Annotated in this window: 52 protein-coding genes and 1 riboswitch (1 of these 53 cut by a window edge); of the genes, 14 read left to right on the plus strand and 38 right to left on the minus strand. The window is 66.0% G+C overall.

Annotated elements, in window-relative coordinates; genetic code table 11:
- Positions 1-89: 89 nt before the first annotated feature.
- The 4 genes from IFT58_RS17505 to dusA all read right to left on the minus strand — a co-directional run bounded on the left by IFT58_RS17505 (position 90) and on the right by dusA (position 3,897).
- Entirely contained in the window at positions 90-1,514 is a 1,425-nt protein-coding gene (locus tag IFT58_RS17505; protein WP_188325770.1) for a sensor histidine kinase, read from the minus strand.
- Positions 1,515-1,536: 22 nt separating this feature from the next.
- Positions 1,537-2,220, minus strand: coding sequence for a response regulator transcription factor (locus IFT58_RS17510; RefSeq protein WP_004136763.1), 684 nt, complete (start codon positions 2,218-2,220; stop codon positions 1,537-1,539).
- A gap of 74 nt (positions 2,221-2,294) precedes the next feature.
- Positions 2,295-2,564 (minus strand): hypothetical protein, encoded by a 270-nt coding sequence (locus tag IFT58_RS17515; RefSeq protein ID WP_223203025.1) that lies wholly within the window; start codon positions 2,562-2,564, stop codon positions 2,295-2,297.
- Positions 2,565-2,901: 337 nt separating this feature from the next.
- Positions 2,902-3,897 carry a tRNA dihydrouridine(20/20a) synthase DusA gene (dusA, locus tag IFT58_RS17520; protein ID WP_192082121.1) on the minus strand — a complete coding sequence of 332 codons (996 nt, stop codon included), beginning with the start codon at positions 3,895-3,897 and terminating at the stop codon, positions 2,902-2,904.
- 642 nt (positions 3,898-4,539) lie between these two features.
- Here dusA and IFT58_RS17525 point away from each other — a divergent pair.
- On the plus strand, positions 4,540-4,791 hold the full coding sequence (locus tag IFT58_RS17525) for a hypothetical protein (RefSeq protein ID WP_192096328.1): 252 nt from the start codon (positions 4,540-4,542) through the stop codon (positions 4,789-4,791).
- Positions 4,792-4,859: 68 nt separating this feature from the next.
- On the opposite strand, the gene IFT58_RS17530 is transcribed toward IFT58_RS17525, so the two are convergent.
- On the minus strand, positions 4,860-6,323 hold the full coding sequence (locus tag IFT58_RS17530) for a SulP family inorganic anion transporter (RefSeq protein ID WP_192096330.1): 1,464 nt from the start codon (positions 6,321-6,323) through the stop codon (positions 4,860-4,862).
- Positions 6,324-6,713: 390 nt separating this feature from the next.
- Between IFT58_RS17530 and IFT58_RS17535 the strand changes: the two genes are divergently transcribed.
- Positions 6,714-7,670, plus strand: a complete 957-nt coding sequence (locus IFT58_RS17535) for a cation transporter (RefSeq protein WP_223202956.1) — start codon at positions 6,714-6,716, stop codon at positions 7,668-7,670.
- A 97-nt stretch (positions 7,671-7,767) separates the two neighbouring features.
- Here the strand turns inward: IFT58_RS17535 and IFT58_RS17540 are convergent, their stop codons facing one another.
- The gene (locus IFT58_RS17540) at positions 7,768-8,592 is read right to left on the minus strand and encodes an AraC family transcriptional regulator (RefSeq protein WP_192096331.1); all 825 of its coding nucleotides are present in this window, start codon (positions 8,590-8,592) and stop codon (positions 7,768-7,770) included.
- Between the two features lie 109 nt (positions 8,593-8,701).
- Here IFT58_RS17540 and IFT58_RS17545 point away from each other — a divergent pair, with 109 nt between their 5' ends.
- The 3 genes from IFT58_RS17545 to IFT58_RS17555 all read left to right on the plus strand — a co-directional run bounded on the left by IFT58_RS17545 (position 8,702) and on the right by IFT58_RS17555 (position 10,073).
- Positions 8,702-9,127: an organic hydroperoxide resistance protein gene (locus tag IFT58_RS17545; protein ID WP_192082124.1), complete on the plus strand. Its 426-nt coding sequence runs from the start codon at positions 8,702-8,704 to the stop codon at positions 9,125-9,127.
- 120 nt (positions 9,128-9,247) lie between these two features.
- Positions 9,248-9,682, plus strand: coding sequence for a lysozyme inhibitor LprI family protein (locus tag IFT58_RS17550; RefSeq protein WP_188325761.1), 435 nt, complete (start codon positions 9,248-9,250; stop codon positions 9,680-9,682).
- Between the two features lie 61 nt (positions 9,683-9,743).
- The gene (locus tag IFT58_RS17555) at positions 9,744-10,073 is read left to right on the plus strand and encodes a hypothetical protein (protein WP_249405744.1); all 330 of its coding nucleotides are present in this window, start codon (positions 9,744-9,746) and stop codon (positions 10,071-10,073) included.
- Between the two features lie 40 nt (positions 10,074-10,113).
- Here IFT58_RS17555 and mmsB read toward each other — a convergent pair whose 3' ends face one another.
- The 5 genes from mmsB to IFT58_RS17580 are packed head-to-tail and all read right to left on the minus strand — an operon-like array spanning position 10,114 to position 15,661.
- Entirely contained in the window at positions 10,114-11,004 is an 891-nt protein-coding gene (mmsB, locus tag IFT58_RS17560; RefSeq protein ID WP_192082126.1) for a 3-hydroxyisobutyrate dehydrogenase, read from the minus strand.
- Entirely contained in the window at positions 11,001-12,182 is a 1,182-nt protein-coding gene (locus tag IFT58_RS17565) for an enoyl-CoA hydratase/isomerase family protein (protein WP_192096333.1), read from the minus strand. Before IFT58_RS17565 ends, mmsB begins: the two co-directional genes overlap by 4 nt.
- Entirely contained in the window at positions 12,179-12,976 is a 798-nt protein-coding gene (locus IFT58_RS17570; RefSeq protein ID WP_192096335.1) for an enoyl-CoA hydratase, read from the minus strand. Before IFT58_RS17570 ends, IFT58_RS17565 begins: the two co-directional genes overlap by 4 nt.
- Positions 12,973-14,139, minus strand: coding sequence for an acyl-CoA dehydrogenase family protein (locus IFT58_RS17575; RefSeq protein ID WP_192082129.1), 1,167 nt, complete (start codon positions 14,137-14,139; stop codon positions 12,973-12,975). Before IFT58_RS17575 ends, IFT58_RS17570 begins: the two co-directional genes overlap by 4 nt.
- Before the next feature lie 16 nt (positions 14,140-14,155).
- The gene (locus IFT58_RS17580; RefSeq protein ID WP_192096337.1) at positions 14,156-15,661 is read right to left on the minus strand and encodes a CoA-acylating methylmalonate-semialdehyde dehydrogenase; all 1,506 of its coding nucleotides are present in this window, start codon (positions 15,659-15,661) and stop codon (positions 14,156-14,158) included.
- A gap of 113 nt (positions 15,662-15,774) precedes the next feature.
- Between IFT58_RS17580 and IFT58_RS17585 the strand changes: the two genes are divergently transcribed.
- On the plus strand, positions 15,775-17,142 hold the full coding sequence (locus IFT58_RS17585; RefSeq protein ID WP_192096339.1) for a short-chain fatty acyl-CoA regulator family protein: 1,368 nt from the start codon (positions 15,775-15,777) through the stop codon (positions 17,140-17,142).
- A 304-nt stretch (positions 17,143-17,446) separates the two neighbouring features.
- Here IFT58_RS17585 and IFT58_RS17590 read toward each other — a convergent pair whose 3' ends face one another.
- The 12 genes from IFT58_RS17590 to IFT58_RS17645 form a co-directional block, all read right to left on the minus strand.
- The gene (locus tag IFT58_RS17590; protein ID WP_192096341.1) at positions 17,447-19,339 is read right to left on the minus strand and encodes a patatin-like phospholipase family protein; all 1,893 of its coding nucleotides are present in this window, start codon (positions 19,337-19,339) and stop codon (positions 17,447-17,449) included.
- 382 nt (positions 19,340-19,721) lie between these two features.
- The gene (locus IFT58_RS17595; RefSeq protein WP_188325753.1) at positions 19,722-20,255 is read right to left on the minus strand and encodes a lipocalin family protein; all 534 of its coding nucleotides are present in this window, start codon (positions 20,253-20,255) and stop codon (positions 19,722-19,724) included.
- Positions 20,256-20,266: 11 nt separating this feature from the next.
- A complete protein-coding gene (locus IFT58_RS17600; RefSeq protein WP_192096343.1) occupies positions 20,267-21,340 on the minus strand; it encodes a class I SAM-dependent methyltransferase in 1,074 nt (357 codons plus the stop codon).
- Complete coding sequence (locus IFT58_RS17605; protein WP_192096344.1) at positions 21,337-22,131, minus strand: DUF1295 domain-containing protein; 795 nt, start codon at positions 22,129-22,131, stop codon at positions 21,337-21,339. The genes IFT58_RS17600 and IFT58_RS17605 overlap by 4 nt, the downstream gene beginning before the upstream one ends.
- Positions 22,128-22,682 (minus strand): DUF2878 domain-containing protein, encoded by a 555-nt coding sequence (locus IFT58_RS17610; protein ID WP_192096346.1) that lies wholly within the window; start codon positions 22,680-22,682, stop codon positions 22,128-22,130. Before IFT58_RS17610 ends, IFT58_RS17605 begins: the two co-directional genes overlap by 4 nt.
- Position 22,683: 1 nt before the next feature.
- Positions 22,684-23,937 (minus strand): cyclopropane-fatty-acyl-phospholipid synthase family protein, encoded by a 1,254-nt coding sequence (locus IFT58_RS17615; RefSeq protein ID WP_192096348.1) that lies wholly within the window; start codon positions 23,935-23,937, stop codon positions 22,684-22,686.
- Positions 23,934-24,701 carry a DUF1365 domain-containing protein gene (locus IFT58_RS17620; protein WP_192082136.1) on the minus strand — a complete coding sequence of 256 codons (768 nt, stop codon included), beginning with the start codon at positions 24,699-24,701 and terminating at the stop codon, positions 23,934-23,936. The genes IFT58_RS17615 and IFT58_RS17620 overlap by 4 nt, the downstream gene beginning before the upstream one ends.
- Positions 24,698-25,978 (minus strand): FAD-dependent oxidoreductase, encoded by a 1,281-nt coding sequence (locus IFT58_RS17625; RefSeq protein WP_192082137.1) that lies wholly within the window; start codon positions 25,976-25,978, stop codon positions 24,698-24,700. Before IFT58_RS17625 ends, IFT58_RS17620 begins: the two co-directional genes overlap by 4 nt.
- 1 nt (position 25,979) lies before the next feature.
- Positions 25,980-26,942, minus strand: coding sequence for an acyl-CoA desaturase (locus IFT58_RS17630; RefSeq protein ID WP_192096349.1), 963 nt, complete (start codon positions 26,940-26,942; stop codon positions 25,980-25,982).
- Positions 26,943-27,027: 85 nt separating this feature from the next.
- Positions 27,028-27,801: an anti-sigma factor gene (locus IFT58_RS17635; RefSeq protein WP_192082139.1), complete on the minus strand. Its 774-nt coding sequence runs from the start codon at positions 27,799-27,801 to the stop codon at positions 27,028-27,030.
- Positions 27,798-28,367 carry a sigma-70 family RNA polymerase sigma factor gene (locus tag IFT58_RS17640; RefSeq protein ID WP_188325744.1) on the minus strand — a complete coding sequence of 190 codons (570 nt, stop codon included), beginning with the start codon at positions 28,365-28,367 and terminating at the stop codon, positions 27,798-27,800. The genes IFT58_RS17635 and IFT58_RS17640 overlap by 4 nt, the downstream gene beginning before the upstream one ends.
- 67 nt (positions 28,368-28,434) lie before the next feature.
- Complete coding sequence (locus IFT58_RS17645; RefSeq protein WP_192082150.1) at positions 28,435-29,208, minus strand: hypothetical protein; 774 nt, start codon at positions 29,206-29,208, stop codon at positions 28,435-28,437.
- 99 nt (positions 29,209-29,307) lie between these two features.
- Positions 29,308-29,539: riboswitch (cobalamin riboswitch) on the plus strand.
- A 218-nt stretch (positions 29,540-29,757) separates the two neighbouring features.
- Here IFT58_RS17645 and metE point away from each other — a divergent pair.
- Both metE and pncA read left to right on the plus strand, forming a co-directional pair.
- Positions 29,758-32,061: a 5-methyltetrahydropteroyltriglutamate--homocysteine S-methyltransferase gene (gene metE, locus IFT58_RS17650; protein ID WP_192082140.1), complete on the plus strand. Its 2,304-nt coding sequence runs from the start codon at positions 29,758-29,760 to the stop codon at positions 32,059-32,061.
- Positions 32,062-32,286: 225 nt separating this feature from the next.
- Positions 32,287-32,913: a bifunctional nicotinamidase/pyrazinamidase gene (gene pncA / locus IFT58_RS17655; protein WP_192082141.1), complete on the plus strand. Its 627-nt coding sequence runs from the start codon at positions 32,287-32,289 to the stop codon at positions 32,911-32,913.
- A gap of 158 nt (positions 32,914-33,071) precedes the next feature.
- On the opposite strand, the gene IFT58_RS17660 is transcribed toward pncA, so the two are convergent.
- The 5 genes from IFT58_RS17660 to IFT58_RS17680 form a co-directional block, all read right to left on the minus strand.
- A complete protein-coding gene (locus tag IFT58_RS17660) occupies positions 33,072-33,965 on the minus strand; it encodes a hypothetical protein (protein ID WP_192096350.1) in 894 nt (297 codons plus the stop codon).
- A 66-nt stretch (positions 33,966-34,031) separates the two neighbouring features.
- Positions 34,032-34,535 (minus strand): hypothetical protein, encoded by a 504-nt coding sequence (locus IFT58_RS17665; protein ID WP_192082143.1) that lies wholly within the window; start codon positions 34,533-34,535, stop codon positions 34,032-34,034.
- 143 nt (positions 34,536-34,678) lie between these two features.
- The gene (gene purU, locus IFT58_RS17670) at positions 34,679-35,530 is read right to left on the minus strand and encodes a formyltetrahydrofolate deformylase (protein ID WP_192096351.1); all 852 of its coding nucleotides are present in this window, start codon (positions 35,528-35,530) and stop codon (positions 34,679-34,681) included.
- Positions 35,531-35,588: 58 nt separating this feature from the next.
- Positions 35,589-36,485, minus strand: coding sequence for a hypothetical protein (locus IFT58_RS17675; RefSeq protein WP_192096352.1), 897 nt, complete (start codon positions 36,483-36,485; stop codon positions 35,589-35,591).
- A 71-nt stretch (positions 36,486-36,556) separates the two neighbouring features.
- Positions 36,557-36,823, minus strand: a complete 267-nt coding sequence (locus IFT58_RS17680) for a DUF2798 domain-containing protein (protein ID WP_188325739.1) — start codon at positions 36,821-36,823, stop codon at positions 36,557-36,559.
- A gap of 121 nt (positions 36,824-36,944) precedes the next feature.
- Between IFT58_RS17680 and IFT58_RS17685 the strand changes: the two genes are divergently transcribed.
- Positions 36,945-37,865: a LysR family transcriptional regulator gene (locus IFT58_RS17685; RefSeq protein ID WP_188325738.1), complete on the plus strand. Its 921-nt coding sequence runs from the start codon at positions 36,945-36,947 to the stop codon at positions 37,863-37,865.
- Positions 37,866-38,039: 174 nt separating this feature from the next.
- Here the strand turns inward: IFT58_RS17685 and IFT58_RS17690 are convergent, their stop codons facing one another.
- The 3 genes from IFT58_RS17690 to IFT58_RS17700 form a co-directional block, all read right to left on the minus strand.
- On the minus strand, positions 38,040-39,140 hold the full coding sequence (locus IFT58_RS17690) for an NADH:flavin oxidoreductase/NADH oxidase (RefSeq protein ID WP_188325737.1): 1,101 nt from the start codon (positions 39,138-39,140) through the stop codon (positions 38,040-38,042).
- Positions 39,141-39,370: 230 nt separating this feature from the next.
- Positions 39,371-40,192 (minus strand): NAD-dependent protein deacetylase, encoded by an 822-nt coding sequence (locus IFT58_RS17695; RefSeq protein ID WP_192096353.1) that lies wholly within the window; start codon positions 40,190-40,192, stop codon positions 39,371-39,373.
- 44 nt (positions 40,193-40,236) lie between these two features.
- Entirely contained in the window at positions 40,237-40,650 is a 414-nt protein-coding gene (locus tag IFT58_RS17700; RefSeq protein ID WP_192096354.1) for an acyl-CoA thioesterase, read from the minus strand.
- Positions 40,651-40,768: 118 nt separating this feature from the next.
- Between IFT58_RS17700 and IFT58_RS17705 the strand changes: the two genes are divergently transcribed.
- Entirely contained in the window at positions 40,769-42,004 is a 1,236-nt protein-coding gene (locus IFT58_RS17705; protein ID WP_192096356.1) for an FAD-dependent oxidoreductase, read from the plus strand.
- Positions 42,005-42,067: 63 nt separating this feature from the next.
- Here IFT58_RS17705 and IFT58_RS17710 read toward each other — a convergent pair whose 3' ends face one another.
- The 4 genes from IFT58_RS17710 to IFT58_RS17725 form a co-directional block, all read right to left on the minus strand.
- The gene (locus IFT58_RS17710; RefSeq protein ID WP_188325733.1) at positions 42,068-43,087 is read right to left on the minus strand and encodes a ribonucleotide-diphosphate reductase subunit beta; all 1,020 of its coding nucleotides are present in this window, start codon (positions 43,085-43,087) and stop codon (positions 42,068-42,070) included.
- Positions 43,088-43,152: 65 nt separating this feature from the next.
- A complete protein-coding gene (locus IFT58_RS17715) occupies positions 43,153-45,549 on the minus strand; it encodes a ribonucleoside-diphosphate reductase subunit alpha (protein WP_188325732.1) in 2,397 nt (798 codons plus the stop codon).
- A 620-nt stretch (positions 45,550-46,169) separates the two neighbouring features.
- Positions 46,170-47,270, minus strand: a complete 1,101-nt coding sequence (gene zapE, locus IFT58_RS17720; RefSeq protein ID WP_192082483.1) for a cell division protein ZapE — start codon at positions 47,268-47,270, stop codon at positions 46,170-46,172.
- Positions 47,267-47,941: an alpha/beta fold hydrolase gene (locus IFT58_RS17725; RefSeq protein WP_192082481.1), complete on the minus strand. Its 675-nt coding sequence runs from the start codon at positions 47,939-47,941 to the stop codon at positions 47,267-47,269. Before IFT58_RS17725 ends, zapE begins: the two co-directional genes overlap by 4 nt.
- A 45-nt stretch (positions 47,942-47,986) precedes the next feature.
- On the opposite strand from IFT58_RS17725, the gene IFT58_RS17730 reads away from it, so the two are divergent.
- On the plus strand, positions 47,987-48,841 hold the full coding sequence (locus tag IFT58_RS17730) for an EamA/RhaT family transporter (protein WP_192096357.1): 855 nt from the start codon (positions 47,987-47,989) through the stop codon (positions 48,839-48,841).
- A gap of 99 nt (positions 48,842-48,940) precedes the next feature.
- On the opposite strand, the gene IFT58_RS17735 is transcribed toward IFT58_RS17730, so the two are convergent.
- From IFT58_RS17735 to IFT58_RS17745, 3 genes are all read right to left on the minus strand, one after another.
- Positions 48,941-50,404, minus strand: coding sequence for an ExeM/NucH family extracellular endonuclease (locus tag IFT58_RS17735; protein WP_192096359.1), 1,464 nt, complete (start codon positions 50,402-50,404; stop codon positions 48,941-48,943).
- A 117-nt stretch (positions 50,405-50,521) separates the two neighbouring features.
- The gene (locus tag IFT58_RS17740; protein WP_192096361.1) at positions 50,522-51,040 is read right to left on the minus strand and encodes a c-type cytochrome; all 519 of its coding nucleotides are present in this window, start codon (positions 51,038-51,040) and stop codon (positions 50,522-50,524) included.
- Between the two features lie 319 nt (positions 51,041-51,359).
- Entirely contained in the window at positions 51,360-51,998 is a 639-nt protein-coding gene (locus IFT58_RS17745) for a TetR/AcrR family transcriptional regulator (RefSeq protein ID WP_192096363.1), read from the minus strand.
- 143 nt (positions 51,999-52,141) lie between these two features.
- Between IFT58_RS17745 and IFT58_RS17750 the strand changes: the two genes are divergently transcribed.
- The 3 genes in view from IFT58_RS17750 to IFT58_RS17760 are tightly spaced (at most 26 nt apart) and all read left to right on the plus strand, a layout consistent with a single transcriptional unit that may run on beyond the window.
- A complete protein-coding gene (locus tag IFT58_RS17750) occupies positions 52,142-53,305 on the plus strand; it encodes an isovaleryl-CoA dehydrogenase (RefSeq protein ID WP_188325726.1) in 1,164 nt (387 codons plus the stop codon).
- 9 nt (positions 53,306-53,314) lie between these two features.
- A complete protein-coding gene (locus IFT58_RS17755; protein WP_192096365.1) occupies positions 53,315-54,925 on the plus strand; it encodes a carboxyl transferase domain-containing protein in 1,611 nt (536 codons plus the stop codon).
- 26 nt (positions 54,926-54,951) lie between these two features.
- Positions 54,952-56,173, plus strand: the 5' portion of a protein-coding gene (locus IFT58_RS17760) for an acetyl/propionyl/methylcrotonyl-CoA carboxylase subunit alpha (protein WP_192096383.1). 761 nt of this gene lie beyond the right edge of the window; 1,222 of the gene's 1,983 nt are visible here — the first part of the coding sequence; it begins with the start codon at positions 54,952-54,954; its stop codon lies beyond the right edge, outside the window.

Below are 56,173 nucleotides of genomic sequence, written 5' to 3' on the forward strand. Positions count from 1 at the left end.
GCTGGTAGCGCCGAGCCATGCTCGGCGAGCGCCCCGCGCGGTGCGTGATGCCCGCGCGGTGATGGATCCTGCAGCGGCTGGACTCCGGCTTACGGGCCGGGCGGCAGCCGCACTTCGAAACGCGCGCCACCCAGTTCCGACGAGCGCGTCACCAGCAGTTCGCCGCGGTAGTCCTTGATCAGGTCCTGCACGATCGACAGGCCGATGCCATGGCCTTGCACGCGCTCATCGCCGCGCACACCCCGCTGCAGCACCTTGGCGATGTCATCGTGCGCGATGCCCGGGCCATCGTCATCCACCGCCAGCAGCAGGCCGGGGCGGCGCATGTTCGGTGCGGGCAGCGGTTGCGCGGTCAGCAGCACGCGGCGGCTGGCCCACTTGAAGGCGTTTTCCAGCAGGTTGCCCAACAGTTCCTGCAGGTCACCCGGCTCGCCGTGGAAGCGCGAACCCGGATCGATGTCGAACTCGCACAACACGCCCTTGCTGGCGTACACCTTCTCCAGCCCGCGCACGATCTCCTCGGCGTTGGACTCGATCGGCAGCGGCGCAGAGAACAGTTTGTGGCCCGACGACGCGGCACGTGCGAGCTGGTAGGACACCAGGTTGTTCATGCGCTGCAGCTGTACATCCAGCTCTTCGCGCAACGCGTCGTTGCTGGATCCGCTGTCCATCTGCGTACGCAGCACCGCGATCGGCGTCTTCAGGCTATGCGCCAGATCGGCCAGCGTGTTGCGCTGCCGCTCCAGATTATCGCGCTCGCTCTCGATGAAGGCGTTGATGCTGTCGGTCAGCGGTTCCAGTTCGCGCGGGTGGCGCTCGCTCATGCGCTCGCTCTCGCCGCGCTGCACGCGCGTCAGCTCGGTGATCACCCGACGCATCGGCCGCAGGCTCCATTGCAGGATCACCGTCTGCAGCAGCAGCAGGATCAGGCCGATACCACCGAGGTAGAACCACACACGGCCACGGAATACGCGCAGCTGCGCACCCAGTGCGCTGCTGTCTTCCATCACGTAGATCGTGTACGGAAACTCGGTCGCCGGATCAGCTTCCACGTCCCACACCAGGCCTTGGCCGTAGCGATACACCGAGCCCTCGCTGCCGTCGATCTGGATGATCGGCAACGGACCTTCAAAGACTTCCTGACGCGGCGCGAGCAGGCCACCGCCCACCGTAGGCAGCATGGGACCTTCGGCGGACATCGAGGTGACCTTGCCATCGGGCGTCACCACCTGCAGGTACAGGCCACTGCCGGGGACGTCGAAACGCGAATCCGGCGGCTGCTCGCGCAGGTACAACGAGCGGTCGCGGGTGAAATCGCTGCCGGCCGCGTAGGCCGTGGCGTAGTTCTTCAGCCGCTCGCGCAGGTTGGCACGCGCGGTATCGGCAAAGGCCGCATCCAGTGCGTAACCGGCCAGCGCCAGGAAGGCCACCAGGCCCACCGACGCAGCCAGCAGCTGGCGTGCCTGCAGGGATCGCGGCCGCCAGCGTCGGAATAACCACAGACGGCCGGACATCAGATGCTCGCCAGGTGCAGGCTCAGCCTTCGTTACGCGGAATCGCGAAACGGTAGCCGCGGCCGCGTACGGTTTCGATCGGCTTCAGTTCGCCGTCCGGATCCAGCTTCTTGCGCAGGCGGCCGATGAAGACCTCCAGCACGTTGGAGTCGCGGTCGAAGTCCTGCTGGTAGATGTGCTCGGTGAGATCGGCCTTGGAGACCAGTTCACCGGCGTGCATCATCAGGTACTCCAGCACCTTGTACTCGTAGCTGGTGAGATCGACGTTGCTGCCCGCCACGCTGACCGTCTGCGCCGCGAGGTCCAGGGCAACCGGGCCACATTCCAGCGTCGGCTTGCTCCAGCCGGCTGCACGGCGCAGCAGTGCATTGACACGCGCCAGCAGTTCTTCAACGTGGAACGGCTTGACCAGGTAATCGTCGGCGCCCTGCTTGAGGCCCTCGACCTTGTCCTGCCAGCTGGACCGTGCGGTCAGGATCAGCACCGGAAACTTCTTGCCCTCGTCGCGCAGGGCCTTGATCAGTTCCATGCCCGACATCTTCGGCAGGCCCAGATCGATGATGCCTACGTCGAACGGCACTTCGCGGCCCATGTAGAGACCTTCCTCGCCATCCTGCGCCGCGTCGACGGCAAAGCCTTCGCGCTTGAGCCGGGCTGCAAGGGTCTCACGCAGCGGGGCTTCGTCTTCGACCAGAAGGATACGCATGAACTCTCCCTAGTGTGCTGGGGTCGGCCTGTTGGGCCGGTGGAAATCGGGTTTGATGCGACGATGATCCCTGTTCAGGGGTTATCGCCGCGTAGTGAAGACATATCCGATCGGGGCGGGCGGGGTTGTGAACGCTGCTGCACAGGATCGTCCATGTAACGCACGCGACCACGCTCATCCATGTACTTCACGCGGTTGATGTTGCGCCCATCAAAGGGCACCTGCTCCACGCCAAGGATGTGTCCACCGGTAGACCGCTGCACCCGACGCACCGCATCGGACAACGACCGCCGCTCTTCGCTGGGGCCACCGCGCACCATGTCCGCGCGCTCGGCCATCTGCATGCGCTGCGGCACGCCCTGCTGCATCTGCGCGGGTGGAGGCGCTTGCGCATGGGACGGCAGCGGCGCCAATGCACCCAGCGCCACGCAGGTGGCAAGGGTGAGCTGGCAGGTGTGGAAACGGAAGAACATCGTTGCGATCCTAGCCGAGGTCGGCAATTCGTTCAAAAAATGTGAAGTCCGCGTCCGGATCAAGGACCCGGGGCTTTACATATCTTTTCCAAATTTCGGCTTTTACCAGTGAATCCGGTCTGAACTTTTCTGAAGATCGGATGTCTATGTTCAGGTAAGTGAACATACTAGCAGGTATGTTGCGCCGGATGTCGCCCTGCAGAAGTCGTCAGGCCGCGACGCGTCCGCCATCCCGCTCGGTGACCGCGAGCGCCTGTTCCACCAACGACCAGTCGGCTCCCTCACGGTGCGCGCCTTCGCTGAGGATCTGCCGGAATGCGCGCCCCCCGGGCTGGCCATGGAACAGGCCCAGGATGTGGCGGCTGATGTGCTTGAGCGCGGCGCCCTCCGCCAGCTTCGCTTCCACGTACGGACGCAGGGCGCGCAGCAGCGCCTGCCGCGTCTGCAGCGGTGCGCCCGTGTGCAGCGACTCCAGCTGATGCAGCAGGTAGGGGTCATGGTAGGCCGCACGGCCCAGCATCACCCCGTCCACCTTGCCCTGCTGCGCCTGTACGGCGTCGATGCTGGCCAGCCCGCCATTGAGCACCACGGGCAGCTGCGGGCGCTCCTGCTTGAGGCGGTACGCCCAGTCATAACGGAGCGGGGGTACCTCACGGTTTTCTTTGGGCGAAAGGCCCTTCAGCCACGCGTTGCGCGCGTGCACCACCACCATCGGGGCGCCCGCCTGCACTTGGCGGTCGACGAATTCCGCGAAGCGCTCGTACTCGCTGTCATCGTCCACGCCCAGGCGGCATTTGACCGTCACCGGGATGTCCACGGCCGCCACCATCGCTGCCACGCAGTCGGCCACCAGGGCCGGTTCGCGCATCAGGCACGCACCGAAGCGCCCCGCCTGCACGCGATCGGACGGACACCCGCAGTTGAGGTTGACCTCGTCGTAGCCCCAGTCCTGCGCGATACGCGCGGCCTGCGCCAACAGGGCCGGCTCGCTGCCGCCCAGCTGCAGCGCCAGCGGCTGTTCCACCGGATCAAAGCCCAGCAGTCGTTCGCGGTCGCCATGGATCACCGCGTTGGCGTGCACCATTTCCGTATACAGCCGCGCGCCGGGCGCCAGCAGCCGATGGAACACGCGGCAATGGCGGTCCGTCCAATCCATCATCGGGGCGACGCACAGGCGGATATGCTCAGATTTCAATGTTTTCATGTACTTAAGGTCATAAAGATCGACTGGCGGCCACAGCAATTCGCTTGAGTGAAGCCCTGGGCACCATTGTGGCCAAACAGCTGACCGCCCCCCGTGTGATCGCGCATTCCCGACAGCAGGTGCGGGGAACCACATGAACGCCAAGGGGCACATTATCCCTCGCGCGCGCCTGCAATAATGAACGTCGCCGCGGGATTCCTTTCCGACGGCTCAAACCGGCCAGGCCGATGAAAGGTGTTGAAGTCGACAACCGATTCGTGGCCGAGGCCTGGCGCTTGGTAATTTGCCTTTCGTCATTCTCACGGCGCAGCGTGGAGGCGGGATCACCCGGCTACTGTGGTCTGACCTCGACGCGGCGAACCCTACGACGATGCTCAGGGACGCCAAGCACCCACGCAGCAAGACCGGCCTTGCCCAGCAACGCGGCGCAATGCACGTGTCCGGCGACTGCAGGGCGGGATACAAGGCCGGAGCTGTCAGCCTCAATACGGGAGCTGCCAGCCTCGTCGCATCGGAGTCTCCTATACGGCTACCAGCAAGCCTGCTGCCGTCTGCGGCACGCTGCCCTACAGCCTTTCTTCAACCAGCCGTCCACCATGCCTCTCGCGGCAGGTCGCCGCGCTCACCCTGAAGAGAGACATCATGAACAATCACCGATTGAAGGCTGTTCTGTCTGGCTTGCTCGTTGCCCTCGTCATGGCCCCAAGCGCCAACGCTGCCGTCACTCCCCTCAGCGTGACATTCAAAGGCAAATTTGGTGAAGCTCAACGTCGGGAGGCAGATCGCCTGCTGAAGTTCGGGTGCGACAAGTTGGCTGGCCAGCTGGTGGGTGAGCCCAAGGTCAACGTCATCGATGCCAACACCGTAATCGTCCACCAGAACTGCGAACACTGACAGCGCCCAAGCGCGCGCGGGCTGCCGTACGGCGGCAGCCCGGATCGAAGAATGAAGGGTCGCAGCAGTCAGTGCACGCTGTCCGGTGCGCCCTTGCGTCCCACCCGCTCCACCAGCGTCCGGCTGGCCGCGTTGAGGCCAACGATGTCCACCACGGCGCCATGCGCACGCAGCTTTTCGGCAGCGCGCTCCAGTGCACCCACGGCCGTGAGGTCCCACAGGTGCGCGTGCTGCAGGTCAATCTCCACCCGCGGCGCAACGTGCTGGTAATCGAAGGCCGCACCGAACTGCCCGGCCGATGCGAAGAACACTTGTCCACGCACCACATAACGTTGCGCGCCTTCGTGGTCATCACGCTGCACGTCCAACATGCCGCCGACCTTGCGCGCGAAGAACAGCGCTGACAGCAGCACGCCGCTGAGTACGCCCTTGGCCAGATCATGCGTCGCCACAGTGACCACCACCGTCAGCAGCATCACCATTGAAGAGCTGCGCGGATGAGTGCGCAGGTCACGCAGCGAGCGCCAGCTGAAGGTGCCGATGCTGACCATGATCATCACCGCCACCAGGGCAGCCATCGGGATCTGGCGCACCAGCTCGCTGCCGTATACCACCAGCATCAGCAGCACGCTGCCGGCGATCAGGCAGCTCAAGCGCCCGCGCCCGCCGCTGGTCACGTTGATCACCGACTGCCCGATCATCGCGCAGCCGGCCATGCCGCCGAAGAAGCCGGTCACCGTGTTCGCCAGGCCTTGCCCGGCACACTCGCGGTTGCGCTCGCTCGGCGTCTCGGTGATGTCCTCGACGATCTGCAGGGTCATCATGGATTCGAGCAGGCCCACCACCGCCAGTGTGGCCGACACCGGCAGCAGGATGCGCAGCGTCTCCCAGTTCAGCGGCACGTCCGGCAGGAAGAAGGACGGCAGGCTGTCGGGCAGCTGGCCCATGTCACCGACCGTGCGTACGTCGATGCCGAAACCGATCACGACGGCGGTGAGCACGCCGATCGCCACCAGTGGCGAGGGCACCACGCGGGTGATGCGTGGCAGCAGGTAGATGATCGCCAGCGCAGCTGCGCAGAGCAGGTAGACCGTCGGCCCACGGCCGACGAGTTCCGGCAGTTGCGCCATGAAGATCAGAATCGCCAGCGCATTGACGAAGCCGGTGATGACCGAGCGCGAGACGAAGCGCATCAGCGAGCCCAGCTTCAATGCGCCGGCCAACATCTGCAGTACGCCGGTCAGGATGGTGGCGGCAAACAGGTACTGCAGGCCGTGGTCCTTGACCAGATCGACCATCACCAGCGCCATCGCACCGGTGGCGGCGGAGATCATGCCCGGGCGGCCGCCGGCGATGGCGGTGATGACCGCGATGGAGAACGAGGCGTACAGGCCGACCTTCGGATCGACCCCGGCAATGAGGGAGAAAGCGATGGCCTCGGGGATCAGCGCGAGCGCGACGACGATGCCGGACAGCACGTCGCCACGGACGTTGCCGAGCCACTGCTGGCGCAGCGGGTAATGGGTCTGCATGGGATTTCCTTGGCGCACGTGGTCACGGCCACGCAGCGCTGCAATGGGTACGCGGGTTCCTGATGCCGGACAGGTCCGGCTGCCATGAGGCAGGGGTCAGGGTGGCGTGGTCACTGCGTACGGGCTTCGCGGAGGGCGGGAAGCGCGCAAGTCTACGGCAGCCAAGGCCCGGCGGGTAGCGCCGAGCCGTGCTGCTGCCGTGGTAGCGCCGAGCCGTGCTCGGCGGAAGAACGAAGCTGCCGCGCTGCGCGCTCGCCGAGCGTGGCTCGGCGCTACCGGGATACCGGCCAAGGGCTGCTGACGCTGCGTGCTGCGTGCTGCCGCGCTGCGCGCTCGCCGAGCATGGCTCGGCGCTACGGGCTGGTCATGGTCCCGGCCTACAATCACGGCATGGCCATCATTCCCCCACGTTTCTTCGATACCCGCACCGAGCAGGGGGTGCTGCGCCTTTCGATCGCCGGCACCCTGGTCATGGCCTCCATGGCGGTAGGCTTCGGGCTGTACGCCAACTCCTCGCTGATCATCTTCGATGGCATCTACGGAATGATCGATGTGGTGATGACGTGGCTGTCGCTGCTGGTCGCCCGGCTGATTGCCCAGTCCACCAATACCGATACCCTGCAGTCGCGCTTGAACCAGCGTTTTTCGATGGGATTCTGGCATCTGGAACCCATCGTGCTGGGCGTCAGTGGCACGCTGATGATTGGTGCGGCGCTGTACGCGTTCGTCAATGCGGTGGATGCGCTGACCTCGGGCGGGCGTCTGATCGCGCTCGGCCCGGCCATCACCTTCGGGGTGATCTCGCTGCTGGCCGAAGGGGCGCTGGCGGCCTTCGTGCTGCGTGCCAACCGGCAGATCGGCTCGGACTTCATCGCCTTGGATGCGAAGAACTGGATCATCGCGGCGAGCATGTCCGCGTGTTATCTGCTGGCCTTCATCGGCGGTGCACTGGTGCGTGGCACGTCGCTGGACTGGATCGGGCCGTACATCGATCCGGGCATCCTGGCAGTGGTCTGCTTGTTCGTCATGGTGGCGCCGCTGGGCACCGTGCGCCAAGCCTTGGCCGGCATCCTGCTGGTGGCGCCCCAGGAGCTGCGGGCGCACGTGGATGCGGTGGCCCGCGATGTGGTCACTCGACATGGGTTCATCGATTACCGCAGCTACGTGGCGCAGGTCGGTCGCGGTGAACAGATCGAACTGTTCTTCGTGGTCCGTGCAGACGATCCGCCGCGTGCGTTGGCCGAATGGGATCGCCTGCGCGATGAGATCGGTGACCTGCTGGGTGAGGAGTCACCGGATCGCTGGTTGACCATCATGTTCACCACCGACCTGGAATGGGCGGTATGACCGGGTAGGGCCGCGCCGTGCTCGGTGGAATGCTTCACCGCGCGGGGCGCTCGCCGAGCATGGCTCGGCGCTACCACGGCAATCGCCATACCCAGCGTCACCGCGCGGCCTGTTTCCATTCCCTCGGGGACTGTCCGGTCTGCGCCTTGAACGCGCGCGACAGCGCGGCCTCGCTGCCATACCCGACGTCACCGGCGATGCGCTTCAGCGGCTGGCCACGGCGCAGGGCCTGCTGCACCAGTCGCGTCCGCCACGCCTGCAGGTACTGCCCGGGCGTACTGCCTACGACATCGCGGAACCCTTCGGCGAAGGCGCTGCGTGACATCCCGGCACGCTCGGCCAACGTCTGCAGCGACCACTCTTCGGCCGGTCGTTCGTGCATGGCCACCAGTGCATGGCGCAGCCGCGGGTGGCCCATTCCAGCCAGCAGCCCGACCTGGATCTGGCCGTTTTCCATCAGCGTGCGCAGCACCTGGATGATCACCAGTTCGAACAGGCGGTCGAGCATCGCCTGCCGGCCACAGCGCTCGGTGAAGGCTTCTTCGAAGAGCACACCCAGCACCGCGTTGCTACCCAGCAGGTCGGCCAGTGGCAAGCAGATCGGGCTCGGCAACGCGTCGGCCACCGGGCTGCCTTCGCCGGCTTCGAAACGCAGCCCCGCCGTCACCAGCGGCACCTGCAGCCCGTCATCAATGCTGAAATGATGTTCGCGCGGCCGGGCGTACAACAGCACGCTGGGCTGATCGATGCGCAGGCGGGTGCCATCGCTGTCCATCACCTCCACGCCGCCCTGGCTGAGCAGGTGCAGCAGGGGCTGGCTGGCGGCCTGCGCCGGCACCCAGTGGCCGCTGATCTCGCCACCCTGCAGCAGCCGCGCACTGACCGGGAAGCGATCGAGCAGGGATTCAAGTCGATCGAGCATGGCCGGACGATCCATCAAGTTTTCCGGACTCCATGTTGCCACACGTCCAGCAAAGGCGCGCAAAGTACACCTCACCGGCCAACCGGCCACCCCAACAAGGAACTCCTCCATGTCGATCGAAAAGGTTCTGTACACCGCCCAGGCCACCGCAACCGGCGGCCGCGAAGGCCGCGCTGTGTCCTCCGACAACGTGCTGGACATCCAGCTGTCGACGCCGCGCGAGCTGGGCGGCGCAGGCGGCCCGGGCACCAATCCGGAGCAGCTGTTCGCTGCCGGCTATTCGGCCTGCTTCCTCGGCGCGCTGAAGTTCGTCGCCGGCCAGGCCAAGGTCGCGCTGCCGGCTGACACCACCGTTACCGGCAAGGTCGGCATCGGCCAGATCCCGACCGGTTTCGGCATCGAGGCCGAGCTGACCATCACCGCCCCGGGTGTGCCGCGCGAACAGCTGGAAGAGCTGGTGCAGAAAGCCCACATCGTCTGCCCGTACTCCAATGCGACCCAGGGCAACATCGACGTCAAGCTGATCGTGGCCTGACTTTCATCCCCTGCACGCGGCCGGATCGCCCGGCCGTGTGCACGGGTGTCCGGGTCGGGTCTAACGCGCCTGTCAGCAACCGCTTCGTATACTCCACGCCCCATGATCGTGGAGTAGCGCATGCAGCTGTTGCAGAAGCCGTTCTGTCGTTCGATCACGCTGCTCAGCGCCTTGCTGGCCAGCAGCGCCGCGCTCGCCTTGTCGCCTGTTCCGGCCACCCCGGCGAAGGGCATCAGCCCCACTTTCACGACCTGCCAGCAGCGCGCCCAGGGCGCCATCGTGCAGGCTGCGTGCATTTCCGCAGAAACCACCCGCCAGGACCAGCGCCTCAACCGCGTCTACAGAGCGCTGCAGGCAAAGCTGGACGCAAGCGGAAAGGCGGCCCTCACCGCAGCCCAGCGTGCGTGGCTGCAATCGCGTGACCGCGATGCCGAGCTGGAGACATACGTGCAGGACAGCACCCAGGCCGGCAACCTGCAGGGCAGCGATGCGCAGATGCGCCGCCTGAGCGCGCGCGCCGACCAGCTGCAGCAGTATCTGGACCTGCTGGAGTAAGCGGCTGACCGAGGGTGGGCCAGCGTCGTACCACCTGTCCATCGCGGGGATCACGCGCGGCATGCGCGAGCCCGACTGGGGAACCGTCAGCAGCGTTGCGCAGAGCAGCGGATACAGCCTGGGCGCGATCCAGGTGGACTTCGGCCAGCTCGGCACGTGGCCGGTGGGTTCCATCGAAAGTCGCCCACTGCAGGCGGGCGAAAAGACCTACGTGGATGCGGTGGATCACCAGGCACAGGCCTACGCCACGGCAAAGGGTCTGCCCTTCACCGCAGATCGTGACGACCTGCGCGGGGATCTGCTCAGCCATGGCAACGGGATCGGGGGGCGCTCGTCGATCCGCTTCATGGATGAAGGGACACGCGACAGCAGCAAAACACCAAGCGCCTGATCGCTTTCGCTCGGCGAAAGCGATCCGACCCAGCTCGCGGTTACTTCTCGTTGCTCACCAGCTGCACCACGCTGGAGAAGTCCAGCTTGCCGCGGCCTGCCTGGTGATTCATCGAATACAGGTTGCGCGCCAGCTCGCCGAGCGGGATGGAGGCGCCCACGCTCATCGCCGCTTCCACCGCCAGGCCCATGTCCTTGAGCATCAGGTCGCTGCCGAAGCCACCGCTGTAGCCGCGCGAGGCCGGCGCGTTTTCCAGCACCCCCGGCCACGGATTGCACACTTCGGTCGCCCAGCTGCGGCCGGTACTGACCGCCATCATCTGCGACAGCACCTTCGGGTCCAGCCCGTGTGCCACGCCCAGGGCGATGGATTCACCGGTCACCGCCATGATCACGCCCAGCGCCATGTTGTTGCACAGCTTGGCGACCTGGCCGGCGCCGCTGGCCCCCACATGGAAGATGTTCTTGCCCATCGCCTGCAGGTAGGGGCGTGCACGTTCCAGTGCGTCCTCTTCGCCCCCGACGATGAAGGTCAGCGTGCCGGCCGTGGCACCGGCGGTACCGCCGGACACCGGGGCGTCCAGCATCTGCAGGCCACGCGCCGCGGCGGCTTCGGCGACCTTGCGCGCGGTGGCCGGTGCGATGGTGCTGCAGTCGATCACCAGCGCACCGCCCGGGATGTCGGCCAGCAGACCGTCATCGCCCAGATAGACGCCTTCGACGTGACGGCTGGCCGGCAGCATCGAGATCACCACCTCGGCATCGGTCAACGTATCCAGTGCGGAGGTGGCAGCCGTTGCGCCGGCATCCACGGCCGCCTGCACGGCGGCGGGTACGAGGTCGAACACGCGCACGGCGTGGCCCGCCTTGGCCAGGTTGGCGGCCATCGGACCGCCCATGTTGCCCAGCCCGATGAATGCAATGCGACTCATGCGACGGTCCTTTCAGCAGCGGTGGCGCCAAGGTCGGCCAGCGGGTGCTGGTCTGCCGGCCACGGGGAAATGAAGAAGTCTTCGGCCCACGCCGCGCTGGCGTCGGTCAGCGAAGCCGGGTTCCAGTGCGGGGTGCGGTCCTTGTCCACCAACAGCGCGCGGATGCCCTCGGCGAAGTCACCGTGCGCGGCGCAATGCAGGGCCGTCACGTACTCCAGCCGGTACACCGTCGCCAGGTCCGCGCCGGCGGTGCGGCGCTGCAGTTCAAACGCCAGCCGCGCCGAACCGGGTGCACCGGCGGCAAGCGTCTTCTGCGCGTTCTGCAGCCACGCGTCGTCGGTCTGCAGGGCGCGGATGCGTTCGATGATCGCCGGCAGTTCGTCGCCGGCGCACAGCGTTTCCAGCAGGTCCGCATGGGCCTGCAGCGGGCCTGCGGGTGCGTCGCTGGCGAAGGCTTGCAGGAGCGTGTCCAAGCGGCCGTGGTTGCCCTCGCTGTCGCGGCCCCAGTCCGCCTGCAGCAATGCGTCGAAGACTTCGGCGCGCTGCGATTCGGCGATGTGCAGATCTGCCAGATCGGCATGGATCGCATCACCCGGGCCAAGCAGCGCGCCGGTCAGCGCCAGGAACAGTCCCCCTTTGCCCGGCACGCGCTGCAGCAGCCAGCTGCCGCCGACGTCCGGGAACAGGCCGACGGTGATCTCCGGGAACGCCAGTTTCGAGCGCTCGCTGACCACGCGATGGCTGGCGCCGGACATCAGGCCGATGCCGCCGCCCATGACGATGCCGTGGCCCCAGCACAGGATCGGCTTGGGGTACGCATGGATCAGGTAATCGACGCGGTACTCGATGTCGAAGAACTCGGCGGCATGCGTGTTCTGGCGGATGTCCACCTGCCCTGCCGCGCGGTACGCCTGCATGCTCTGGTACAGGCTGTGCAGGTCGCCGCCGGCGCAGAATGCTTTCTCGCCAGCGCCCTGCAGCACGACCACGGCCACGCCGTCATCGTCTGCCCACGCACGCAGCTTTTCCAACAGCAGGTGGGCCATCGGCAGCGAGAAGCCATTCAACGTGCGCGGTGCGTTGAGCGTGGCGATACCGATGCGCGTGCCGTTGGCCGCGGTGCGTTCTTCAAACAGCACCGGCGCTTCGTCAACCACGATGTCGGTTTCCCGGCTCATGCGTTCTTCCACTGCGCGCTGCGCTTTTCCAGGAAGGCGCTGACGCCCTCTACCTGGTCGGCGGTATCGAACAGGTCCACGAACGCTTCGCGCTCTGCGACCAGCGCCGATGCATGGGTACCGGTGCGGGTGGACTGCACCAGCGTCTTGCAGGCGGCGATGCTGGTCGGGCTCTGCTTGCCGGCCTTCTTCGCCCACTCCAGCGCCAGCGCTTTACCTTCGCCCTTGCCGGCTTTCTGCTCGGCCAGACCGATCCGCACGGCGGTATCTGCGTCGATGCGCTCACCGAGAAGGATCATCCGCTTGGCCCAGCCTTCGCCGACCAGGCGCGGCAGGTTCTGCGTGCCGCCGGCGCACGGCAGCAGGCCGACGGTGGCCTCCGGCAGCGCCACCTGGGCGTGTTCTTCGATGATGCGCAGGTCGCACGCCAACGCACATTCCAGGCCGCCGCCCATGGCATAGCCGTTGATGGCCGCGATGGACACGCCGCGGAACGCGGAGAGCGCCTCGAATGCCTCACCGAAGCGGCGCGCGGCTTCCCGCGCAGCGGCTTTGTCGCCGGACGCAAACTGGTTGAGGTCGGCGCCGGCGGAGAAGAACTTCTCGCCCTCGCCACTGATCACCAGCGCATAGACATCACGGTCCGCGTTCAACGCACCCACCAGGTCGCGCAGGGCCGACAGGCTGTGCACGGTCCAGGTATGCGCGGGCGGATTGTGCAGGGTGATGACCGCAACGTGGCCATCGGCCTCGACCTTCAGGCCGGCATGTTCATGGGTGCGCCAATCGTTCATCGCAGTTCCTCTTCGGTATTGAGCAGGTGACGGGCAACGATCACCCGCATGATCTCGTTGGTGCCTTCCAGGATCTGGTGCACACGGCAGTCACGCAGCAGGCGCTCGATCGGGTACTCGCGGATATAACCGTAACCGCCGTGGATCTGCAGCGCTTCGTTGCACACGGTAAAGCCCGCATCGGTAGCGAAGCGCTTGGCCATCGCACACCACACGTTGGCATCGCTGGCACCCGCATCGAGCTTGCGGGCCGCGGTGTGCACCATCTGCCGTGCGGCGACCAGCTCGATGGCCATGTCGGCCAACTTGAACTGCAGCGCCTGGAACTCGGCCAGCGCCTTGCCGAACTGGCGCCGCTCGCCCATGTAGCGTCGTGCCGCATCGAGCGCACCCTGCGCGGCACCGAGCGAACAGGCGGCGATGTTGATGCGCCCGCCGTCCAGGCCTTTCATGGCCAGCTTGAAGCCGCCGCCCTCTTCGCCCAGCAGGTGGCTGACCGGCACGCGCACGTTGTCGAAGGTGATGCCACGGGTCGGCTGGCTGTTCCAGCCCATCTTCTCTTCCTTGCGGCCGTAGCTGATGCCCGGCAGGTCGGCCGGCACCGCGATGGCGCTGACGCCTTTCGCGCCGGGGCCGCCGGTTCGTGCCATCACCACCAGCAGCTCGGTCGCGCCAGCGCCGGAAATGAAGGCCTTCGAGCCATTGAGCACATAGTCGTCGCCATCGCGCACGGCCGTGGTCTTCAACGATGCCGCATCCGAGCCCGCTCCCGGTTCGGTCAGGCAGTAGGAGGCCAGCTTGGTGCCGGCCGACAGATCCGCGCCCCACGCGGCGCGCAGGCTTTCCTGGCCCCAGGTGGAGACCATCCACGAGGCCATGTTGTGGATGCTGACATAGGCCGCGGTGGAGGGATCCACGTTGGCGAGTTCCTCGATGACGACGGCGGCGTCCAGACGGCTCAAGCCGCTGCCACCGACCTCGGGATCCATGTACAAGCCACAGAAACCGAGTTCCCCTGCCTTGGCGATTGCCTCGCGCGGGAAGATGCCCTCCGCATCCCACCGCGCTGCGTGTGGCGCCAATTCTGCCTGGGCGAAGTCACGCGCTGCCTCTCGATAGGCTTGCTGCGCTTCGTCGAGTTCCGTCGTCATCGAGTTACTCATGTCTGCAACTCCGTGGTTACTTCAGGCTGATGGTGGTGTTGACGCCGTGGCTCAGCGTCTCGTCATCGAACCAACGTGCCGTGATGGTCTTGGTCTGCGTGTAGAACATCACCACCTGCTTGCCATATGGACCGAGGTCACCCAGCTTTGACGCGCGCGATCCGGTGAAGGAGAACAGCGGCACCGGCACCGGGATCGGCACGTTGATGCCGACCTGGCCGACGTCGATGTCTTCCTGGAAGCGACGCGCGGCGGCGCCGGACTGGGTGAACACCGCCGTGCCGTTGCCATTGGGGTTGCTGTTGACCAGCGCGATGGCGTCTTCCAGCGTTTCCGCTTCCAGGATCACCAGCACCGGCCCGAAGATTTCTTCCTGGTAGATGCGCATGTCGGTGGTGACGCCGGAGAAGATGGTCGGCCCGACGAAGTTGCCCTTTTCGAAGCCATCAACCTGCGGATTGCGGCCGTCCAGGTCCAGCGTTGCGCCCTGCTCCACGCCCGAAGCGATCAAGCCTTCCACGCGTTCGCGGGCACTGCAGGAAATGACCGGGCCGACATCGGTGCCCGTCACCGAGCCAGCGCTGACCTTGAGCGTCTTCGCCTTCGCCACCAGGTCCTCCACCCAGGCGCGTGCATCACCCACCAGCACCAGCGTGGAGGCGGCCATGCAGCGCTGTCCGGCTGCACCAAACGCGGCGCCAACCATCGCGTTGAGGGTCTGCTCCTTGTTGGCATCAGGCAGCACGACCGCATGGTTCTTCGCGCCCATCATGCACTGCACGCGCTTGCCGGCCAGCGAGGCGCGGTTGTACACGTGGGTGCCGACGCGGGTGGAGCCCACGAACGAGATCGCCTTGATGTCCGGGTGGTCACAGATCGCGTTGACCACTTCTTCGCCGCCGTGGACGACGTTCAGCACACCCTTCGGGATGCCGGCTTCGAGCGCCAGTTCGACCAGGCGCATGGTGACCATCGGATCCTGTTCGGACGGCTTGAGCACGAAGGTGTTGCCGGTGGCGATGGCCATCGGGAACATCCATAGCGGAATCATCGCCGGGAAGTTGAACGGCGTGATGCCCGCGCACACACCCAACGGCTGCATCAAGGTGTAGGTGTCCACGCCATTGGCCACGTTGTTGGCCAGCTCGCCCAGCTGCAGGTTGCCGATTGCTGCGGCGTGCTCGACCACTTCCAGGCCGCGGAATACATCGCCTTCGGCGTCCGGCACGGTCTTGCCCTGCTCGGCACTGAGGGTGTGCGCCAGCTCGCTCATGTTCTCGCGGATCAGCTGCTGGTACTTCAGGAAGATGCGCGCACGGGTGCCGATGGGCGTCTTGCGCCAGGTCTTGAAGGCTTCCTTGGCGGCAGCGACGGCATCGTCGACTTCGCTGGTGGTGGCGAACGGCACCTGGGCCAGCACGTCCTGCGTGGCCGGATTGACGACGTCCTGCCACTGCGCGGTGGACGACTCGATGAACTGGCCATCGATCAACAGACGGATACGGGGCGCTGCAACAGTCATGGCGGTTCCATCGGAGTACTGAAGATGCTTGGCATTATTCACAGGCCACTGCTCGATTTCTGAGCTGTCTGCGCTTAATCTGGCCAACCGGGCTGCTGATTTTTGTTAATTCTGTGAATGACCTTGTGCCTCAGCGTCATCTCGGTCTGCGCCTGGCCAAGCTGCGGGAGCAGCGTGGCTACACCCAGGCGCAACTGGCGCAGGGGCTGGGCGTTTCCGCCAGCTATCTCAACCAGATCGAGCGCAACAAGCGGCCGCTGACCCCGGCCGTGCAGCAGCGTCTGCGCGCCGTGCTGGGCGAATTGGGCGACCTGTTCGATGCCGGAGGACCGGCGGCGCTGCAGGATGCGCTGGGGCAGACGCTGCGTGACCTCGGCCTGGCCGATGTCAGTGCCACCGAACTGCGGGCCATGGCCGGCAACCTGCCGCAGGTCAGCCAAGCCTTGCTGGACCTGCACCGCCGCCATTTGGCGCTGCGCGAGCATGCAGCAGCGCTGGAGTTCCAGCTGGGCGAGCCCGGCGCCGGACTGAGCCTGCCCGCGGGCGACCAGGTGCGCGACTTCTTCAACCGCATGCACAACCACATCCCGGAGCTGGATGAGCTGGCCGAGCAGTTGTTCGCCGAGTGGGGGCTGACTGTCGGCCACATGGCGCCGCGGCTACGCCAGTTGCTGGCCGACCGTCACGGCGTGATGGTGGAAGTGGCACCGCTGCAGGCTGGCCGCGAGAAGCGCCTGCTGGATGCCCAGGCGCGCACGCTGTGGCTGCCGGATTACCTGGAACCGGGCCAGCAGGCCTTCCAGATGGCTGCCGAGCTGGCCCTGCGCGGGCACGGCGAGACCGTGGATGCGGTGATCGAACGTGCCGGCTTCCGCGATGATGCGCGTATCGCCCAGGCCCGCATCGGCTTGTCCAACTACTTTGCCGGCGCGCTGGTGATGCCCTACGGCCCGTTCCTGCGCGCAGCCGAGCACAGCGGCTACGACATCGAACTGCTGGCGCACCAGTTCGGCGTAGGGTTCGAAGCGGTCTGCCACCGGCTGAGCACGCTGGCGCGGCGCAGTGCACCGGGCCTGCCGTTCTTCTTCATCCGCGTGGACCGTGCCGGCAACGTGTCCAAACGCCACTCGGCCACCGACTTCCACTTTTCGCAGGTAGGCGGTTCGTGCCCGCTGTGGATTGTCTACGAAGCGTTCAACCAGCCCGGACGCATCCTCACCCAGACCGCCCGCATGCCGGATGGGCGGCGCCATTTCTGGCTGGCCCGGCAGGTGAGCAGCGGCCCGGTCGGCCATGGCCAGCCACGCAAGACCTTTGCCGTGGCGCTGGGCTGCGATCTGCAGCATGCAGAGCGGCTGGTCTACACCCGGGGGCTGGATATCCAGAGCCCGGGAAACTCGGTATCCATCGGACCCGGCTGCCGGGTATGCCCGCGCGAAGACTGCATGCAGCGCGCGTTCGCGCAGCTGCCGGGGCGCTGAGGCAGGGGGCGGCGGCGGGCGGGTGGTGGGTGGTGGGTGGTGGGTGGTGGGAATGGCGGGAACGGCGGGGGACGGTGGGGATGGCGGGAATGGCGGGAATGGCGGGGTAGAGCCGACTTCAGTCGGCTGCATTTCGCATGATGCAAAGACAGCCGACTGAAGTCGGCTCTACCCGTCGGCTGCATTACGCGTGATGCAAAGACAGCCGACTGAAGTCGGCTCTACCCGTCGGCCGCATTTCGCGTGATGCAGAGGCAGCCGACTGAAGTCGGCTCTACCCGTCGGCTCTACCCTGACGGTCTGCTCAATAGATCGGCGTGACCTTCATCTGCGGCAGGGGGCGTGGTGCGCCCTCGGTGAGGTCCGGGCCGCAGTCTTCCCACGTGGTGCCCTGCTCCACCATGCGCGCGTACAGCGTCTGCGACGCGCGCTGCCTTTCCTGCGAGCCCAGTGGATACGACGGTGGCAGGGGCTGCCCGGTCGCCACGCTGGCATACACCGCCCGGTAGGCGACCACCTGCTGGCTGGCATCATCGGTGCGCGAAACTTCCAGCGTGTAACGCTGGTAGGCCGAGGCGAGGTTGCGCCAACGCACCCAGTAGTGGTTTTCAAAGGAGAACGCACAGAAGCGCTCCCCGGCAAGCGTGCCTTTCTCCGCGATTCGGCTCAGCACGTCCTGTGGCATGTCCAGGTTCATGCCGCCCTCGTCCCCCTCCAGCGCCACGTTGACGATGCGGTCGCGGTAGCCGGGTGCCCGCGCCTGCAGCAGGTCGCGCCAGTTCTGCATGGTGGATATCACCGCGAACAGGAACCGCAGCACTTCGTTGGCGGCGAGCGGCGCACTGATGTCGCGGTAGCTGCGTTGCCAGCCCTCACGATTGCCGGCGGGCAATACCACGGCACGTCCCAGCGCGCCCTGCGGATCCTCAGGGTCCACGGTTGACACGGCACCGCCCGGATACACCAGGTTGATGGCGAAGGTGGGCCAGCGCGGCAGCGCCGCGTCGAACAGATGGATCGGGAAGTTGCTGCCGATGCCGCCATCGGAGAACCAACAGCGCCGGAAACGCGGCGCCTCCGCTGCAGCAGGTGCCGTCGACGCCGCCTGCCCGCCTTGGGTCAGCCCTTCCATGCTGTCTGCCACGTTCTTGCCCCCCCGACCGGGCTCGACGCGTTGCAGCGGGGGCCGCGTGGCCGACCATGCCGGCTCATGCAGGGGCACCGCGCTGATCAGCAGCGGGAAGCTCAGGCTCATCCGCGTGGCAACCAGCACCGGCAGTTGATCTCCTGCGGGCAGCCGATGGTAGTCCCGCCCGTCGAAGGTCTCGGGTGTCCCGGCGTGTTGCACCAGCCAGTCCACCACGCTGGACGGAAACAGGAGATCGAACTCCTCGCGCAGGAACCAGAACGTCGCATCGCTGAATGGCAGCGTGCGCGGCTCGTTGTGCGAGACGCAGGTACTGATCATCTGCAGGGTCACGGCATGCGCATCCTGCGGCTCGCCCGCATAACGCGGCGCCGAATGCAGGTCGGCGAAGGTCAGCGGCTGGTCCAGCGGGCGCCCGGACAACGCCTGCAGGCTGGCATGCAGCCAGTCTGTGAGTGCGGGTCGCTGCGGGTCCTCGCTGCGGCCGTTGCACAGCCCCAGCAGGTTGCCGCGCGCCACACGCGCTACACGCAGCAAGGCCCCCGCTACGCCGGCGCCGTAGGCACACAGCAGCGAGGGCAGCAGCGTGGCCAGCACGCCAGGGCCGCCGCCGGCCCACGCGCCGATGCCGAGCAGCAGGGTCAGCGATACAAGCACCTCCACTGGCGCGATGGTGAACACCGCGGCCAACAGACAGACGATCTTTCGCAGCCAGCCGGCGTGGCTGGCCAGTACCACCAGCAGCCGGTAGGCCGCACGCCCGCCACGCGCCGGCTGGAAGAGGCGGTAGATGAATCCGCGCGTGGACAGCTGCGCGGATACGGCGGACAACCCCTCGAAACCTGCCTGCGCGTTCATCGCCTCGCCGGCGTGGCGGCGGCGGTCACCGAGCGCGGCAGCCGCCGCTACGGCCGCGGCAATGGCGCCTGCCGAGGTGCCACCGATGCTCTTGAACCGATACGCTTTGGCCAGCGACAGCACCGCGTTCGGGTAGACGATCCCGCTGGTGATGCCCCCCTTCATGACCAGATCGCAGTACTTGGCTGCCATGGGCCGACCCTCTGCTGGATACGGCTCCGATTATGGCAAGTGTGCCTCTCACGGCATGAGATGGGTGGCGCAGTTTGTGGGGTGCGGTGGGGTGTAGGCGGGTTGGGTGGGGTGTGCCGTGGGCGGGTTGGGATGGGGTGGTAGAGCCGACTTCAGTCGGCTTCGGGGCAGCCGACTGAAGTCGGCTCTACCAAGGCTTCGAAGAAAGCCGACTGAAGTCGGCTCTACTTGGGCTTCGAAGAAAGCCGACTGAAGTCGGCTCTACTTGGGCTTCGAAGACAGCCGACTGAAGTCGGCTCTACCTGGGCTTCGAAGGCAGCCGACTGAAGTCGGCTCTACCTGGGCTTCGAAGACAGCCGACTGAAGTCGGCTCTACCGCCGTTCAGCGGTTTGATTGCGGGACGCGGCGGATCTTGCTGGTGTCGTAGCCCATCGCGGCGATGCGCTCGATCGCTTGCTGGTAGTCGCTGTCGCTGACCTGCGGGGTGCGCGCCATGTACCACACGTAGTCACGCTTGCTGCGCGCCACGATGGTCTGCTGGTAATCCGCGTCCAGCCACGAGATCACATACTCCGCCTGGATCGGCCAGATGAACTGCATGCCCCACACGGCGCCGTTGCCTTCTTTCTCCACCCGACCGACCGGGTGCATTGTCTTCACCGGCGCCTGGAAACTGCCCTTGCGGTAGGTGAAGGTCGTCTGGATGCGGCCATCCGGACGCAGTGCGTACGTTTCCACCGAATCAAAGGCCTTGCGCTCGATGAAGGTGGGAATCTGCGCGATGACGTACCAGTCGCCCATGAAACGTGGCACATCAACCTGCGGTGCACGCGGCAGCGGCCGCTCGGGGCTGGACGAACAGGCACTGGCCGATAGTGCCATCGCAACGACGGGAAGCAGGCTGTACAGACGCATGGCGATCTCCTTCAGCGGGGACGGAACAGATAATGGGCGACCTGCCACTGCTGGCCGTTTTCATAGCCGAACAGCTCGGCACACGCCATCCAGAACATCCGCCAGCGCTGGAACCACAGCGCGGCAGCGGCATCGCCGTAGGTCTGCCGCAGCACGGGCATCAGCGCATCGCGCTGGCTGTCCTGGTTGGCAAGCCAATGGTTGGCGGTGCGCTCGTAATGCGTGCCGTCCAGCAGCCAACGCTGCTGCAGCAGCAGGTCGTGCTGGAAATGCAGCAGGGTGTCGGCGGCCGGCATCAGACCACCGGTGAAGAAATGCCGCCCCATCCAGTTGTCATCCCCCTGGGTCTCGAAGGGATACATCAGCGTGCGATGCACGAAGATATGCACGAACAGCGCGCCGTCGCTGCGCAGCCAACCGGCGATGCGGCCCAGCAGGCGGTCGTAGTTGCGCATGTGCTCGAACATCTCGATGGAGATCGCGCGATCAAACGCATGCTCGGGTAGCTCCAGGTGGTTCACATCGCGCGTCAGCACCGTGACATTGCCCAACCGGCGCGCCTTGCACTGCGCTTCGATATGCGTCCGCTGGCCGTTGGAGTTGGACACGGCGGTGATGCGCGCGTTCGGATAACGTTCGGCCATCCACAACGTCAACGACCCCCAGCCGCAGCCCAGCTCCAGGATGTCCTGACCGTCTGCCAGACCCGCACGCTCGGCATACAGTTCCAGCATGGCTTCCTCGGCCTGGTCGAGCGTTTCATGACCGGTGCGGTAATAGCAGCTGCTGTACTTCAGGCGCTTGCCCAGGCAGGCCGCGAAGAACGCGGCGGGTACCTCGTAGTGCTGGCGGTTGGCGGCGTCCACATGCAGTGCCAGTGGGCTGCCCGCCAGCTCGGCGATACGCTCGGAGAAGCGCGCGGACTGCGCATCGGTACCGCCTTCCTGCTCTTCGCGAAGGCGCTGTGCGCACTGCTGGCGGATGCCCAGGCGCAGCAGCGCATCAGGCAGCAGGCCACGTTCTGCCAGGCCGGTCAGCCCCGGCGCGTAGTCGGCCGCAGGCAGACTCTGGATATCGGTGCTCATGGGCGGAACTCCTTGGATGCAGCAGATTTGCGGGGAAACCACGGGAAGATCATCGAGGTGGTGCGCTGGTACTCGCGGTAGTCATCACCGCGGCTGCGCAGCGCCTGTTTTTCAGTGAAGGGCACACCGCTCAACCAGCGCAGGAACACGTACATGACCAGCGGACCGAACCACGACAACCACCAGAGCGGCGAACCCACCGCGAGCAGGACGTAGGTGAACCAGTGCAGCCACTCGAAGAAGTAGTTGGGGTGCCGTGAGTAGCGCCACAGCCCATCGCGGCAGGTACGGCCCTTGTTCTCCGGCTTGGCGCGGAAGCGAGCCAGCTGGCGGTCGGCCAGGCCTTCACCGCCGACGCTAGCCAACCACACCGCCGCCGCCGCGATCACCCAACCCACGCCGTCAGTGCGCGGGTTGAGCGCCACGGCGATGAAGGGCAGCGCGAACAGCACCACCAGCAGCGCCTGCGCCTGGAAGAAGCCGAAAATTTTGCCCTGGTGCCCGTTCCAGTGCTCGCGCAGGTAGCGGTAGCGGCCGTCTTCATCCTCGCTGCGCACGCGCTGCCACAGGTGGAGCGCCAAGCGGGCTCCCCACAGCCCGCCCAGCACACCCAGCGCCATCCGCGGCAGCAGCGCGCCTTCCCCCAGCAGCGCCAGCAGCAGCGCGGCGGCCGCCACACTCTTTGCCCACAGCACATCCACCACACCGATGTTCTCGTTGCGACGTTGCCACCACCAGCCCCAGCTCATCACCACGGCCGCGTACAGCCATACCCACCACAACAGCTTCATCGACCCTCTCCTGATTGCAGCCGGGCGCTGCGTTGATACGGCCGCTGCCATCGCCGCGCACAGGCGGCCAGGGCAGGCAGTGCCAGCGACCAGCCCATGCCGAGCACGGCGATGCCCCGCCATGCCGGCGTGGCGAAGGCCACTGAAGAAAATCCCCGCGCGGCAGACAGATACGCCAGCGGGGCCAGCAGCAGGCCGACCAAGGCGGCCAGCCTCCACTGTCGCTGCAGGGCAGCGAAAGAGACCGTCAAGGTCATCGCGAACGATGCCCACAACGCGAGAATCCATACAGGGGCGAGCCACGCGGCCGGGGTTCCGGCGGCGTACACCACCAGCCCGCTGGCACCGGCCACACCGTCGACCAGCAGCCCGCAGACGATCGCCACCGCCATCAGCTTAAGTTCAACGCTCGGATGTGCCGACAGCAGCAACTGGCTGACGATGTAGGCCGTGGCGGCCAACACGGCCGGCCAGTACTGGCCGCGGCCGGCCCCGGCCACCGCGCAGAACCAGACCAGCTGGTTGCCGATCACGTTGCCCCAGAAATGCATGTCAGTGCGTTCCGCCCAGCGCAACGGGACGGTAGCCCGGGCGTGCCATCAGAAGATGCGACACGCCGATCGACCGCTCCAGGAAACCGCCTTCGCAATACGCCAGGTAGAACTCCCACATGCGGATGAAGTTCTCGTCGAACCCCTGCGCACGCACTGCCGGCAACTGCGCCATGAAGCGCGTGCGCCATGTGCGCAACGTCAGTGCATAGGAATAGCCGAAGTCGTGCTGGCCGATCAGCTGCAGGTCGCTGCTGTGCGTCTTCGCCGCCAGGATGGCGTTGATGGACGGGATGAAGCTGCCGGGAAACACGAAGCGCTTGATGTAGTCCACGCTGCGTCGTGCCTGCTGGTAGCGCTCGTCTTCGATGGTGATCGCCTGCAGCAGGGCCAGGCCCTCTGGTTTCAGCAGGCGGGTCAGCGTAGCGAAGTAGGTCGGCAGGTACTGCGCGCCGATCGCCTCGATCATCTCGATGGACACCAGCTTGTCGTACTTCCCCTCCAGGTCGCGGTAGTCCTTCAGCAGCAGCGTCACGCGATCACTGAGCCCGGCCGCTTCGATCCTCTGGCTGGCCAGTGCGTGCTGTTCCACCGATATGGTGGTGGTGGTGACATGGCAGCCGATATGGCGTGCGGCATACAGCGCGAAGCCACCCCAGCCGGTGCCGATCTCCACCACGCGGTCGGTCGGCTTCAACTGCAGCTGCTCGCAGATGCGGGCCAGCTTGCGTTGCGAGGCCTGCTCCAGGGTATCGCCGTCTTCATACAGCGCCGAGGAGTACATCAGGTCGTCGGACAGGAACAACGAAAAGAACGGGTTACCCAGGTCGTAATGCGCCGCGATGTTGCGTCGGCTGCCCTCGCGCGTATTGCGGCGCAGGTACGCCCAGGCTTTCAGCATCCAACCCCCCATCCGCGCCGGACCGCGCTCCACCCCGTCGAGCAGGTCGCGGTTGCGAACCAACAACTGCACCAGCGCGACCAGGTCGTTGCAGCGCCACTGGCCGCGGATGTAACTGTCGCCGGCGCCGACGCTGCCCTGCGTCGCCACGGCGCGGTAGAACGCAGGATCGTCGACGGTCACGGTCACGGTGGGCCCGCTGCCCGCCACGCCGAGCTGCACTTCGCCCAGCGCGTCACGCACCTGCAGGCAGCCGCCCTGCAGCGGTGCCAGCTTGGCCAGCAGCTGCCGGCGCAGGAATGCGTCCAGGCGACCGGGCTGGGGCAGGGCGATGCGGTGGCTCATGTCATTCATTGGTTTTTGCCTGCAAGCGAAGGGTGGTCATGTACGGGATTGCGTTTGAGCCAGAGCCGCACTGCCTGCCAGTGGATCGCGCCCACCACCTGCAGGGTCATCAGCGGATGTCGGGCCAGCACGCTCGCCAAACCGGGGCCGTCCAGCGCACGCCGCTGCATCGATTGCGTTGCATCGAACTGCCGCTGCCCTTCGCGCCAGACCTGCATGTGCACGCGCAGGTCGTCGCCGGGTACGGTGAAGCGCCAGTCGTAGCGACAGTCCATCTGCATGAAGGGCGAGACATGGAACTGCTTGTCGAAGCGCCAGCGCAGCGCACGGCCACGCGTCTCCGCATCGGCTACCGGCAGCACATAGGCGTGGCGCTCTTTCCAGGGCGTATTGGTGATTTCGGCGACGATGCAGTCCAGGGTCTCGCCATCGGCGGCATGGCAGTAATAGAAACTCACGGGATTGAACACATGGCCGGCATGCCGCAGGTGGGCAAGCAGGCGTACCGGGCCGACCGGACGATGGCCCAGCACCGCTTCAGCGCGGTCACGCACCGCCTCGGCCAGTGGCTGATCCGGGTCGCCCAGGTAGTCACTGCGACGGAACTCGGCCAGGTTGCGGCGACCCACCGACCACAACCAGCGTCGGTCGAATACGGTGTCCACTTCATCCAGATCCAGCAGAAGCTGCGCGATCGGGTAGCGGAACGCATGCGCATGCGGCAGGTGCCGACGGTGCACGACGTGTCCGCGGTAGATCGCGCTGCTGCTCATACCGTGCTTGCCTCGCGCTGCGGCCAGTGCGTTTCGGCACTGACGGCATGCAGGGCGTCCACCACGCGGCGTGCGCTGCGGATGCCATCCTCGTGGAAACCCCACCCCCAGTAGGCGCCGGCAAACCAGGTGTGGCGGCGGCCCTGCACCTCATGCCACCGGCGCTGCGCGCGCACCATGGCGTGATCGTGCACCGGATGCGCGTACCGCAGGCGGCGCAGCACCTTCGACGGATCGATGGCCTCACTGCGATTGAGGGTCACCACCAAGGGTGTCGGCGTATCCAGCCCCTGCAGCAGGTTCATGCAGTAGCTCACCGTGCAGGCCTGCGCCGGGTCGCGCGGCACGTGGGCGTTCCAGGCGGCCCACGCCTTCCGGTTGCGCGGCAGCAGGCTGGCATCGGTATGCAACACCACTTCGTTTTGCTGGTAGCGGATGGCGCCCAACACACCGCGTTCCACCGCGTCAGGGTCCTGCAGCAGCGCCAGTGCCTGGTCGCTGTGGCAGGCCATCACGACGTGGTCGAAGCCTTCGGCACCAGCCGCACTGTGGATCAGTACACCATCGGCCAGCCGTTCCACCGCCAGCACGGGGCACTCCAGCCGCTCGCGCACCTGCCAGCGGCGGCGCAGCGCATCCACATACCGTGCCGATCCGCCCTGCACCACGCGCCATTCCGGGCGCGCGCTGATCTGCAGCATCTGGTGATTGGCCATGAACTGCACCAGATAGCGCGCCGGGAAATCGCGCACCGTGCTGGCCGGCGATGACCACAGCGCCGAGGCCATCGGCAGCAGGTGTTCCTCTATGAAGGCCTCGCCATAGTGATGATCGTGCAGGTACTGGCCCAGCGTCGGACCGGCTTCATCGCCTTCGAGCAATGCCGGTGCCTCGCGATAGAAGCGGCGCAGGTCGCCGAGCATCCCCCAGAAACGCGGCGACACCAGGTTGCGGCGCTGGCAGAACAACGTGTTCAACGAGGTCGCGTTGTACTCGACACCGCTGCGTTCGCTGTGTGCGGAAAAGCTCATGGTGGTCGGCTGCGAGGCCACCTGCAGTTCATCGAACAGGCCGGTCAGCAGCGGATAGTGCTGGGGATTGAAGACGATGAAGCCGGTATCGACCGCCACGGTGCGGCCATCCACCTGCACCGCGTGCGTGTGGGTATGGCCACCCAGATAGTCGTTTGCTTCGAAGAGGGTGACCTCATGCTGGCGGTCCAGCCACCAGGCGCTCGCCAAGCCTGCGATGCCCGACCCGATCACGGCGATGCGCATGTCAGCTCCTCGCCTTGGCCAGCACCCAGGCGGGAACCGGCTTCAGGCCGTTCACCAGGCGCAGCGCCTGCATCAGCCGGAGCCCGTACCAGGTGATGTCCACTTCGTACCAGCGGAAGCCTTGGCGGGCCGTGCCGGGGAAGAAGTGATGGTTGTTGTGCCAGCCCTCGCCAAAGGTCAGCAGGGCCAACCACAGGTTGTTGCGGCTGTCATCGCCGGTGTCGTAGCGCTGCTTGCCGAAGCGATGGGCGAGTGAGTTGATCGTCACCGTGGCATGGAACAGCACCACGGTGGACACGAAGAAGCCCCACACCAGCATCTGCGGCCCCGTGGTGCCCAGCGACGGCGCAACGTGCTGCAACAGCGCGCCCAGGCCAAACAGCGCAGCGGCCAAGGCGACCGGTACGAGGGTGTCGAACCGGTCCAGCCAGCGCAGTTCCGGGTATTTGGCCAGGTCGGGGATGCGCGACCAGTCGGTACGGAAGCCCTCACGGGTCAGGAACCAGCCCATGTGGCTCCACCAGAAGCCCTGCTCGCGCGGCGAATGCGGATCCAGCGGCTGGTCGGCGTGGCGGTGGTGGTTGCGATGGTGCGCGGCCCACCACAACGGGCCACGCTGCACGCTGGACGCCCCGATCAGGGCGAACAGGAACTGCACGACACGCGAGGTATGGAAGGTGCGGTGGGAGAAGTAACGATGGTAGAACGCAGTGATGGCGAACATGCGCACCGCGTAAAGCAGGAGGGCCACGGCCACGGCTACCCAGGACACCCCTACCCAGATCACGGCGACGCAGGCCAGATGCAGGCCCACGAACGGAATCGCCCGCAGCCAGTCGATGCGATGACCGTCCGGGTCGGCCGGTTCTGCAGCCGCAGGCGACCGCGCATCGGTATCGAACCAGCGCAGCAGGGTGGACCAGCGCCGCGGGCGGCGCGGGGGTGAAGCAGGTGTGGCCGACATCGTGCATCCCTCCTGGAGCTACTGACAGGAGATACGATGACAACGGCCGTGTGGATGCAGTGTCCGGAAAATAAATTCCGGACCCCTACAGGTTGGCGATATCTCCCTTGGCGACCACCGGCCCGGTCGGCGCGGCATGCGGTGCGCCTGCGGTGGGCTCCAGGGTGATGGCCAGCACCGAGCCGTTGACCAGCGCAGCGCGCAGTTCGGTCGGCACGTCCACCGTGTGGGCGCGGTCATTGGACACCAGGCCCAGAGATATCGGCGCGCCGCCGGCCGGGATCACCCACAGCTCTGGTGCACGGCCCTGCGCGTCGGCTGCACTGGGCACCGGCACCATCAGCACCTTGCCCAGTGCGGCATCCACGGAAGCCAGCCAGCCGGCCCGCCCATCGTCATGCAGCAGCGGGGTAACCGGGCGGGTGGCCTGCTCCGGCTCGCTGGCCGGTACCGGCGTCGGCGTCGTGGCGACCGGAGTCGGCAACGGCTGCTCGGGTGCCGGGCGGGTGAACACCGCGACCAACGCCAACGCCGCCGCCAGGGCCGTCGCGCCCTGCCAGAAGCCGGTGCGTTTCCACGGACGGGGAGCGGGCGCCGCATCGAAGGCCGCCCAGCCCAGTTCGCGCCGGACGCGCAGCCAGACATGCGCAGGCACCGGCGCGCTGCCGACTTCCTCGAGCAAGGGCGCCAGCCGCTCTTCCCACTGACTCACCAGTCGCGCGAAGCCCGCATCGGCGCTGATCCGCTGCTCGGCGTCGGCACGCTGCCCGGCGTCCAGCACGCCCAGCACGTACTCACCGGCCAACTGATCGGCGCTGGGTGGCTGTTCGTCTTCCTGTTGGAGGTCTCGGATGTTCATGGTTCCAGGCATACCCGCAACTGGGACAGGCCACGGCGGATCCAGCTCTTCACCGTGCCCAGGGGTGTGGCAAGACGGCGCGCCAGTTCATCGTGGCTGGCGCCATCCAGGAAAGCAGCGCGTATCAGACTGCGCCGCCGCGGTTCCAGCGCCTGCAGGCAGGCCGTCAGCCGTGCACTTTCATCATTGTGCTCGGCCAACTGCGCCGGTTGCAGATCACCGTCCGGCAGTTCCTCGGCAATGGACACATCGTCCAGCGCGCGTGGGGGCGCTGCACGCAGGCGGTCGATGGCCCGGTTGCGCGCCAGCATGGACAGCCAGGTCATCGCCGATGCCTTGCTGCGGTCGAAGCGCGGGGCCTTGTGCCAGACGGTCACGAAGACCTCCTGCAGCACATCCTCGGCTTCACCGCGGTCGCGCAACAGGCGCAGGCAGATAGCGAACAGACGGCCCGCAGACTGCTGGTACAGCGCATCGAAGGCCGGCCGATCCTGCGCCGCCACCTGTTCGAGCAGGGCGTCGAGGCGGCGCGCGTCGGCACCGTCGTGGGCGTCCAGCTGGGGCATCGCAGGCTCCGCATCACACTGGGATAGACCTGCATCCTCGTTGCTCGTGACGCATATCGCAAGCCCGTCAGCCCGTGCATGAGGCCACCAGGGGCTGCGCGCGCGCCTGTGCAAGCACGTTGTCGTCGGTGGCTTGCGGCGGATCCTTGAAGCGTACGCGGACCTGCGGCCACGCCCCGTTGGCATCGCGCACGTTGCCGGTGCCTTCGAACTCCAGCAGGCGGCGACCCTCACGGGCATAGACCAGGCTCACGGCGGGCACCGCAAAGCCGAACCAGGCATCGAGCTGCATCTGCAGCTTTTCGGCCGGTTGCCCCTGCCAGTCGATGGCGGCGACGCGGCGCAGCGTTACCGGCACCCAGCGCTGCCGGCTGGTGAGCAGGAACGGCAAGGCCACGGTGTCGCCCTTCAGCAGCGTTGACCAGTGTGCACGCACGGCGGCGTCGAATCCGGCATCAATCACCCCGCCGGCCGGCATCTCAAGCGCCTTGCCCTGTTCGGCCGCGGCGGTAGCGGAGCGGATGCTGACTACCCGCTTGCTCCCCTGGCGCTGCACCGACTCGCGGCGTCCGTCGCGCCCGTCGAGGAACTCGAAATCCGGCGCCTGCGCGTCGGCGGCGGGTGGCATCCATTTGCGCGCGAAGGCCCGCCCGTCGGTGCAGCGATACAGCACCAATCGCGCCTGCCGCCCGTCCACGTCCTGCAGGTAGTGGGTCTCGCGGTAGAGCGGACGACCCTCTTTGGGCGACACCGCTACGCCCTCCACGCGGGTCAGGGCCGCACCCGCGGCAAGGGGCATGAAGGCGGTCAGCAACAGGAACGGGGCGAAAGAGGCGCGCATGGCGTGGGTCCGCAGGGGGCTCATTGGCATATACGGCGCAGGCGGCACATTGGATGCAGGGTGACCGAAACGGCGCTTGACCGCGCGGCCGCTTCGGCCTAACGTGTGGTCGCCGAAGGTATCCATCGCTTCATTCGGATGAAGGGATGGATTTAAACGGGAATCCGGTGACCGTGCCCTGTGCACGCATTCCGGAGCTGCCCCGCAGCGGTGAATGGAAACGACCTCCGCCAACAGCACTGGGCCAACGCCTGGGAAGCGGCGGACACTAGGTGGGCGGCAACGCCCGTGTCCAACAGCCCGAATACCGGCCCCGGCCGGGGGACACGACCGTCCCCCGATCTGACCTGGAATCTCCGCGGGGAGGTTGCCCGGGCCCATGCCGTCCCGCCGCCTGCGGGATGCGTCGGCACGTGCACCTGTCCACGGCATCCGGTTCGCCCGCGGGGGCGAAGGTCGCTGGCAGGATGGGCGTAGGCCGGCAACGGCGCGCGACCTCCCGCAGTTCCTTCGTTCCTCAATGCCGACATGCAATGAGGACACGCTGCAATGACTACCGTTACCAACCTGGGTTTTCCCCGCATCGGCGCCAAGCGCGAATTGAAGCGGGCTCTCGAACGCCACTGGAGTGGCGAGGATGACACCGCCACCCTGCAGGCCAGCGCCGCCGCACTGCGCGCACGCCACTGGCAACTGCAGGTCGACGCAGGTGTCGACGTGCCGCCGAGCAATGACTTCAGCCTGTACGACCAGGTGCTGGATACCGCCTTCCTGTTCGACGCCATTCCCACGCGCTACCGCGCGCTTGCAGAGCGTGAGCCGCTGGCCGCGTACTTCGCGATGGCCCGCGGCCTGCAGCGCGATGGAATCGACCTGCACGCGCTGGAGATGACCAAGTGGTTCGACACCAACTACCACTACCTGGTACCGGAACTGCAGGCCGGGCAGGCCTTCGCCCTGCGCGGTGACAAGCCGCTGAGCGAATTCCGCGAGGCCAAGGCACTGGGCATCCACACCCGCCCGGTCGTACTGGGGCCGGTGAGTTTCCTGCTACTGGCCAAGACGACCGATGGGTCTTCCGCGCTGGACCTGCTGGACGCACTGCTGCCGGCCTATGTGGACCTGCTGGCGCACCTGAAGGCAGCGGGTGCCGATTGGGTGCAGCTGGACGAACCGCTGCTGGTGCAGGACCTGGATGCGGCGGCACAGGGGGCGTTCGAGCGCGCGTATGCGGTGCTGGGTGCGAACGCGGCAGCGCGACCCAAGCTCCTGCTGGCTACCTACTTCGGGGCGCTGGACGACAACCTGGCCCTGGCCACGTCGCTGCCGGTGGAGGGCCTGCACGTGGACCTGGTGCGCGCGCCCGAACAGCTGGATGCCGTGCTGAACGCCTTGCCGGCCGGCCGTGTGCTGTCTGCCGGCCTGGTCAACGGGCGCAACATCTGGCGTACCCAACTGGACAATGCGCTGATCCTGGCGCGCTATGCACAGACCGATCGCGGTCCTGATCTGTTGTGGCTGGCACCGTCGTGCTCGCTGCTGCACACCCCGGTGGATCTGTCGCTGGAAAAGAAGCTGGACGATGACCTGCGCAGTTGGTTGGCGTTCTCGCGGCAGAAGCTGCAGGAACTGCGCGTGCTGGCCGACGCACTTGATGGCCAGCCGTCTGCGGACGCCGGGCTGGCCGCCAACCGCGATGCACTGGATGCACGCCGTCGCTCGCCCCGCGTGCACAACCCCACCGTGGCCGCGCGTCTGGCCGGCTTGGGCAAGGCCGACGCACAGCGCCATGGGACCTATCCGCAGCGACGGTTGGCCCAGCATGCCGCGCTGCAACTTCCGCTGCTGCCGACGACCACGATCGGTTCGTTCCCGCAGACGCTGGACGTGCGCGACGCCCGCGCCCGGCACAAGTCCGGCAGACTTTCGCTGGCCGACTACGAGGCGTTCCTCGAGCAACAGACCGCTGACTGTGTGCGCGTGCAGGAGGAACTGGGACTGGACGTGCTGGTGCATGGCGAGTTCGAGCGCAACGACATGGTGGAGTACTTCGGTGAGCAGCTCGAAGGGTTCGCTTTCACCGGCAACGGCTGGGTGCAGAGCTACGGCTCGCGCTGCGTGAAGCCGCCGGTGATCTTCGGCGATGTCAGCCGGCCGCAGCCGATGACGGTGCGCTGGTCACGCTACGCGCAGTCCCTCACCCGCAAGCCGATGAAGGGCATGCTGACCGGGCCGGTGACGGTGCTGCAGTGGTCGTTCGTGCGCGATGACCAGGAACGCGATGTCACCTGCCGGCAGATCGCGTTGGCGCTGCGCGATGAAGTGAATGACCTGGAGGCGGCCGGCATCGGCGTGATCCAGGTCGACGAGCCGGCCATCCGCGAAGGACTGCCGCTGCGTCGCGCACAGTGGCGCGCCTACCTGGACTGGGCAGTGGAATCGTTCCGCATCAGCACCAGCGGGGTACGCGACGCTACGCAGATCCACACGCACATGTGCTATTCGGAGTTCAACGACATCATCCACTCCGTTGCGGCGATGGATGCGGATGTGATCTCGATCGAGACCTCGCGGTCGCGGATGGAGCTGCTGGATGCCTTCGTGCGCTTCAACTATCCCAACGAGATCGGCCCGGGCGTGTATGACATCCATTCCCCGCGCGTGCCGGACAAGGCGGAGATGGTGGACCTGCTGCGCAAGGCCCTGTCGGTGCTGAAGCCGGAGCAGTTGTGGGTGAACCCGGACTGCGGCCTGAAGACCCGCGGCTGGCCGGAAACCCGCGCCGCGCTGGAAGCGCTGGTGGCCGCTGCGGCGGAACTGCGTGCCGAGCATGCGGAGGCCAGCGTGGCCTGACCGGGAGAGGACGGTTGGGTCCACCTGTGGGCCCGACCTGTGGGTGGGACCTGCGGGCCCGACTTGTGGGTCGGACGTGGGGGTCGGATGTGTGGGGCGTACGTTGGGGGGCGGCCAAGGTAGAGCCGACTTCAGTCGGCTGCCATCAGCATGATGCGCGATGCGGGAGGCAGCCGACTGAAGTCGGCTCTACCCCGCTGACGGCCCTGCCGTTACCCTGATGCCATGAACACCCTGCCCGCCCACGTGGCCCTGATCGTCGTCGACCTGCAACCGGACTTCATGCCCGGTGGCGCCCTGGCTTGTCTTGAGGGTGATGCGCTGGTGGCGCCCATTGCCGCGCTGTTGGCGCAGAAGCGGTATCGCACCGTGGTGGCCACCCAGGACTGGCACCCGGCCAACCACGCGTCCTTCGCCAGTCACTACCCTGACGGGCAGCCGTTCGCCCAGATCCCGCTGCACGGACATGCGCAGACGTTGTGGCCGGATCACTGCATCCAAGGCTCGGCAGGCGCCGCACTGCATGCGGGCGTCGACTGGAATGCAGCCGACATGGTGCTGCGCAAGGGCAGCAACCCGCAGGTGGATTCGTACAGCGCGTTCCGCGAGAACCACGGCCCGGACGGCACCCGTCCGCCAACCGGCCTGGCCGGCTGGCTGCGCGAGCGCGGCATCAGCGAGGTGCATGTGTGTGGGCTGGCGCGTGACTACTGCGTGCTGTGGACCGCACAGGACGCCGTCAGTGCCGGCTTCGCCGTGGGCTTCCACTGGGACCTGACCCGACCGGTCAGTGCCGACAACGACGATGCCACCCGACAGGCGTTGGCGACCGCGGGTATCGCGCTGCTGTGACCCGAGGTCACGCGCGGGAACGCGCAACGCGATGCCCAAGGCAGACCGCGCCACACACTGTAGCGCCGAGCCATGCTCGGCGAATTCCGTACGGCTTCATGATGCCTGACGCAGACCGCGCTGCGCGCTCGCCGAGCGATCGCAAAGCGCACGGAGAACTACTGACGCGCCCCCTCGACCAAACGCGGGATCTGCCGATAAAGCCGCAACAGTTCTTCCCCCGTGCCCGTCCACCCTACCGACGTGTCGACTCTGACGCCGTTGTGCATAAGATGAAAAACCGGCGTCTGAAGCAGATTCAGCGGTGCCCATAGCGTGGAATACTGTAGAGAATGCAATGGCATGTCTGGATGGGCTCGATTCCAGCTGCGTATTTCGTGCTGTGGCAATACGCCACCACTCGGAACCACAAGCTGAACATACCCCTGCATACCAACGAGAGCTCGAGAATCTGCTATATCGACCAATGCCTTACGCGAATAGCTACAGTATGGGTGCACGAGTGCGATGATGCGCCAACCCGACATCGGCAAGGTAACCCGATCCGCATGACCTTCTTCATCGAGCCAAAGAACTTGTCGCGTGTGTCGTTTGGCACCACGAATTCCGGGCAGCAGAGGAACCGACATTTCCTTTGCAATCCGTAGCCTGTTGGCCTCGTTGAAGCGCCCTCTCGAAACAAACGCTGCGTGCATCTGTAGATGGTTTCGCCGGGATGCACTTCCATCTCTCTGCATCTGCCTCAAGAGACAACGCATCCTCCTCAACAGGACCGGGTCGCGTTCGTAGGCATCCATTTTTGAAGTGGCATTGAAAACAACCTGACGATGTTCCTTCGCAAGGGTACGGCAGCCAATAGCGGACTTTCTGACTCGCTCATCCGCTTCATAATGGCTTCTCATCAGAGCAATTCGATCCCATCCGTCCTGCCCATCGCCGGGCTGCTCCATTGCCTCCAACTCTGCAATCAGCGAGCTACCCACTTCTCTGCCATAGGCTACGTAAGAAGCAACGGAAAGCATCAAGTAGGCGATCCCCATCTTGAGCTGCATGGCACTACCTCATCGATACCTGTGCCCACAGAAGCCCGCAATGTAAGTAAATCTGGACAACAGGCATCAGCAGCCCGACATGCAGATGAAGCTTGGCGAATCCATGCAGTTCGCCCGTCCGACACATTGGTACCGGGGATGGTCCTCCAGCACCGGATTGCCTGGAATCGGACGTGCAAGCGCTTCCATCACTCGCTCGTCCGCATCAGACTCGACGCGTAACCCTGCCAGATGGGGAAGCACGCGCTCGACACCGAACAGTGACAGTAAGGTGCGGGCATCACTGGCATTGAGTTCCTCGACAATGGGATCGATGTTGAATGTCGTCAGGCCCGCCTCATTGAAGCGCAGCGACCGAATGAAACGATCCCGCGCCGTGGGGCTGAGTGCATTCAGAGGTGAATGCGCAGAGCCCCGCATCAGCTCGGCGTCGAGCTGCTCCTGGGTATGAATAGGTGCGGATCTCTGCACGGCACGCTGGAGTTCCTGAAGATCCATGCAGTAAGCCGGCGCCATGAAAAACGGCAGGGCGATGAGTAGACATGAGGCAGGTAGAGAGCGCGATGCCATGAGCGATTCTCCGTTGATGGGATCAGTCCCACGGATTCAGCCTACGCATCGAGTTCAGGTGAAAATGCGATGCTGCTCAAGGTATACGCGAAACTTATCTAGGCACCAACGAGAGCGGGTTTCATCAATACATGTGCCGCGTCTCAGCGGAACACCACGGTCCGATGCCCGTTGAGCAGGATGCGGTGCTCTACATGCCGGCGTACCGCGCGGGCCAGCACCTGGGATTCGGTATCGCTGCCCAGCCGCACCAGGTCGCGTGGGGTCATCGCATGGTCAACACGCGCCACATCCTGTTCGATGATCGGGCCTTCATCGAGGTCTTCGGTCACGTAGTGCGCGGTGGCCCCGATGATCTTGACCCCGCGCGCGTGCGCCTGGTGGTAGGGCTGCGCACCCTTGAAGCTGGGCAGGAAGCTGTGATGGATGTTGATCGCACGCCCGGCAAACGCGCGGCACAGCGTCGGCGAAAGGATCTGCATGTAGCGCGCCAATACCACCAGATCAATCTGCTCGCGCTCGACCAGGTCGATCAGCTGCCGTTCCTGCACGTCGCGTGTATCCGCGTTGACCGGCAGATGATGGAACGGAATGCCATACGAGGCCGCCAGCGGCGCGAAGTCGGCGTGGTTGGAGGCCACCGCCGCGATATCCACCTTCAACTGGCCGCTATGGGCACGGAACAACAGATCATTGAGACAATGACCCTGCTTGCTGACCAGCACCAGCAGGCGCGCCCGGCGACGGCCATCGTGCAGTTGCCAGTCCATGCCGAAGCCTTCGCCCAACGCCGTCATCGCCGTGTGCACCGTCTCCAGCTGCAAGCCGGCATCGCGGTCGAAATGCACGCGCAGGAAGAATCGGCCACTCTCCTCATCGCCGAACTGCTGAGCGTCGAGGATGTTGCAGCCATGCTCGTACAGCAGTCCGGACACGCGGTAGACAATGCCGGTACGGTCAGGGCAGGACAGGGTAAGGATGGAGTCGGGTCGCATCCGGCCAAGTCTAGGCCACCATGCTGCGCTGCGGAATGGATGCTGTCAGATGCAACTGTCAGCGTCCCTCCCCGATCACGGGCCGCAGCTTGCGCAGTGCGGCGCCATCGTCTGTCCACCCGCTGGCGCTGGCCCGCAGCTCGCCGTCACGCAGCACGTGGAACGTCGGGGTCAAGCCGGTCAACAAAGGAGCCCATGCAGCGCCGGGTTGCATCGGCTGCATCGGCAGATCCGGATGTGCGGCATTCCACTCGAGCATCCGGGTGACCGGCCAGTTATTGTCGCTGGGCACTACGACCTGCAGCTGTGGCCGCAACCAGGCCAGCGTAGGGTCGTCGGCAATCGCGGCCAGCGCGTCCATCGAAAAACCACAGTACGGATGCACCAGTGCGATCACCCAGGTGCCATCGCGTGGCAACTCAGCCAGGCGGGCATGCAGCGCATCCTGCAGCTGCAGCACCTGCAGACCCGCCGTGCGTTCGCCACTGACCACGGGCAGTTCGTCCACCTTCAACGCTTCGCTCTGACGCAGCGCGTTGGCGGCCGCGAACCGACGCTGTGCGACCAGTGCGCCGTACAGGTCCCGCGCCGCCTGTGCGCTGGCAGTCCCCGATTGCTTCATTCGCTGGAACAGGCAGGTCATCCGCTGCAGCAGGGCAGGTTCGCGCGCGTAGAAGTTGAGTCGCGAGGTCGCTGCGAAGAGGTCGTCCAGGTCGCTGGCGGCGACGGTATCGCACAGGTCGGATGATTGCGTGTCCAGCGCTGCAACGCGTGCATCGGACACGTAGACCGCGCGCAGATGCTGGATGCGTTGCGCAATCGGCTGCACTCCGCTGCCTTCGTCGAGCGCTTGCAGCCGTTCCGCCAGGCCCGTCGCCGGATCCAAAGGCGCAGCCGCCGCCACCGAGGAAGACAGCAGCAGGGACAGCAGCAGGGCGCGTGTCATCGAGTGCATCGGGAATTCCTTTCCAGACGGAACGCCTTGATCCTGCCACGATGCGATGCGCGGAGCCAGCGCCCGCCGCGTCAGCCAGGCGGGTGCACGGTCAAGGCCACCAGCCGCAGCACCAAGGGACGGACCACCAGAACGCAGCAGAACGCGACCGGCATGGCGAGGGCATAGGCCTGCAGCACGCGCGCCAGGTAAGCCCCGTCCACGCCGGCATGCGCCGCTGTGATGACCATGCACATCAGCATCGCCATGATGCCGGCCATGAAGAAGGCAAACACGTAGGGCGTGGTGCGGTGGCTCAGTTTCAGGCCGCGGCGGGCAGAGGCGGTGGAATCGGTCATCAGACAGGCGCTGCGGGAACAGCGGGCCAGCATGCCCGAGACGGCCGGTCGGCACAGCCGTCCGCTGCTTGGGACAGACCGAAGCAGATCTTTGGGGGCGACCGTGGCACGCTGTGCGGTCATGAACCTGCTCCAGCTCATCCGCACTTTCACCCGTACCGCCGAGGCCGGCAGCATTGCCGGCGCAGCCCGTGCCCTGGGCATCAGCGCCACCGCCGTCGGCCAGAACATCGCACGGCTGGAGGCGCACCTGGGCGTGCGCTTGTTCAACCGCAGCACCCGCTCGCTGTCGCTCAGCGAGGCCGGCGCGCTGTACCTGGCCAAAGTGCAGCACATCGAGGCCGACCTGGCCGGCGCGCAGGCCGCCGTGAGCAGCGGCGACATCGAGCCGGTGGGACCCCTGCGGATTGCCTGCAGCCGTGCGTTCGGCCGGCACGTATTGGCCCCCATGCTGCCAGCGCTGCAGCGGCGCCACCCGCAACTGCAGGTGGAACTGCGGCTGTCCGACCGCGCCGTGCGGCATGCCGAAGAGTCGGTGGATGTCAGCATCCGCATCGGCGCCCAGCTGCAGGACGGATTGGTGGCACGGCCCCTGGCGCGCATCCCGTTCGTGTTCTGCGCGGCGCCCTCCTATCTGGAACAGGCCGGCACGCCCACGTCACCAGAGCAGTTGGCCGCTCACCGCGCACTGTTGTTCCGTTTCCCCGCTGATGGCCGGCCGCTGCGCTGGGGGATGCTGGGGGAACAGGGACGCGTGGAAGCCACGATGCAGACCGGAATGATCTGCGATGACATCGACGCATTGGCTGAACTGGCAGCCGCAGGCGGCGGCATCACCCGGCTGGCCGCCTTCGTTGCCGAACCCTACCTGCGCGACGGACGCCTGCAGACCGTGCTGGCCGACGACCCGCGCTGGATGCCGGAACCGATGGAGATGTTCTTCTGCCTGAGCGACCGCCGCGACTTTACTGCCCGCATCCGGGTGTTGTTCGAGCATCTGCAGGCAGGCTTGCCGACGGCATGGCAGGTGCAGGCGAGCTGACGCCGCGGCGCGGTAGAGCCGACGGGGTAGAGCCGACTTCAGTCGGCTGCTCTGCACGGAAATCCGGTTGCGTTCGGGAGAGCAGCCGACTGAAGTCGGCTCTACCCCGTCGGCTCTACCCGTCGGCTCTACCGTAGCGGTGCGTGAGCATCCCACGCACCGACGGTCCTTGGATCAGCGCGTCTCGAACACGCCGCGGGCTTCGCGCGGTTCGCAGCGCAGGTACTGCGGCGCGGGGGCCACGCTGTCACCCAACGCGGCGGCGGCATGCCACGGCCAGCGCGGGTCGTACAGGATGCCGCGGGCCAGGGCGATGGCGTCGGCATGGTTGTGGCGCAGGATCGACTCGGCCTGGTCCGGCTCGGTGATCAGGCCCACGGCGATCACCGGCATGCGGCCCTTGGCCTTGATCGCCGCAGCGAAGGGCACCTGGTAGCCCGGGCCGATCTCGATCTTCTGGCGCTCGTCCAGTCCGCCGCTGGATACGTGCAGGAAGTTGCAGCCGCGCGATTCCAGGATCATCGCCACCGTCTCGGTCTGGGTGATGTCCCAGCCGCCCGGTACCCAGTCGGTGGCGGAGATGCGCACGCCAACCGCGATCTTCGGCGACACCGCCTCACGCACCGCGTCGTACACCTCGATCAGCAGCCGCATGCGGTTGGGCAACGCGCCACCGTAGCCGTCGGTGCGCTGGTTGCTCAGCGGCGACAGGAACTGGTGCAGCAGGTAGCCGTGCGCTGCGTGCAGTTCGATCAGCTGGATGCCCAGACGCTCGGCGCGACGCGCACTTTCAGCGAACGCTTCAACGATCCCGGCGATCTCGGCTTCGGTCAGTTCATGCGGGGCCGGGTTGCCGGCGTGGAACGGACGCGGCGACGGTGCGACCGGGGTCCAGCCATTGTCATCATCGGCGGGAATCTGCTTGCCGCCTTCCCAGGGCCGCGACACCGATGCCTTGCGACCGGCGTGGCCGAGCTGGATGCCGATCGGCATCGGCGACCAGCGCCGCACCGATTCCAGCACCGTGCCCAGCGCCGCTTCGGTGGCGTCGTCCCACAGGCCCAGATCGGCATGGCTGATGCGGCCGCGCGGCTCTACGGCGGTGGCTTCCAGAATCAGCAGGCCGGCGCCGGACTGCGAGAGGTTGCCGAGGTGGATGGTGTGCCAATCCGTGGCCTGGCCGTTTTCGGCGGAGTACTGGCACATCGGCGCGATCACGATGCGGTTGGGCAGGGTCAGGGGCCCGAGAGTGACGGGCGACAGCAGCTGGCTCACGTGGGGGGATTCGCAGGGGGAAAAAGACAGGGGGCTATTGCAGCGCCGATGGGGTTTCAGATCAAGCGCTGTGTTGGATCACAGGATTGCGCGGGGGGTGGCATGGCCTGCGTCAGGCCCCTCGATGCCGGAAACAATCCGCCGAGCGTGGCTCGGCGCTACGACGCTGCGGGCAGTCCGGGAGCGCCGAGCCGTGCTCGGCGAGCGCGCAGCGCGGCCTGCGTCAGGCCTCACGCGGCGGGAGAGCATCCTGCCAGCCACGGTGCCAATGCCTCGGCACAGTCACGTTCATCCTTGAACGCCAGCAACCCGTCCGCGCGGGTACGACCGCGATTCAGCGCGGCCACCGGCAGGCCGGCGTTCGCCGCCGCCTGCACGAACCGGAAGCCCGAATAGACCATCAGCGACGAGCCCACCACCAGCACCGCATCGGCGCGCTGCAGATGGTCGTGCACCGCAGCGACACGATCGCGTGGAACGTTTTCACCGAAGAACACCACGTCGGGCTTCAACAAACCACCGCATTGCAGGCAGTCCGGCACGTTGAACCCAGAGAAATCGGTTTCCAGATCCGCATCGCCATCGGGCGCGATGCCGGCGTCCAACGCATCCCAGCCAGGGTTGGCCTGCAGCAGGCGATCCTGCAGGTCTTCGCGCTCAGTGCGTTGTTCGCAGACCATGCAGCGCACCTGATCCAGCCGGCCATGCAGATCGATGACGTTTCGGCTGCCTGCGCGCTGGTGCAGCACGTCCACATTCTGGGTCAGCAGCAATTGCAACTTGCCGGTGGCCTCCAGCGCCGCGAGCGCATGGTGGGTGCCATTGGGCACGGCGTGGCCAAAGCGCGGCCAACCGACCAGGCTGCGCGCCCAGTAGCGCTGGCGCGTGGCCGGTTCGGCCATGAAGGCTTGATACGTCACCGGCGGGGTCCGTTTCCACTGGCCCTCGGCGTCCCGGTAATCCGGGATGCCCGAGGCGGTGCTGCAGCCGGCGCCGGTCAGGACGAACAGGCGGCGGGCGCGCGTGATGAAATCGGTCAGCGGCTGGCTCATACGCAGTCAGATGGGGGCAGCGGCGCCCCCGCGCAAGCGTCGGATCAGACGATCGGGGGGGTATCCGGCAGGGCCGGCACCGCCGTGGGATGGCCCTCGTCGTCCAGCGCGATCATCACGAAGTGGCCGCGCGTGCACAGCTGGCGCTCGCCGTTGTGCAGGTCCTCGGCGATGAGTTCCACCTGCACCTTCATCGAGCTGCGGCCCACCTCGACGATGCGGCCAATCGTTTCCACCATCTGTCCGATGCGGATCGGCAGCTTGAAATCGACCTGGTCGCTGCGCGCGGTGACCACGGTGCGGCGCGAATAGCGTGCTGCGGCCAGAAAGGCCGCCTTATCCATCCATGCCAGCGCCTGGCCACCGAACAGCGTGCCCATGTGGTTGGTGTGGTTGGGAAACACGATCTCGGCCATGCGCACTTCAATGGGCGGCAGCTCAGCAGGAAGTGACGTCATAGCGGCAACCATCGGCGAATGAGTGATTTTTTCAATGATACGGCAATGCGTGAGCCCCTTCCTTGAGAACCAGCCGATCCGTGCAGAAACTCGGACTCCTGGACGAGGAGGGCGAAACATGAAGCGACGTGCGCTACTTGCCGGTACTGCAGCTGCGTTGATCACCAGCGTGCCGTCCTCTTTTCTTCCCCGGGCGGCACAGGCTCAGCCCGCTCATCGTCACCGGAACGCGACGCTACCTCCTCAATGCCCGCACGACTGCAATCTGGTCGCCGCCTTACAGGCGCATGTTGACCTGATAACCCGGGTGAATACCTGCAGGCGGCCATTCCGTCATGCTGGACCGCGGATCGAAGCTGAAAAGCTCGGTGAAAAGCTGATCATTCACAACTACGGTCATGGCGGAAGCGGCTGGTCACTGTGCTGGGGGTCCAGCCGACAGGCGCTGGGTCTGGCGCAGGCAGCCTCCTCGGGGAACGTCGATTCCATGGCAGTTGCCGGATGCGGACCGTTGGGGCTCAGTGCTGCGTTGCTGGCACAGCGTGCGGGTATCTCCGTCCGCATCTACGCCAAGGCATTGCCCCCCACCATCGCTTCCTTGGGTGCCACCGGCCTGTGGTCGCCTGACTCCCGCTTCTGTGCTTCGGACTATGGTGATGACTGGACCCGCGCCTGGAATGACATGGCGAACTTCTCATTCCAGGAACATTCCCAAGCGATCGCACAGCCGGGCATGTCAGTGGAATGGTTCAATGGCTACAGGCTGTCGCACAACTCATTGCGCGACGACGACCGTTCCTTCGAGGCGCTACCGTACGCAATGGACGAACCGCGTTACGCGAAGTTCGCCAGCACCTTTCTCCCCCCATCGGTTGAACTGCCTCCCGGCAGCCATCCTTTTCCATTGCCTCATGCACGCTGCTTCACGGGGATGATGTTCAATCTCCCTCTTTACGCGCAGGCACTGATGGATGAGTTCCTGGCGCGTGGGGGGCGCATCGAGATCCGTGAATTCCGCTCTCTGGGCGAGCTGGCGGCTCTGCCTGAGAACGTGGTCATCAATGCAACAGGCTACGGCGCCAGAGCATTGGTCGGGGATGAGTCCGTCATTCCCGTCAGGGGGCAAACCGTGCGTCTATCGGTACAGCCCGCCGTACGCTATGCGCTGCGTTCTGGCCGCTTTCTGGTCATGCCACGTCGTGACGGGATACTCGTGCAGAACGTCGCGGAGACAGGCGGCTTCAATAATGCAGATGACACCCCGGACCGGGCCGGAGCAGAAGCTATCGTGCGCGAGCTGCAAGCCGTTACCGATGGCATGCGATGTGCATCAACCCATCGAGCCGGACGGTGAAGTCCAGACGCACAAGGCCCCGGTCTGGTGCCGGGGCCTTGAAATCACGCAGAAACGGTCAGGTCAGAAGTTCATGTCGAAGGCGACTTCGCCCTTCACGCCGACCTGGTACGCCGAAGAACGGCGCTCGAAGAAGTTGGTCAACTCCTGTACGTCCTGCAGTTCCATGAAGGACAGCGGGTTGCGCACGTTGTACTTCTTGTCCATGCCCAGGCGATGGAAATGGTTGTCGGCGCAGTGCTGCAGGTACTGGCGCATGTCGCGGGTGGAAATGCCCGCCACGCCGCCGGACAGCACGTCTTCGGCGAACTGCACTTCACATTCGATCGCTTCGGCCAGCATGTCGTACACCTGCTGCTTCATCGCATCGTCGAACAGATCCGGCTCTTCTTCGCGGATGACGTCCACGCACTCGAAGGCGAACTCCATGTGCGCGCTTTCATCGCGGAACACCCAGTTCGTACCCGACGCCAGGCCGTTGAGCAGGCCGCGCGAACGGAAGTAGTACACGTAGGCGAACGCAGCAAAGAAGAACAGGCCTTCGATGCAGGCGGCGAAGCAGATCTGGTTGAGCAGGAACTGACGACGCTGGTCGCGCGTTTCGATGCGGCGCAGGTCCTGGATCGAGTCGATCCACTTGAAGCAGAAGTCGGCCTTCTTCTTGATCGAGTCGATGTTCTCCACCGCGGCGAAGGCTTTGACGCGCTCGTCCGGATCCGGCAGGTAGTTGTCGAGCAGAGTCAGGTAGAACTGCACGTGCAGCGCTTCTTCATACAGCTGGCGCGACAGGTACATGCGCGCTTCGGGCGCATTGAGATGCTGGTACAGGTTCAGCACCAGATTGTTGGACACGATCGAATCGCCGGTGGCGAAGAACGCGACCAGGCGGTGGATCAGGTGGCGGTCGGCCGGCGACATCTTGCTGTGCAGGTCGCTGATGTCGATCTGGAAGTTGATCTCTTCCACCGTCCAGGTGTTCTTGATCGCGTTCCGGTACATCTCATAGAACTGCGAGTAGCGCATCGGACGCAGGGTCAGTTCGAAACCTGGGTCGAGCAGCATCTGGGTGGGTTTATCGGCCATGGGTGTTTCCTGGGTTTACGGGTAAAAACGCCGAGCAGGGCTCGGCGTTACATCGGTGCTGCGTATTACTGGCACGCCTCGCAGCTTTCCGGATTCTCCAGCGAGCAGGCCACGGCATCGACCGGATCGACGGCCGCGACGTGCGTGCTGACCGTGGTCTTGGCGATCTTGGTGGCCGGACGCGAACGCAGGTAGTAGGTGGTCTTGATGCCCTGCTTCCAGGCGTACATGTACATGGAGGACATCGCGCCGATGTTCGGGCTTTCCATGAACAGGTTGAGCGAGGCGGACTGGTCGATGAAGGCACCGCGCTCGGCAGCCATGTCGATCAGCGAACGCATCGGCAGTTCCCACGCGGTGCGGTAGACGTGGCGCAGCGTTTCAGGGATCTGCATGATGCCCTGGATGGAGCCTTCGGCCAGCTTGATCGCATCGCGCATTTCCGGCGTCCAGTGGCCCAGCTTCTTCAGCTCGGTCACCAGGTAACGGTTGATCTGCAGGAAGTCGCCGGACAGCGTTTCGCGCTTGAACAGGTTGGACACCTGCGGCTCGACGCACTCGTAGCAACCGGCGATCGAGGCGATGGTGGCGGTCGGTGCAATCGCGATCATCAGCGAGTTGCGCAGGCCGTGCTCCTTGATGCGCTCACGCAGGGCATCCCAGCGTGCGGTGTCTTCCGGCACCACGTTCCATGCATCGAACTGCAGCTCGCCGCTGGCCGCACGGGTGTCGGCGAAGGACGGATGCTTGCCGCGCTCCTGCGCCAGCTCGCACGAGGTTTCCAGGGCATGGAAGTAGATGCTTTCGGCGATCTTCTTCGACAGCGCGCGGGCTTCGACACTGTCGAACGCCAGGCGCTTGCGGAAGAACACGTCCTGCAGGCCCATGCAGCCCAGGCCGACCGGACGCCAGCGCAGGTTGCCGCGGCGTGCCGATTCGATCGGGTAGAAGTTCAGGTCAATCACGCGATCCAGCTGGCGGATGGCCAGGCGCACGGTGTCGGCCAGCTTGTCGAAGTCGAACTCGCCGTGGCTGTCGAAATGGTTGCCCAGATTGATCGAGCCCAGGTTGCACACCGCGGTCTCTTCGGCCGAGGTGACTTCCAGGATTTCGGTGCACAGGTTGGACAGGTGGATCACGTTGCCCGCACGCAGGGTCTGGTTGCTGGCGCGGTTGCACTTGTCCTTGAAGGTCATCCAGCCGTTGCCGGTCTCGGCCAGGGTGCGCATCATCCGCGAGTACAGCTTGCGCGCGGAGATGGTGCGGTTGGCCTTGCCCTGCGCTTCGGCCTGCACATAGGCGGCTTCGAAGGCTTCGCCGAACAGATCGGTGAACTCCGGCACGACGCGCGGATCGAACAGCGACCATTCCTGGTCGGCCTCGACGCGCTTCATGAACAGGTCCGGGATCCAGTTGGCCAGGTTCAGATTGTGCGCACGGCGCGACTCGTCACCGGTGTTGTCACGCAGTTCGAGGAAATCCTCGATGTCGGCGTGCCAGCTTTCCAGGTACACACAGGCCGCGCCCTTGCGCTTGCCGCCCTGGTTCACGGCCGCGACCGACGAATCCATGGTCTTCAGCCACGGCACGATACCGTTGGAGTGGCCGTTGGTGGACTTGATCAGCGAGCCACGCGAACGCACGCGGGTGTAGCTGACGCCGATGCCGCCGCTGAACTTCGACAGCTGGGCGATGTCGCCGTACTTGGAATAGATGGACTCCAGCGAATCCTGCGGCGAGTCCAGCAGGAAGCACGAGGACAGCTGCTCGTGGGTGGTGCCGGAGTTGAACAGCGTCGGGCTGGACGGCAGGTAATCCAGGTTGCCCATGCGCTTGTACAGCGCCAGGGTTTCCAGCACGTCTTCGCTCAGCGCGCTGGCGATGCGCAGGAAGAACTGCTGCGGGGTCTCGATCACCTTGCGGGTGTGCGGGTGGCGCAGCAGGTACCGGTCGTACAGGGTGCGCAGGCCGAAGTAATCGAAGTGCAGGTCGAGGGTCGGATCGATGGCATCGTTGAGCTTGCGCGCGTTGGTCTGCACGAAGCCCAGCAGGCGATCATTGATAAGGCCCACTTCGTGGCCGCGGCCGACCGACTGCGAGAACGCGTGGATTTCCTGGCCGGACACTTCCTTGGCGATGTAGTTGGCCAGCAGGCGCGCGGCCAAGCGGCCGTACTCCGGTTCTTCGCCGATCAGCAGCGCCGCGGTGCGGATGGACAGCTCGTCCAGTTCCTGGGTGGTCGCGCCGTTGTACAGGCCGGAAATGGTGCGGGTGGCCACGCGCATCGGGTCCACCGAATGCAGGCCCTCGGAAGAACGCTGCACCGCGCGCACGATCTTGTTCAGATCCACCAGCTCGGTCGTGCCATTGCGCTTGGTCACACTCATGGTGTTCGAAGTCGGCGGCGACGTAAGCAGGAACTCGCTTTCCTTGTCGATGGTGGCACTGGTTTCGCTGGTCACGGCGGGTGGTCCTCTGAGCGTGAGATGGGATGCACGGCGCGCCTGGGCAGGCACGTTCCGGTGCGGATCCGACAGAATGGGGTGAGGGTGTCGCAACAGGCGCGACAGTGACGGAAATGACCGTGCACCGCCCCCTGCAAAACCCGTCACACGATCAGAGATCACGCAGCCAGCGCCGCACATGTGCATGAGCGGCTGTCGGTAAAACGGAAGTGCTCCCGTAGGTACCGTTGCGGGGCAGTGCCGGGACCTCTGATGACAGGGGTTCCGGGCGTCCCGTCTGCACCGGTGACTTGGGGTCACCGGAACCGACGGCCACAAGATAGTGGGGTCCAAGGGGTGCGTCAACGCCAAATGTAGGGAATTGACCCAATCCCTTGCAGCGCAAGGACCCCTCCATTCCGGCCCCCCGGCGCGGCGGGGACCCCGCCAGAATCGGCTGCGCAGTCAAGGCCGGAAGTCGCCTTTTTGACGCGACAGCGGGGTCCAACCAACGCAACAATCCGCCCTCACGCCACGTGCACAAAGCTGGCTGTGCACCCAAAAAGGGGACGGAGGGGATTAAGTCGCAAACGGCCGCCTTCTGGCCGTTTGCGACTTAATCCCCTCCGTCCCCTTTTTCAGGCTTTGTGCGGGGTGCCGAGGTACTCGGCGCTCTGCATTTCGATCAGGCGCGAGGCGGTGCGCTCGAAGGCACCCTGCAAGCGGGTGCCGGTGTACAGCTCGATCGGTGAGGTGGTGGCGGTGCAGACCAGGTTGACGTGGCGGTCGTACAGTTCATCGATCAGGTTGACGAAGCGGCGTGCGGCGTCTTCGTTGTTGCGGTCGAACGCCGGGATGCCGCCGAGCAGAAGGGTGTTGAACTCCTGGGCGATCTCGATGTAATCCGACGGCCCGCGCGGCCCTTCGCACAGCGCCGTGAAATCGAACCAGGCGATGCTCTTGCCACGGCCCCGCACCGGGATCTTGCGGCCTTCGATCTCGATGTTGCCGGCCTTTGCCGGCTGGCCCCCGCTGAGGTCGGCCCAGCGCGTGCCCAGCCAGTCGTCGCTGTCGGACGCCAGCGGCGCGCGGTATACCGGCGACCGGGTCAGCGCGCGCATGCGGTAGTCCTCGGTGCCTTCGGCGTACAGCTCCACGCAGTAGCGCTGCAGCAGCCCGATGGCCGGCAGGAAGCTGTCGCGCTGCAGGCCATTGAGGTACAGGTTTTCCACTGCGGTATTGGACGTGGTCACCAGGGTTACGCCCTCGGCGAACATACGCTCCAGCAGCCGGGCCAGCAGCATGGCATCGCCGATGTCGGTGACGAAGAACTCGTCCAGCACCAGCACGCGCAGCTTGCTGCGCCATTCCTGCGCGATCTTCGCCAGCGGGTCGCTCTGCCCCTGATGCTCGCGCAGGCGCTCGTGGATGCCGCGCATGAAACGGTGGAAGTGCGTGCGGTACTTCTGCTGGATCGGCAGCCCGTCGTAGAACAGGTCGACCAGGAAGGTCTTGCCGCGCCCTACCCCACCCCAGAAGTACAGGCCTTTGACCGCCTCGGGCTTCTTGAAGAAGGAGGACAGCCGGTCCAGCCAGCCGTCGTCGGCATCTTCCAGCAGCGCCAAGTGGATGCGATCCAGCTCGGCCAGCGCTGCGTGCTGGGCCACATCGTCCTGCCACTCACCGCGCGCCACGCCGTCGGCATACCGCTGCGACGGCGTCATCACCGCCTCGCTCATGCCGCCGGTTCCGCTTGTACGGGCAGCCAGCGCTTCACCCCATGGGTGATCGCACCGCGCAGGTCGATCAGCTTGCGGTGGAAGAAGTGGCTGGTGTCCGGCATGCGCACCAGCTCGTGCGGTGCGTCCACGGTCTCCAGCCAGTCATACACGGCCTGCGGGTCGACGATTTCGTCCTGCTCGCCCTGGATCACCAGCCACTGGGCAGGCGGCTGGATGCCGCTGAAATCCCAGCGTCCGGCCGGCGGCGCGATGGAGACCAGCGCCTGCGGCTGCACGTCGGCGGTTGCTTTCAACGAAACGAAGGCGCCGAAGCTGAAGCCCACCAGCCACAGCTGGTCATCCGGGCGCTGCTCGCGCACCCAGGCCACAACGGCTTTCAGGTCGTCCTGTTCGCCATCGCCGTGGTCGAAGCTGCCGGCCGATTCGCCAACGCTGCGGAAGTTGAAGCGCACGGTGGTGACACCAAGATCGCGCAGCGTGTTGGCGGCCATGGTGACCACCTTGTTATGCATCGTGCCGCCCTCGGTGGACAGCGGATGGCAGACAATGGCGGTCACCGGCTGGACCGGCACCTCCGGCTTGGGCAGATCGACCGCTACGTCCAGCGGACCCACTGGGCCGGCAAGGACAAGGGTGTCTGATTGCGTGGGGAAAGAGGGATTGCGCATGGCAACATGATAGCGTCCCCCACCCGTCCCCTGCGCCCGACCCCCATGCTCTTCCTCGTGTTTGCGGTGATCTGCAGCGTTCTGGTGTCGGTGGTGCTGAAACTCGCACGCCGCCGGCAGCTGGATATCAGCCAGATGGTGACCTGGAACTATCTCGTCGCTGCCAGCCTGAGCGCCCTGCTGCTGCGACCCTCGCTGGACTCGCTGACCCACGGTCATGCGCCGTGGGGCGCTCTGCTGGTCTTGGCGGTGATCCTGCCGACGATCTTCCTCGTGCTGGGCCGCGCCGTGGCGCAGGCCGGCATCGTGCGCAGTGACGTGGCGCAGCGCCTGTCACTGCTGCTGTCATTGGCGGCCGCGTTCGTCTTCTTCGGTGAACAGGCCGGTCCGTTACGGCTGGGGGGCCTGGCCATCGGCCTGCTGGCCATCGCGGCGATCACCGCGCGCAGCGGCAGCGCCGACAGGCAGTCAGCCGGCAGCTGGCGCTGGTTGTTGGGGGTGTGGGTCGGCTTCGCGCTGGTGGACATTCTGTTGAAGAAGGTCGCGCTGTCCGGCACGCCCTCGATGGCGGCCCTGCTGGTGTGTTTCAGCCTCGCGTTCGTGCTGATGCTGGCGGTGCAGTCGTGGCGCCATGTCACGGGCCGCAGCCGGATGGCATGGCGCAATCTTGCCGGCGGCGCCCTGCTGGGCCTGCTGAACTTCGGCAACATCCTGTTCTATGTCCGCGCGCATCAACATCTGTCGGACAGCCCGGCCACGGTATTCGCTGGCATGAACATCGGCGTGGTGGTGCTGGGCGCGCTGGTCGGTGTGTTCGTGTTCGGCGAGCGCACCAGCGGCTGGAACCGCGCAGGGTTGGCACTGGCGGTGGTGGCGATTGCGATGATCGCGCTGGGCTGAGGTACCGCGCGGCACGGCGCGGGCACGCAGGGCACGCGCATCGTGCGATCGCCGGGGACGCCGAGCGTGACTCGGCGCTACCGGGCGTTGTGCGAGGAGTCAGCCGTCGAAGCCCAACAGCAGGGGATCGTGATCCGAGCTGCGCCACGCTCCGTCCACGTTGCGCTTCTGGTACCCACTGGCATCCATCTCATCGGCATTGATGTGCCATTCCACCGCACCTTTCAGCCGCTTGGCCATGCCGGCATTCAACAACGCGTGATCCAGGCGCCCGCTGAAGCCGTTGTAGACATAGCTGTAAGGCCGCTCCACCCGCGCCACGGCAAAGGCATCCTGCCAGCCGGCGGTGCGCAGCGTGCGGATCGGGTCTTCCATCGCATAGGCATTGAAATCGCCCAGCAGGACGGCATCGCGCGTGCCGGTGCCGGTCGGGTCGCCCTTCATCCACGCATCCAGCTTCTGCGCCGACATCACCCGCGTGGCGTTCCAGCAGCCCTGGCCATCATCGCGGTCGGCATCCGGTGCCACCGCGTCCCGGCAGCCCTTCGACTTGAAGTGGTTGGCGACCACCATGAAGGGAGCCCCGCCCGCTGTAGCCCGGAAGGCCTGCGCCAGCGGCACCCGGCTGTGCTCGGCGAACGGCCCGCCTTCCAGGGTGGCCGGCTTGCCCACCGGCGTCACGCGCCCGGCGCGGTAAATGATGCCCACCCGGATCGGATTGTCACCCGGCCCCTTGCCCGCATCCACGAAGCGCCAGTCACCCGGACTGCCCGACGCCGCATTGAGCGCCTCCACCAGTGTGGAAATGGCCGAGCGTGGTCCGTAGCCGTCGTTTTCCAGTTCCATCAACGCGGCGACGTCGGCATCCAGCGGGCCGATCGTGGCGATGAGCTTCTTGAGCTGGGCCTGGTGTTCTTCCAGCGTGCGCGCACCGCGCAGCGTCGGGAAGCCACCCCCTTCCCCGTCACCGTTGAAGAAGTTTTCCAGGTTGAACGCAGCCACCTTCAAAGCGCCGTCCACCGCCGGTGCGGCCGGGCGCTGCAGCGGCGGCAGCGCCAAGGCACGCCCCAACTGGAGGCTGGGGCGACCCTGTGCATCCACGCGTACCCGACCTTCCACCCCGCGCAGCTGCATGCCGGTGCGCAGCACGGCGTCGGTGGCCAGATAGGGCACCTGCTGCGGGTCACGGGCATCGCTGCCGTCATCAAGCAGCAGGCGGCGGCGCTGGTTGTCCGCCACCACCTGGCTGTAGCCAGCCGTGCCCGGTGCGGCCACTTCCGTGGGCTGCCAGAGACGACCTTCGAAGGCCACGGTGAGCTGGCCGAAACGTTCCAGACCGTCGGTGCCCGCCAAGGTGAGGGGAGCGGCGATGCGCACGTACTTGCCGTCCAATGCGCGCCAGTCGCTGGGGGCACGGGCAAGGGTGATCGTCGCGCCGTCCGCGCTCGCCAACTGGCCGGGCATCGCCTGCGGCACGGGCTGCGGCTGCGCAGTCTGCTGCGGCTGGGCAAACGCGGGAGAAACGGACAAAGCCACGGCAAGGGCAAGCAGGCAACGACGCATCGACAACGGCTCCAGACAGTTACAGCGGCAACGGAAGGGGTAGGCCGCCACTGTAACCACAAAACATGAAAGCCCGGTGCGTCATGGGACCAGCGGCCACAGGCGGCATGGTCGGCCCTATTTCAGGTTGCCGATCATCCAGTCGACCGTGGCATGCATCTGGGCTTCGGTCAGCGCCGGGTTGCCGCCCTTCGGCGGCATGATGCCGCCATCCGGGCCGGTGTAGCCCTCGATGGCATGCTTGTAGAGGGTTTCCTTGCCCTGCGCGATGCGCGCATCCCAGTGCGAATGATCCAGCGTGGGGGCCAGGCCGACACCGGTGGTGTGGCAGGCCGTGCACAGGTTGTCGTAGATCACTTTGCCGTCGGTGGTGCCGCCATACGCAACCTGCGAAGCCGCCTTGGCCACGGCCGCTGCCTGCGCGGATGCCTGGGCTGCCGCGCCCGTGCTGCCCGCATACACCGCGCCCGCCGGGGCGATGCGTTGTTCGGTGCGTTTGGCCGCCGTGGGCGATACCTCCGCTGGGATCCGGGTATGCAGCCACGCGGCCAGCAGGATCAACCCCAGGGTGATCGTGACCAACAGGCCGATGATCATGGAAAAGCGTTTCAGGAACTCAAGATCATGATTCCGCACTCTTCGTTACCCCTGGCTGATAGTCGGTGGACCATGGCTGAGCGAATGAGCCTGCCGGCCGAGTATAGAACGCTGTTCATCGGCAACAACAGCGCAGTGCAGCAAAGCGTCGCAGGTGCGGTCGCGGGCGCGGGCGCGAGGTAGAGCCGACTTCAGTCGGCTGCACCAGGCGGAACGGCGCCGCTGCGCTCGCCGAGCGTGGCTCGGCGCTACCGGCTGCGGTGGGGGAACAGCGCCGCTGCGCTCGCCGAGCGTGGCTCGGCGCTACCGGCTGCGGTGGGGGAACAGCGCCGCTGCGCTCGCCGAGCATGGCTCGGCGCTACCGGGGGGCAGGCGCGTTACCGACAGAGGCGGAGGCACCGGCCGCGCGCAGGCAGAAGGCGCTGATCGAATCGGCCAGGGCGTGTTCATCGCGCGGCGTCTGGCGGCTGGGGGCGGTGGGGCCGACCAGGGCCTCGGTGAACGCGCCGACGATACAGGCGGCGGTAACGTCCACGTCCTGCGCAGGGAAAGCCCCGGTGGCCATGCCGTCCTGCACCAGCCGACGGAACACGTCACCGAAGCGCCGCCGCCCGCGCATGCGCTCGGCTTCGACCTCCGGGTCAACCGGTTCCACGATGAAGGCGTGCGCCAGCCCAGGTCCGGCCAGCGCGCGACGCACGAAGGCGGTGATCGCCAGCCGCAGCCGCTGCGGGGCCGGCTCAGTGCCCGCCGCGATGCCTTCCAGGATCTGGACCTCATGCTCCACCGCCGCGCTGAGCACCTCCACGAACAGTTCGGCCTTGGACGGAAAGTGCCGGTAGATCAGCCCCGTCGACACCCCCGCCTGGGTCGCAACGGCGGTCACCGGCGCATTGCGGTAGCCGCCGGCCGCCACCAGTTCGCGGGCTGCCAGCAGGATCCGCTCGCGCGCTCCCGCCATCCGTTCTTCCATCAGCGGGGAGCGTTTGTAGGCCATGGGATGATTGTAGATTCAATTTTTGAACTTGTGTTCACTTTTTAGCCGATCGGGCGTAGGCTGGATCCATCGCCTGTGCAGGCCACCTGCCTGCTCCCCCGCCGGCGCGCCCCCTTTCCAACCGTTGTCGTGGAGTCGCCCGCATGCACGTTCCTTCCCTCAACTTCGACCTTGGCGAAGACATCGACCTGCTGCGCGAGAGCGTGGCCCAGTTCGCCGCCGCCGAGATCGCCCCGTTGGCCGCGCACGCCGATGAAACCAACCAGTTCCCGCTCGCCCTGTGGCGCAAGCTCGGCGAGCAGGGCCTGCTCGGCATGACCGTGGAAGAGGAATACGGCGGCACCGGCATGGGCTACCTGGCCCACGTGGTGGCGATGGAAGAAGTCTCGCGCGCCTCCGGCGGCATCGGCCTGTCCTACGGCGCGCACTCCAACCTGTGCGTCAACCAGCTGCGCAAGAACGGCACCGAAGCGCAGAAGCAGCGCTTCCTGCCGGGCCTGTGCAGCGGCGAACTGGTCGGTGCGCTGGCCATGAGTGAGCCGGGTGCCGGGTCGGACGTGGTGTCGATGAAGCTGCGTGCGGAAAAGCGCGGCGACCACTACGTGCTCAACGGCAACAAGATGTGGATCACCAACGGCCCGGATGCCGACGTGCTGGTGGTCTACGCGAAGACCGACATGAATGCCGGCGCGAAGGGCATCACCGCCTTCCTTGTGGAAAAGGGCATGAAGGGCTTCACCACCGCGCAGAAGCTGGACAAGCTCGGCATGCGCTCCTCACCGACCAGCGAACTGGTGTTCCAGGACTGTGAGGTACCGGTGGAGAACGTGCTCGGCCAGGAAGGCAGTGGCGTGCGCGTGCTGATGTCCGGGCTGGATTACGAACGCGTGGTGCTGTCCGGCGGCCCGCTGGGCCTGATGGCCGCGGCGATGGACGTGGTGATGCCTTACGTACACGAGCGCCACCAGTTCGGCGAAGCCATCGGCAGCTTCCAGCTGATCCAGGCCAAGATCGCCGATATGTATGTCGGCCTGGGCGCTTGTCGCGCCTACGTCTATGCGGTGGCACGCGCTTGCGACCAGGGCCGCACCACGCGCCAGGATTCGGCCGGCGCGATCCTGTATGCCGCCGAGAAGGCCACCTGGCTGACCGGCCAGGCGATCCAGATCCTGGGCGGCAACGGCTACATCAACGAATACCCGACCGGGCGCTTGTGGCGCGACGCCAAGCTGTATGAGATCGGCGCGGGCACCTCGGAAATCCGCCGCATGCTGATCGGTCGCGAACTGTTCCAGCGCACGCTGTAAGGGCCTCCCATGAGCATACTGAGCACCCAGCTGCAGGCAGGCAGCGATACCTTCGAAGGCAACCGCAGCGCCATGCAGGCGGTGGTCGATGACCTGCATGCCACCTTGGCGCGCACCGCGCTGGGCGGCAGCGAAGCGGCCCGCAACAAGCACACCGCACGCGGCAAGCTGTTGGTCCGCGATCGCATCGATGCCCTGCTCGACCCGGGCAGTGCCTTCCTGGAAATCGCCCCGCTGGCCGCGCACGGCATGTATGACGATGCGGTGCCCTGTGCTGGCGTGGTGGCCGGCATCGGCCGGGTGAGCGGCGTGGAATGCGTGATCGTGGCCAACGATGCCACGGTCAAGGGCGGCACCTATTACCCGATGACGGTAAAGAAGCACCTGCGCGCGCAGGAGATTGCCGAGCAGAACCGCCTGCCCTGCATCTACCTGGTGGACTCCGGTGGCGCCTTTTTGCCGCTGCAGGATGAGGTCTTCCCGGATCGCGATCATTTCGGCCGCATCTTCTACAACCAGGCCAACCTGTCCGCACAGGGCATTCCGCAGATCGCCTGCGTGATGGGCAGTTGCACCGCCGGCGGCGCCTATGTGCCGGCGATGAGCGATGAAACGGTGATCGTGCGCGAGCAGGGCACCATCTTCCTCGGCGGCCCGCCGCTGGTGAAGGCCGCCACCGGCGAAGTGGTGAGCGCCGAAGACCTGGGCGGTGCGGATGTGCATACCCGCCTGTCCGGCGTGGCCGACCACATGGCCGACAACGACCTGCAGGCCCTGGCGCGGGTGCGGGCGATCATTGCCCAGCTCAACTGGCGCAAGCCCGAGCCGGCCATGGAGCTGCAACCGCCGCAGGAACCGCTGTTCCCGGCACACGAGCTGTACGGGGTGATCCCGGCCGACACCCGCAAGCCGTTCGACGTGCGCGAGGTGATCGCGCGCCTGGTCGATGGCTCGCGCTTCGATGAGTTCAAGCCACGCTATGGCAGCACCCTGGTCACCGGTTTTGCTCATCTGCACGGCTATCCGGTGGGCATCATCGCCAACAACGGCATCCTGTTTTCAGAGTCCGCCCTGAAAGGGGCGCACTTCATCGAGCTGTGCACCCAGCGCAACATCCCGCTGGTGTTCCTGCAGAACATCACCGGCTTCATGGTGGGACGCAAGTACGAACAAGGCGGCATCGCCAAGGATGGCGCCAAGCTGGTGATGGCCGTCGCCTGCGCCAAGGTGCCGAAGTTCACCGTGGTCATCGGCGGCTCGTTCGGTGCCGGCAACTACGGTATGTGCGGGCGCGCGTACTCGCCCAACTTCCTGTGGATGTGGCCCAACGCACGCATCGGCGTGATGGGTGGCGAGCAGGCAGCCAGCGTGCTGGCGACGGTCAAGCGCGACGGCATCGAAGCCAAGGGCGGCGCGTGGGCAGCCGAGGAAGAGGACGCCTTCAAGGCACCGATCCGCGACCAGTTCGAGCGCCAGGGTCATCCGTATTACGCCAGCGCGCGCCTGTGGGACGACGGCATCATCGATCCGGCCGACACCCGCCGCGTGCTTGCCCTGGCCCTGTCGGCCAGCCTCAACGCCCCGGCCCGCGAGACACGCTTCGGCGTGTTCCGCATGTGAACTGCGCCATGACCGAGCACTCCACCATGTTCAACAAGATCCTCATCGCCAACCGCGGCGAGATCGCCTGCCGCGTCATCGCCACCTGCCGCGCGCTGGGCATCGCCACCGTGGCGGTGTACTCCGACGCGGACCGCAACGCACGTCACGTGCGCCTGGCGGACGAGGCGGTTGCGATCGGCCCGGCGCCCGCCGCGGAGAGCTACCTGCGCGCCGAGGTGATCCTCGACGCAGCGCGGCGCACGGGCGCACAGGCAATCCACCCCGGCTACGGCTTCCTGTCCGAGAACGCCGCCTTTGCCGATGCCTGCGCAGCGGCCGGCATCGTGTTCATCGGTCCACCGGCCAGCGCGATCCGTGCAATGGGCGACAAGAGCGCGGCCAAGGCGCTGATGCAGCAGGCCGGTGTACCGCTTACCCCCGGCTACCACGGCGACAACCAGGACCCGCAGTTCCTGCGCGGGCAGGCGGATGCCATCGGCTATCCCGTGCTGATCAAGGCCAGCGCCGGCGGCGGCGGAAAGGGCATGCGCCGCGTGGACGACAGCGCAGCCTTCATCGACGCCCTGGCCAGTTGCCAGCGCGAAGCGCGCTCGGCCTTCGGCAACGAGCACGTGCTGGTTGAAAAGTACGTACTGCGCCCGCGCCACATCGAAATACAGGTGTTCGGTGACCGCCACGGCAACGTCGTCCATCTGTTCGAGCGCGACTGCTCGGTGCAGCGCCGCCACCAGAAAGTGCTGGAGGAAGCGCCTGCACCCGGTATGACGGCGGAACGTCGCGCCGCGATGGGCAAGGCAGCCGTCGATGCAGCGCGCGCGGTCGGCTACGTTGGTGCGGGCACGGTGGAGTTCATCGCCTCGCCGGACGGCGATTTTTATTTCATGGAGATGAACACCCGCCTGCAGGTGGAGCATCCGGTCACCGAGTTCATCACCGGCACCGACCTGGTGGCATGGCAACTGCAGGTGGCCGCTGGCCAGCCCCTGCCCAAGCGCCAGGACGAGCTGGCCATCCACGGCCATGCACTGGAGGCGCGGCTGTACGCCGAAGACGCCGACAAGGGCTTCCTGCCCTCGATCGGCACGCTGCGCCACCTGCGCCTGCCCGCCCCGACGGCAAACGTGCGGGTGGATACGGGCGTCGAGGAAGGCGACACCATTACCCCGTTTTACGACCCGATGATCGCCAAGCTGATCGTCTGGGACATAAACCGTGACGCGGCACTGCGCCGCATGCAGCAGGCAT

The organism is Stenotrophomonas sp. CFBP 13718 (genome assembly GCF_014842145.1).
Taxonomy (GTDB): Bacteria; Pseudomonadota; Gammaproteobacteria; order Xanthomonadales; family Xanthomonadaceae; genus Stenotrophomonas.

Excerpts from the sequence above, each read along its gene's own strand:
- IFT58_RS17645 (WP_192082150.1), bottom strand. The coding sequence starts at position 29,208 with ATGCGCGCCTCTTTCGCCCCGTTCCTGTTGCTGACCGCCTTCATGCCC.
- IFT58_RS17685 (WP_188325738.1), top strand. The coding sequence starts at position 36,945 with ATGAACCTGCTCCAGCTCATCCGCACTTTCACCCGTACCGCCGAGGCC.
- IFT58_RS17695 (WP_192096353.1), bottom strand. The coding sequence starts at position 40,192 with ATGAGCCAGCCGCTGACCGATTTCATCACGCGCGCCCGCCGCCTGTTC.
- IFT58_RS17725 (WP_192082481.1), bottom strand. The coding sequence starts at position 47,941 with ATGCGCAATCCCTCTTTCCCCACGCAATCAGACACCCTTGTCCTTGCC.
- IFT58_RS17730 (WP_192096357.1), top strand. The coding sequence starts at position 47,987 with ATGCTCTTCCTCGTGTTTGCGGTGATCTGCAGCGTTCTGGTGTCGGTG.
- IFT58_RS17510 (WP_004136763.1), bottom strand. The coding sequence starts at position 2,220 with ATGCGTATCCTTCTGGTCGAAGACGAAGCCCCGCTGCGTGAGACCCTT.
- zapE (WP_192082483.1), bottom strand. The coding sequence starts at position 47,270 with ATGAGCGAGGCGGTGATGACGCCGTCGCAGCGGTATGCCGACGGCGTG.
- IFT58_RS17620 (WP_192082136.1), bottom strand. The coding sequence starts at position 24,701 with ATGAGCAGCAGCGCGATCTACCGCGGACACGTCGTGCACCGTCGGCAC.
- IFT58_RS17750 (WP_188325726.1), top strand. The coding sequence starts at position 52,142 with ATGCACGTTCCTTCCCTCAACTTCGACCTTGGCGAAGACATCGACCTG.
- IFT58_RS17635 (WP_192082139.1), bottom strand. The coding sequence starts at position 27,801 with ATGAACATCCGAGACCTCCAACAGGAAGACGAACAGCCACCCAGCGCC.
- IFT58_RS17735 (WP_192096359.1), bottom strand. The coding sequence starts at position 50,404 with ATGCGTCGTTGCCTGCTTGCCCTTGCCGTGGCTTTGTCCGTTTCTCCC.
- mmsB (WP_192082126.1), bottom strand. The coding sequence starts at position 11,004 with ATGAGTCGCATTGCATTCATCGGGCTGGGCAACATGGGCGGTCCGATG.
- IFT58_RS17615 (WP_192096348.1), bottom strand. The coding sequence starts at position 23,937 with ATGAATGACATGAGCCACCGCATCGCCCTGCCCCAGCCCGGTCGCCTG.
- IFT58_RS17630 (WP_192096349.1), bottom strand. The coding sequence starts at position 26,942 with ATGTCGGCCACACCTGCTTCACCCCCGCGCCGCCCGCGGCGCTGGTCC.
- purU (WP_192096351.1), bottom strand. The coding sequence starts at position 35,530 with ATGCGACCCGACTCCATCCTTACCCTGTCCTGCCCTGACCGTACCGGC.
- IFT58_RS17570 (WP_192096335.1), bottom strand. The coding sequence starts at position 12,976 with ATGAACGATTGGCGCACCCATGAACATGCCGGCCTGAAGGTCGAGGCC.
- metE (WP_192082140.1), top strand. The coding sequence starts at position 29,758 with ATGACTACCGTTACCAACCTGGGTTTTCCCCGCATCGGCGCCAAGCGC.
- IFT58_RS17745 (WP_192096363.1), bottom strand. The coding sequence starts at position 51,998 with ATGGCCTACAAACGCTCCCCGCTGATGGAAGAACGGATGGCGGGAGCG.
- IFT58_RS17660 (WP_192096350.1), bottom strand. The coding sequence starts at position 33,965 with ATGCAGCTCAAGATGGGGATCGCCTACTTGATGCTTTCCGTTGCTTCT.
- IFT58_RS17700 (WP_192096354.1), bottom strand. The coding sequence starts at position 40,650 with ATGACGTCACTTCCTGCTGAGCTGCCGCCCATTGAAGTGCGCATGGCC.
- IFT58_RS17535 (WP_223202956.1), top strand. The coding sequence starts at position 6,714 with ATGGCCATCATTCCCCCACGTTTCTTCGATACCCGCACCGAGCAGGGG.
- IFT58_RS17555 (WP_249405744.1), top strand. The coding sequence starts at position 9,744 with ATGCGCGAGCCCGACTGGGGAACCGTCAGCAGCGTTGCGCAGAGCAGC.
- IFT58_RS17625 (WP_192082137.1), bottom strand. The coding sequence starts at position 25,978 with ATGCGCATCGCCGTGATCGGGTCGGGCATCGCAGGCTTGGCGAGCGCC.
- IFT58_RS17575 (WP_192082129.1), bottom strand. The coding sequence starts at position 14,139 with ATGAGTAACTCGATGACGACGGAACTCGACGAAGCGCAGCAAGCCTAT.
- IFT58_RS17710 (WP_188325733.1), bottom strand. The coding sequence starts at position 43,087 with ATGGCCGATAAACCCACCCAGATGCTGCTCGACCCAGGTTTCGAACTG.
- IFT58_RS17530 (WP_192096330.1), bottom strand. The coding sequence starts at position 6,323 with ATGCAGACCCATTACCCGCTGCGCCAGCAGTGGCTCGGCAACGTCCGT.
- IFT58_RS17505 (WP_188325770.1), bottom strand. The coding sequence starts at position 1,514 with ATGTCCGGCCGTCTGTGGTTATTCCGACGCTGGCGGCCGCGATCCCTG.
- IFT58_RS17605 (WP_192096344.1), bottom strand. The coding sequence starts at position 22,131 with ATGAAGCTGTTGTGGTGGGTATGGCTGTACGCGGCCGTGGTGATGAGC.
- IFT58_RS17680 (WP_188325739.1), bottom strand. The coding sequence starts at position 36,823 with ATGACCGATTCCACCGCCTCTGCCCGCCGCGGCCTGAAACTGAGCCAC.
- IFT58_RS17545 (WP_192082124.1), top strand. The coding sequence starts at position 8,702 with ATGTCGATCGAAAAGGTTCTGTACACCGCCCAGGCCACCGCAACCGGC.
- IFT58_RS17705 (WP_192096356.1), top strand. The coding sequence starts at position 40,769 with ATGAAGCGACGTGCGCTACTTGCCGGTACTGCAGCTGCGTTGATCACC.
- IFT58_RS17640 (WP_188325744.1), bottom strand. The coding sequence starts at position 28,367 with ATGCCCCAGCTGGACGCCCACGACGGTGCCGACGCGCGCCGCCTCGAC.
- IFT58_RS17665 (WP_192082143.1), bottom strand. The coding sequence starts at position 34,535 with ATGGCATCGCGCTCTCTACCTGCCTCATGTCTACTCATCGCCCTGCCG.
- IFT58_RS17590 (WP_192096341.1), bottom strand. The coding sequence starts at position 19,339 with ATGGCAGCCAAGTACTGCGATCTGGTCATGAAGGGGGGCATCACCAGC.
- dusA (WP_192082121.1), bottom strand. The coding sequence starts at position 3,897 with ATGAAAACATTGAAATCTGAGCATATCCGCCTGTGCGTCGCCCCGATG.
- IFT58_RS17550 (WP_188325761.1), top strand. The coding sequence starts at position 9,248 with ATGCAGCTGTTGCAGAAGCCGTTCTGTCGTTCGATCACGCTGCTCAGC.
- IFT58_RS17515 (WP_223203025.1), bottom strand. The coding sequence starts at position 2,564 with ATGCAGATGGCCGAGCGCGCGGACATGGTGCGCGGTGGCCCCAGCGAA.
- IFT58_RS17580 (WP_192096337.1), bottom strand. The coding sequence starts at position 15,661 with ATGACTGTTGCAGCGCCCCGTATCCGTCTGTTGATCGATGGCCAGTTC.
- IFT58_RS17600 (WP_192096343.1), bottom strand. The coding sequence starts at position 21,340 with ATGAGCACCGATATCCAGAGTCTGCCTGCGGCCGACTACGCGCCGGGG.
- IFT58_RS17675 (WP_192096352.1), bottom strand. The coding sequence starts at position 36,485 with ATGCACTCGATGACACGCGCCCTGCTGCTGTCCCTGCTGCTGTCTTCC.
- IFT58_RS17540 (WP_192096331.1), bottom strand. The coding sequence starts at position 8,592 with ATGCTCGATCGACTTGAATCCCTGCTCGATCGCTTCCCGGTCAGTGCG.
- pncA (WP_192082141.1), top strand. The coding sequence starts at position 32,287 with ATGAACACCCTGCCCGCCCACGTGGCCCTGATCGTCGTCGACCTGCAA.
- IFT58_RS17610 (WP_192096346.1), bottom strand. The coding sequence starts at position 22,682 with ATGCATTTCTGGGGCAACGTGATCGGCAACCAGCTGGTCTGGTTCTGC.
- IFT58_RS17525 (WP_192096328.1), top strand. The coding sequence starts at position 4,540 with ATGAACAATCACCGATTGAAGGCTGTTCTGTCTGGCTTGCTCGTTGCC.
- IFT58_RS17755 (WP_192096365.1), top strand. The coding sequence starts at position 53,315 with ATGAGCATACTGAGCACCCAGCTGCAGGCAGGCAGCGATACCTTCGAA.
- IFT58_RS17565 (WP_192096333.1), bottom strand. The coding sequence starts at position 12,182 with ATGAGCCGGGAAACCGACATCGTGGTTGACGAAGCGCCGGTGCTGTTT.
- IFT58_RS17595 (WP_188325753.1), bottom strand. The coding sequence starts at position 20,255 with ATGCGTCTGTACAGCCTGCTTCCCGTCGTTGCGATGGCACTATCGGCC.